At 73.0% G+C, this 56079-nt stretch carries 47 protein-coding genes (1 of these 47 only partly in view); 20 read left to right on the top strand and 27 right to left on the bottom strand.

Annotated features, from left to right (window positions below; all coding sequences use genetic code 11):
• Positions 1-1165 carry the 3' portion of a carbohydrate-binding protein gene (locus AB0442_RS10465; RefSeq protein ID WP_366162035.1) on the top strand. Its footprint begins 221 nt before the window's first position, so 1165 of the gene's 1386 nt are visible here — the last part of the coding sequence; its start codon lies off the left edge, out of view; it ends in the stop codon at positions 1163-1165.
• Between the two features lie 47 nt (positions 1166-1212).
• On the opposite strand, the gene AB0442_RS10460 is transcribed toward AB0442_RS10465, so the two are convergent.
• The 3 genes from AB0442_RS10460 to AB0442_RS10450 all read right to left on the bottom strand — a co-directional run bounded on the left by AB0442_RS10460 (position 1213) and on the right by AB0442_RS10450 (position 3959).
• On the bottom strand, positions 1213-1524 hold the full coding sequence (locus tag AB0442_RS10460) for a hypothetical protein (protein ID WP_366162034.1): 312 nt from the start codon (positions 1522-1524) through the stop codon (positions 1213-1215).
• 34 nt (positions 1525-1558) lie between these two features.
• Positions 1559-1789 carry a hypothetical protein gene (locus tag AB0442_RS10455; RefSeq protein ID WP_344626219.1) on the bottom strand — a complete coding sequence of 77 codons (231 nt, stop codon included), beginning with the start codon at positions 1787-1789 and terminating at the stop codon, positions 1559-1561.
• A 151-nt stretch (positions 1790-1940) separates the two neighbouring features.
• Positions 1941-3959: a carbohydrate-binding module family 20 domain-containing protein gene (locus AB0442_RS10450; RefSeq protein WP_366162127.1), complete on the bottom strand. Its 2019-nt coding sequence runs from the start codon at positions 3957-3959 to the stop codon at positions 1941-1943.
• Positions 3960-4380: 421 nt separating this feature from the next.
• On the opposite strand from AB0442_RS10450, the gene AB0442_RS10445 reads away from it, so the two are divergent.
• Together AB0442_RS10445 and AB0442_RS10440 are read left to right on the top strand one after the other, a co-directional pair.
• The gene (locus AB0442_RS10445) at positions 4381-4890 is read left to right on the top strand and encodes a SigE family RNA polymerase sigma factor (protein WP_366162032.1); all 510 of its coding nucleotides are present in this window, start codon (positions 4381-4383) and stop codon (positions 4888-4890) included.
• A 51-nt stretch (positions 4891-4941) separates the two neighbouring features.
• On the top strand, positions 4942-5766 hold the full coding sequence (locus AB0442_RS10440) for a hypothetical protein (protein ID WP_366162030.1): 825 nt from the start codon (positions 4942-4944) through the stop codon (positions 5764-5766).
• Positions 5767-5784: 18 nt separating this feature from the next.
• Here the strand turns inward: AB0442_RS10440 and AB0442_RS10435 are convergent, their stop codons facing one another.
• The 4 genes from AB0442_RS10435 to pulA all read right to left on the bottom strand — a co-directional run bounded on the left by AB0442_RS10435 (position 5785) and on the right by pulA (position 16027).
• Entirely contained in the window at positions 5785-6123 is a 339-nt protein-coding gene (locus tag AB0442_RS10435; RefSeq protein ID WP_366162029.1) for a P-II family nitrogen regulator, read from the bottom strand.
• On the bottom strand, positions 6120-7439 hold the full coding sequence (locus AB0442_RS10430; protein WP_366162027.1) for an ammonium transporter: 1320 nt from the start codon (positions 7437-7439) through the stop codon (positions 6120-6122). Before AB0442_RS10430 ends, AB0442_RS10435 begins: the two co-directional genes overlap by 4 nt.
• 215 nt (positions 7440-7654) lie before the next feature.
• On the bottom strand, positions 7655-9979 hold the full coding sequence (locus AB0442_RS10425; protein ID WP_366162026.1) for a M4 family metallopeptidase: 2325 nt from the start codon (positions 9977-9979) through the stop codon (positions 7655-7657).
• A gap of 513 nt (positions 9980-10492) precedes the next feature.
• Positions 10493-16027, bottom strand: coding sequence for a pullulanase-type alpha-1,6-glucosidase (pulA, locus tag AB0442_RS10420; protein WP_366162025.1), 5535 nt, complete (start codon positions 16025-16027; stop codon positions 10493-10495).
• A gap of 442 nt (positions 16028-16469) precedes the next feature.
• Here pulA and AB0442_RS10415 point away from each other — a divergent pair, with 442 nt between their 5' ends.
• Positions 16470-17435: a phosphatase PAP2 family protein gene (locus AB0442_RS10415; RefSeq protein WP_366162023.1), complete on the top strand. Its 966-nt coding sequence runs from the start codon at positions 16470-16472 to the stop codon at positions 17433-17435.
• Positions 17436-17481: 46 nt separating this feature from the next.
• Here the strand turns inward: AB0442_RS10415 and AB0442_RS10410 are convergent, their stop codons facing one another.
• Together AB0442_RS10410 and AB0442_RS10405 are read right to left on the bottom strand one after the other, a co-directional pair.
• Entirely contained in the window at positions 17482-20505 is a 3024-nt protein-coding gene (locus tag AB0442_RS10410; protein WP_366162022.1) for a bifunctional [glutamine synthetase] adenylyltransferase/[glutamine synthetase]-adenylyl-L-tyrosine phosphorylase, read from the bottom strand.
• Positions 20506-20668: 163 nt separating this feature from the next.
• Positions 20669-21877 carry a glycosyltransferase gene (locus AB0442_RS10405; protein WP_366162125.1) on the bottom strand — a complete coding sequence of 403 codons (1209 nt, stop codon included), beginning with the start codon at positions 21875-21877 and terminating at the stop codon, positions 20669-20671.
• 380 nt (positions 21878-22257) lie between these two features.
• Between AB0442_RS10405 and AB0442_RS10400 the strand changes: the two genes are divergently transcribed.
• Complete coding sequence (locus AB0442_RS10400) at positions 22258-23061, top strand: beta-glucanase (RefSeq protein ID WP_366162020.1); 804 nt, start codon at positions 22258-22260, stop codon at positions 23059-23061.
• 40 nt (positions 23062-23101) lie between these two features.
• Here AB0442_RS10400 and AB0442_RS10395 read toward each other — a convergent pair whose 3' ends face one another.
• Positions 23102-23584: a hypothetical protein gene (locus AB0442_RS10395; RefSeq protein ID WP_366162018.1), complete on the bottom strand. Its 483-nt coding sequence runs from the start codon at positions 23582-23584 to the stop codon at positions 23102-23104.
• 320 nt (positions 23585-23904) lie between these two features.
• On the opposite strand from AB0442_RS10395, the gene AB0442_RS10390 reads away from it, so the two are divergent.
• A complete protein-coding gene (locus AB0442_RS10390; protein ID WP_366162016.1) occupies positions 23905-24042 on the top strand; it encodes a hypothetical protein in 138 nt (45 codons plus the stop codon).
• A 59-nt stretch (positions 24043-24101) separates the two neighbouring features.
• On the opposite strand, the gene AB0442_RS10385 is transcribed toward AB0442_RS10390, so the two are convergent.
• The 3 genes from AB0442_RS10385 to glnA form a co-directional block, all read right to left on the bottom strand.
• The gene (locus AB0442_RS10385) at positions 24102-24302 is read right to left on the bottom strand and encodes a hypothetical protein (RefSeq protein WP_366162014.1); all 201 of its coding nucleotides are present in this window, start codon (positions 24300-24302) and stop codon (positions 24102-24104) included.
• A gap of 554 nt (positions 24303-24856) precedes the next feature.
• Positions 24857-25153, bottom strand: coding sequence for a hypothetical protein (locus AB0442_RS10380; protein WP_366162013.1), 297 nt, complete (start codon positions 25151-25153; stop codon positions 24857-24859).
• A gap of 122 nt (positions 25154-25275) precedes the next feature.
• On the bottom strand, positions 25276-26637 hold the full coding sequence (gene glnA / locus AB0442_RS10375; protein ID WP_363546643.1) for a type I glutamate--ammonia ligase: 1362 nt from the start codon (positions 26635-26637) through the stop codon (positions 25276-25278).
• Between the two features lie 211 nt (positions 26638-26848).
• On the opposite strand from glnA, the gene AB0442_RS10370 reads away from it, so the two are divergent.
• Positions 26849-28603 (top strand): NAD+ synthase, encoded by a 1755-nt coding sequence (locus AB0442_RS10370; protein WP_366162011.1) that lies wholly within the window; start codon positions 26849-26851, stop codon positions 28601-28603.
• Between the two features lie 27 nt (positions 28604-28630).
• Here the strand turns inward: AB0442_RS10370 and AB0442_RS10365 are convergent, their stop codons facing one another.
• The 4 genes from AB0442_RS10365 to AB0442_RS10350 form a co-directional block, all read right to left on the bottom strand.
• Positions 28631-29197 carry a maleylpyruvate isomerase N-terminal domain-containing protein gene (locus tag AB0442_RS10365; protein ID WP_366162009.1) on the bottom strand — a complete coding sequence of 189 codons (567 nt, stop codon included), beginning with the start codon at positions 29195-29197 and terminating at the stop codon, positions 28631-28633.
• Positions 29198-29292: 95 nt separating this feature from the next.
• On the bottom strand, positions 29293-30288 hold the full coding sequence (locus AB0442_RS10360; protein ID WP_366162007.1) for an endonuclease/exonuclease/phosphatase family protein: 996 nt from the start codon (positions 30286-30288) through the stop codon (positions 29293-29295).
• 187 nt (positions 30289-30475) lie between these two features.
• Positions 30476-31147: a TetR/AcrR family transcriptional regulator gene (locus AB0442_RS10355; RefSeq protein WP_366162005.1), complete on the bottom strand. Its 672-nt coding sequence runs from the start codon at positions 31145-31147 to the stop codon at positions 30476-30478.
• 23 nt (positions 31148-31170) lie between these two features.
• Positions 31171-32769: an MFS transporter gene (locus AB0442_RS10350; RefSeq protein WP_366162003.1), complete on the bottom strand. Its 1599-nt coding sequence runs from the start codon at positions 32767-32769 to the stop codon at positions 31171-31173.
• A gap of 277 nt (positions 32770-33046) precedes the next feature.
• On the opposite strand from AB0442_RS10350, the gene panB reads away from it, so the two are divergent.
• The 3 genes from panB to AB0442_RS10335 all read left to right on the top strand — a co-directional run bounded on the left by panB (position 33047) and on the right by AB0442_RS10335 (position 35927).
• Positions 33047-33913, top strand: a complete 867-nt coding sequence (panB, locus tag AB0442_RS10345; RefSeq protein ID WP_344626202.1) for a 3-methyl-2-oxobutanoate hydroxymethyltransferase — start codon at positions 33047-33049, stop codon at positions 33911-33913.
• 191 nt (positions 33914-34104) lie between these two features.
• The gene (locus tag AB0442_RS10340) at positions 34105-35115 is read left to right on the top strand and encodes an ATP-binding cassette domain-containing protein (RefSeq protein ID WP_366162000.1); all 1011 of its coding nucleotides are present in this window, start codon (positions 34105-34107) and stop codon (positions 35113-35115) included.
• A complete protein-coding gene (locus tag AB0442_RS10335) occupies positions 35112-35927 on the top strand; it encodes an ABC transporter permease (protein ID WP_363549871.1) in 816 nt (271 codons plus the stop codon). Before AB0442_RS10340 ends, AB0442_RS10335 begins: the two co-directional genes overlap by 4 nt.
• 22 nt (positions 35928-35949) lie before the next feature.
• Here AB0442_RS10335 and AB0442_RS10330 read toward each other — a convergent pair whose 3' ends face one another.
• The gene (locus tag AB0442_RS10330; protein ID WP_366161998.1) at positions 35950-39303 is read right to left on the bottom strand and encodes a BTAD domain-containing putative transcriptional regulator; all 3354 of its coding nucleotides are present in this window, start codon (positions 39301-39303) and stop codon (positions 35950-35952) included.
• A gap of 165 nt (positions 39304-39468) precedes the next feature.
• On the opposite strand from AB0442_RS10330, the gene AB0442_RS10325 reads away from it, so the two are divergent.
• Positions 39469-40278 carry a site-2 protease family protein gene (locus AB0442_RS10325; RefSeq protein WP_366161996.1) on the top strand — a complete coding sequence of 270 codons (810 nt, stop codon included), beginning with the start codon at positions 39469-39471 and terminating at the stop codon, positions 40276-40278.
• Positions 40279-40288: 10 nt separating this feature from the next.
• Here AB0442_RS10325 and AB0442_RS10320 read toward each other — a convergent pair whose 3' ends face one another.
• Both AB0442_RS10320 and npdG read right to left on the bottom strand, forming a co-directional pair.
• On the bottom strand, positions 40289-40486 hold the full coding sequence (locus tag AB0442_RS10320) for a hypothetical protein (RefSeq protein ID WP_344626197.1): 198 nt from the start codon (positions 40484-40486) through the stop codon (positions 40289-40291).
• A 164-nt stretch (positions 40487-40650) separates the two neighbouring features.
• Positions 40651-41352 (bottom strand): NADPH-dependent F420 reductase, encoded by a 702-nt coding sequence (gene npdG, locus AB0442_RS10315; protein WP_366161994.1) that lies wholly within the window; start codon positions 41350-41352, stop codon positions 40651-40653.
• Between the two features lie 47 nt (positions 41353-41399).
• On the opposite strand from npdG, the gene AB0442_RS10310 reads away from it, so the two are divergent.
• Together AB0442_RS10310 and AB0442_RS10305 are read left to right on the top strand one after the other, a co-directional pair.
• Entirely contained in the window at positions 41400-41987 is a 588-nt protein-coding gene (locus AB0442_RS10310) for a hypothetical protein (protein WP_366161992.1), read from the top strand.
• Between the two features lie 119 nt (positions 41988-42106).
• A complete protein-coding gene (locus tag AB0442_RS10305) occupies positions 42107-43447 on the top strand; it encodes an MFS transporter (protein WP_366161990.1) in 1341 nt (446 codons plus the stop codon).
• A gap of 30 nt (positions 43448-43477) precedes the next feature.
• On the opposite strand, the gene AB0442_RS10300 is transcribed toward AB0442_RS10305, so the two are convergent.
• On the bottom strand, positions 43478-43711 hold the full coding sequence (locus tag AB0442_RS10300) for a hypothetical protein (RefSeq protein ID WP_363549882.1): 234 nt from the start codon (positions 43709-43711) through the stop codon (positions 43478-43480).
• A 134-nt stretch (positions 43712-43845) separates the two neighbouring features.
• Here AB0442_RS10300 and map point away from each other — a divergent pair, with 134 nt between their 5' ends.
• From map to AB0442_RS10275, 5 genes are all read left to right on the top strand, one after another.
• Positions 43846-44691: a type I methionyl aminopeptidase gene (gene map / locus AB0442_RS10295; protein ID WP_366161988.1), complete on the top strand. Its 846-nt coding sequence runs from the start codon at positions 43846-43848 to the stop codon at positions 44689-44691.
• A 146-nt stretch (positions 44692-44837) separates the two neighbouring features.
• Positions 44838-45488, top strand: coding sequence for a thioredoxin family protein (locus tag AB0442_RS10290; protein ID WP_366161986.1), 651 nt, complete (start codon positions 44838-44840; stop codon positions 45486-45488).
• Between the two features lie 59 nt (positions 45489-45547).
• Positions 45548-46093 carry a hypothetical protein gene (locus AB0442_RS10285; RefSeq protein WP_366161984.1) on the top strand — a complete coding sequence of 182 codons (546 nt, stop codon included), beginning with the start codon at positions 45548-45550 and terminating at the stop codon, positions 46091-46093.
• Between the two features lie 119 nt (positions 46094-46212).
• Positions 46213-47286 carry a hypothetical protein gene (locus AB0442_RS10280; protein ID WP_366161982.1) on the top strand — a complete coding sequence of 358 codons (1074 nt, stop codon included), beginning with the start codon at positions 46213-46215 and terminating at the stop codon, positions 47284-47286.
• A 122-nt stretch (positions 47287-47408) separates the two neighbouring features.
• On the top strand, positions 47409-47849 hold the full coding sequence (locus AB0442_RS10275) for a hypothetical protein (RefSeq protein ID WP_366161980.1): 441 nt from the start codon (positions 47409-47411) through the stop codon (positions 47847-47849).
• Between the two features lie 55 nt (positions 47850-47904).
• On the opposite strand, the gene AB0442_RS10270 is transcribed toward AB0442_RS10275, so the two are convergent.
• Complete coding sequence (locus AB0442_RS10270; protein WP_366161978.1) at positions 47905-48603, bottom strand: bifunctional DNA primase/polymerase; 699 nt, start codon at positions 48601-48603, stop codon at positions 47905-47907.
• 421 nt (positions 48604-49024) lie between these two features.
• Between AB0442_RS10270 and AB0442_RS10265 the strand changes: the two genes are divergently transcribed.
• A complete protein-coding gene (locus AB0442_RS10265; protein WP_363539775.1) occupies positions 49025-49237 on the top strand; it encodes a hypothetical protein in 213 nt (70 codons plus the stop codon).
• A 121-nt stretch (positions 49238-49358) separates the two neighbouring features.
• Here the strand turns inward: AB0442_RS10265 and AB0442_RS10260 are convergent, their stop codons facing one another.
• From AB0442_RS10260 to AB0442_RS10250, 3 genes are all read right to left on the bottom strand, one after another.
• Positions 49359-50012 (bottom strand): PadR family transcriptional regulator, encoded by a 654-nt coding sequence (locus AB0442_RS10260; RefSeq protein ID WP_366162124.1) that lies wholly within the window; start codon positions 50010-50012, stop codon positions 49359-49361.
• A gap of 326 nt (positions 50013-50338) precedes the next feature.
• Positions 50339-50905 carry a lytic polysaccharide monooxygenase auxiliary activity family 9 protein gene (locus AB0442_RS10255; RefSeq protein WP_366161976.1) on the bottom strand — a complete coding sequence of 189 codons (567 nt, stop codon included), beginning with the start codon at positions 50903-50905 and terminating at the stop codon, positions 50339-50341.
• A gap of 528 nt (positions 50906-51433) precedes the next feature.
• Positions 51434-52192: a hypothetical protein gene (locus AB0442_RS10250; protein ID WP_366161974.1), complete on the bottom strand. Its 759-nt coding sequence runs from the start codon at positions 52190-52192 to the stop codon at positions 51434-51436.
• A gap of 250 nt (positions 52193-52442) precedes the next feature.
• On the opposite strand from AB0442_RS10250, the gene AB0442_RS10245 reads away from it, so the two are divergent.
• Complete coding sequence (locus tag AB0442_RS10245) at positions 52443-52901, top strand: hypothetical protein (protein ID WP_366161973.1); 459 nt, start codon at positions 52443-52445, stop codon at positions 52899-52901.
• A gap of 455 nt (positions 52902-53356) precedes the next feature.
• Here the strand turns inward: AB0442_RS10245 and AB0442_RS10240 are convergent, their stop codons facing one another.
• Together AB0442_RS10240 and AB0442_RS10235 are read right to left on the bottom strand one after the other, a co-directional pair.
• Positions 53357-55348, bottom strand: a complete 1992-nt coding sequence (locus tag AB0442_RS10240) for a DUF6596 domain-containing protein (RefSeq protein ID WP_366161971.1) — start codon at positions 55346-55348, stop codon at positions 53357-53359.
• Positions 55349-55436: 88 nt separating this feature from the next.
• A complete protein-coding gene (locus AB0442_RS10235; RefSeq protein WP_344627680.1) occupies positions 55437-55760 on the bottom strand; it encodes a YciI family protein in 324 nt (107 codons plus the stop codon).
• Between the last annotated feature and the right edge of the window lie 319 nt (positions 55761-56079).

The following is a 56079-nucleotide window of genomic DNA, read 5'->3' as shown; positions in this document are numbered from 1 at the left end:
GGCCGGCTTCGGCACCGGCGAGATCGAGACGATGACCTCCAGCACCGCCAACGTCGCCCTCGACGGCAGCGGCAACCTGAAGATCACCCCGGTCCGGGACGGCGCGGGCAACTGGACCTCCGGCCGGATCGAGACCCACCGGTCCGACTTCCGGCCGCCGGCCGGCGGCGAGCTGCGGATCGAGTCCCGGCTGCAGATGCCGAACGTCACCGGCGCTGCGGCCAAGGGCTACTGGCCGGCCTTCTGGGCGCTCGGCGAGCCGTTCCGCGGCAACTGGTGGAACTGGCCGGGCATCGGCGAGATCGACATCATGGAGAACGTCCAGGGCCTCAACAACGTGTGGGCCACCCTGCACTGCGGCACCAGCCCGGGCGGCCCGTGCAACGAGACCACCGGCATCGGCGGCCAGCGCGCCTGCACGCCCTCCTGCCAGAGCGGCTTCCACACCTACGCGGTGGAGTGGGACCGCTCCACCAGCCCGCAGCAACTGCGCTGGTACCTGGACGGCGTGCAGTTCCACACCGTCAACTCCGACCAGGTGGACGCGACGACCTGGAACAACGCCACCGGCCACGGCTTCTTCGTCATCCTCGACGTGGCCATGGGCGGCGGGTTCCCCGGCGCCTTCGGCGGCGGACCGGACGGCGGCACCGTCTCCGGTGTGCCGATGGTGGTCGACTACGTGAGCGTCCGGCAGTCCGGCGGCGGCAGCACCCCCACCCCGACCCCGACGCCCACCCCCACCACGCCGCCCGGCAACCGGGACGCCTACGGCCCGATCCAGGCCGAGTCCTTCGACGCCCAGTCCGGCGCCGCCACCGAGACCTGCAGCGAGGGCGGTCAGGACATCGGCTGGCTCGCCAACGGCGACTGGGCCCGGTACAGGGGCGTCAACTTCGGCTCCACCCCGGCCCGCCAGTTCCTCGCCCGGGTCGCCTCCGGCGCCGGCGGCGGGGTCAGCGGCCTGGTGGAGGTCCGCCTCGACAGCCGCAGCAACGCACCGATCGGCTCCTTCGCGGTCGGCGACACCGGCGGCTGGCAGAACTGGCGCACCGTCCCCGCCAACATCTCCGCGGTGACGGGCACCCACGACGTCTACCTCACGTTCACCAGCGACCAGCCGGCCGACTTCGTCAACGTGAACTGGTTCGACTTCGGCCACTGACGCCGCAGCCCCACGGCCGCGCTCCGGCCCGCCGGTCGGAGCACCGGTCAGCTGCCGTACCGGGCGGCACGGGCCTCGGCGTACAGGCACGGCGGGAATTCGGGGTGCGTCACCCAGCCCGCGAGGGCCTCGACGACCACGGCCCACGCGCCTGCGGCCTCGACCGGCTCACCGCGGTCCACGGCCACCTTCGCCCTCGCCATGTGCTTGTCCACCACGTGGGACCAGGCGTCGAAGGCCGCCACCACCTCGGGCCCGCAGGTGCCGAGCTCCGCCCGGTTGCGTCGCTGCCGGGTGATGACGAACGCCCTGGCCGCGTCGAGCTGTTCGCCGGTCGGCGGGGTGGGGGCCGTACTCATGGGTGTCCTCGCCGTCCGTCCGGTCGGGCCGTGGTCACTCGTCGTGCGAGTGCCGGTAGCACGGTACCGGGCCGTCGGGGTCGAGCCGGTAGACGCTGGTGGTGGGCCAGTACTCGCCGGCCTCGGTGGCGGGGAGGTCGGCGCGCAGGACCATGCGGAGGGAGGGCGGGGGCGCGAACGCGTGGACGCGCTTCAGATGGCCGTCCCAGCGGCCGCCGCGGAGTTCGAGGTCCAGGATCGCGAAGGTGGTGGGGGTTGTGGTCACGCCGGCGATGCTGGCAGCCGGGCGCCGAGCGGAGCGGCGGGACGGCCCGCACTCCACTCCTTCGGGGGGTTTCGCCGCGGCAACCGTGACGGCCGCCGCACCACGGGGGTGCGGCGGCCGTCCGGGTGGGGCCGTCGGGTCGGGACGGGTGTCAGCTGCGGAAGGTGTCGTTCAGGGTGACGAGGCCGCTCGCCGGGACGGTGGCCGTCCGGTTCGCGCCGCTCTCCCAGGTGACGTTCCCGCTCGCGTCCTTGCGGATGTACTTGTACTCGAAGGCGGTGCCGGCGGCCATCGCGACGTCCAGCTTCCAGACCGGGTAGCTCGCCGGGGAGAGCAGCAGGGCGGAGCCGGTGCTCCAGTTGCCGAGGGCCGTGTTGTTGCCGACCAGGTAGATGTTCTGGCCGGTCACGGTGGTGGCGTTGACCGCGAACGAAGCCCCGGTGGTGGAGGAGGTGGGGGTGCTGGTCGGGGTGGCCGTCGGGGTGGCGGTGGCGCACGGGTCGCCGCTGCCGACCACGCCGTCCTTGACGGTCACGTTGCCGGTGCCGAGCGCGTAGTTGGCGCTGTTGTTGTTGTCCCAGGTGCCGGAGCCGTTGTTGAAGGTGGCGGTGAGGCCGGTCGCGCTGCCCAGGCTCGCGGTGTACTTGACCCAGCCGGTGCAGGCCGCGGTCATCGCGACGCCGGGGACGGTCGTCCAGGTGCCGCCGGTGGGCGCGTAGTGCAGGTAGTAGGCCGACCAGTTCTTGCCGGTGGAGTAGAAGACGGTCGCGCTGTTGCTGCCGGTGGGCGTGGCGGTCGGGGTCGGGGTGGAGGTCGGCTGGCCGCCCGCGCCGACGTAGACGGCGACGGCGTCGCCCGCGCCGACGGTGGCGGTGAACCTGCCGTCGGAGCCGACGGTGTAGCTGGTGCCGGTGCAGCCGCCGGAGACCGGGTCGCCGTGCTGGACGTCGCAGTAGGTGCCTGCGGGCAGCGAGGTCTGGAAGGTCTGGGTGATCGGGGAGGACTCGCGGTTGATCGCGACGAAGCCCTTGCTGCCGCGGCCGAACGCGACGGCGTTGTTGCCGTTGGACCACCAGTCGGTCATCGCGGTGCCGGAGACGGCGTTGCGGAAGCCGACCATGTTGGCGACCTGGCGCCAGGCGTGGGTGCAGTTCCAGCCGTCGCTGTAGCAGGCGTTGACGGTGCCGCCGTTCGGCGGGCCGTCGTCGTTGTTGGTGAAGGCGTAGCCGGAGTAGACGTTCGGCGAGCCGTACGGGTGGGCCAGCATGAAGACGTTGGCCAGCGTGTAGGCGGAGCCGTACTTGTAGTTGAGGGTGGAGCCGTTGCGCTCGGTGTCCCAGTTGTCGACGAAGGTGCGGGCCTGGTTGCTCGCGAGCAGGCCGTTGCCCCAGGTGGACAGGTCGGAGATCTTCCCGCCGCTGAAGGCGCTCTTCAGCCAGGTGCCGGAGCGGAACTCGTCGACGTCGCCCAGGCCGGTGTACTCGGACGGCTGGATCGGCTCGCCGGCGCCGTAGATGACCTCGGTCACCCAGTAGGCGTTCGGGTTGCTCATCTTCGCCTTGATCGCGGACAGGTCGGAGGCGGCGATGTGCTTGGCGGCGTCGATCCGGAAGCCGTCCACGCCGAGGGTGAGCAGGTCGCTCAGGTAGTTGGCGATGGTCTGTTGGACGTAGCCGGAGCCGGTGTCCAGGTCGGAGAGGTTGACCAGTTCGCAGTTCTGCACGTTGGAGCGGTCGCCGTAGTTGCTGATCGCCTGGCGGCAGGAGTGGAAGTCCTGGTCCTGGTAGTAGCCCGGGTAGTTGTACTTGGTGTAGACGGTGCCGCCGGTGCCCGTTCCGGAGCCGGCCGACATGTGGTTGACCACCGAGTCGGCGATGACCTTGACGCCCGCCGCGTGGCAGGTGCTCACCATGGACTGGAAGGCGGTGCGGTCGCCGAGCCGTCCGGCGATCTTGTAGCTGACCGGCTGGTACGACGTCCACCACTGGGCGCCCTGGATGTGCTCCTGGGGCGGTGAGACCTCGACGAAGCCGTAGCCCTTGGGGCCGAGCGTGTCGGTGCAGGCCTTGGCGACGGAGTCGAACTTCCACTCGAAGAGAGTGGCGGTGACGTCCTTGGTGCTGGGCGGGGTGGCCTCGGCGGTGGGGGCGATCGAAAGACCGGCACCGATCGAGAGGGCCAGGGCGGCGGACGCGGCGAGTGCGCCGATCGCGCGGCCTCTGCGGCCCGCACTGACGGTGGTGACCACGGTGTCTCCTGGGGCTGGGTGGGGGTGAGCCTGGCCGCCCGCGGCGCAGGGGGTGTGGCGGGCGGTGGCGCAGGAGTGGTGCGGAGGGTGGGGGCGCGACCGCGGTACGCCGTCTACGCGGAACCGACTGTGCGAGTTTCTGCAAGACCATTGAAACTTGCAGGAAACTTGCAACGCGCCGAACTTACGGCCGGCGTGAACGGAGCGTCAAGGGAGTGGACGGCAACGAATCGGACTCGCCGGTAACATCCCCGAACTCCCGTGATACCTCACTTGCGGCCCGCCGCGTCTAAGAGGGGGACGCCAACAACACCGACAATCGGACACACCGGGGGACGACGGCATGGAGAGAGCACTCGACTTCGAGGAGTTCGCCAACTCCCGCACGCGCAGGCTCTTCCAGGTCGCCTACCTCATGTGCGGGGACTGGCACCAGGCGCAGGACCTCGTCCAGACGACGCTCGCCAAGATGTTCGCCGTCTGGCCACGGCTGCGCCGACGGCAGGACGAACCCGGGCTCGACGCCTACGCCCGCACCGTCCTGCTGCGCACCTACCTCTCGCAACGCCGCCTCAAGCGCTCCACCGAGGTCGTGCTCGCCGAGATGCCCGACAATCCGCAGCCGGCCGGCCACGGCAGCGACCTGAAGCTCACCCTCACCGCCGCACTCGGCCAACTCCCGCCCCGCAACCGGGCGGTGGTCGTCCTGCGGTACCTGGAGGACCACAGCATCGAGGCGGTCGCCGACATGATGGGCATCTCCGCCGGCGCGGTGAAGAGCCTCAACACCCGTTCCCTGGCCCGACTGCGGGAGATCCTCGGCGAGGACCGCGAACTCCTCTTCCGGCTCTGATTCAGGCACAGATTCCTCCCCGCCCCCCTCACAGCTCCCGGAGTGCGCACCATGGACATCGAAGACGACCTCAGCAGGCTGCTCGGCGCGGACGCCGACCGGATCCACGTTCCCGTTCAGACCATCGTCGTCGAGGCCGCGGCCCGCGGCCGCAGGCTGCGCCGCCGCCGGCGGATCACCCGGGCGCTCGGCGCGGTCGCCGCCGTGGCCCTGCTCACCGGCGGGGTGGCCGCGTTCGGCCCCGAAGGCTCCGACCGCAGCCAGGCACCCGCGACGAACGCGCCCAGCGCCTCGGCCGTGTCCGTCCTCGGCCCGACCGACCCCCCGGTGAACGGCAAGGTCAACACCACCTCGGCCGGCCTGCTCGGCATCTTCGCCGCCCTGCTCCCCGACTCGGCCCGGCTCAGCGCCTACGCGGGCGGGGGCCTCGCGCTGGGCGACAGCATCCGCATGGCCCGGGTCGACGTGGACCTGGGCGACCACAAGCCGAGCACCGTCGACATCTCGCTGCTGCGCAGTCCCGTTCCCGCCAGTGGCGACTGCCCGAGCAACGAGACCTTCGGCGCCGTGCCGCGCGAGCGGTGCAGCCGCACGCCGGAGGGGTACCGGCTCGGTGTCGAGCCCCGCCAGGGCGGCGGCGTCCGGAGCCAGCGGTTCGTGCTGCAGCGGCAGGACGGCATCGCCGTCGAACTGATCCTCTACGACGGCGTCATGAGCGGCGAGGGCGCCGCCATGACGTTCACCGAGACCCGGGAGGAGCCGCCGATGACCGCGGACTTCTGGAAGCAGATCGTCCGCTCGCCGCTCTGGGACACCCGGGTCTCGGTGGAGATCGCCAGGGACGGCGCCACCCGGGCCTCCGCCATGCAGCGCTGAGCGCCGGGCCGGGCGGGGTCAGACCGCGTCCGGCCCGCGCTCGCCGGTGCGGACCCGGACGATCCCGTCCACCGGCACGCACCAGACCTTGCCGTCGCCGATCTTCCCGGTGCGGGCGGCCACGACGATGGTGTCCATCACGTCCTCGGCGTCCTCGTCCTCGACGACGACCTCGATCCGCACTTTGGGCACCAGGTCGATCCGGTACTCGGCGCCGCGGTACACCTCGGTGTGGCCGTGCTGGCGCCCGTAGCCGCTCGCCTCGGTGACCGTGAGCCCGTGCACCCCGCGCTCCTGCAGCGCGGTCTTGACCTCGTCCAGCTTGAAGGGCTTGACGACGGCGGTGATCAGCTTCATGCGGTGGCGGCCTTGTCGGACGGGTGCTGTGCCAGCACGGTGGCGTGGGCCGTCGTGCCGTGGCCCAGGACGCCGTGATCGTACGCGCTCTCGGCGTGCACGGCGAGGTCGAGACCGGTCAGTTCGTGCTCGGCCGGGGCCCGGAAGCCCATCAGCCGGTCGATCGCCTTGCCGATGCCGTAGGTGGCGCCGAAGGCGTACGCCCCGACCACCGCCACCGCCAGCAGCTGCTTGCCGATCAGGGTGAAGCCGCCGTGCAGCAGGCCGACCGGGCCGCCGGTCATCACCGCGGAGGCGAAGACGCCGATCAGCACGGTGCCGATCACGCCGGCGACCAGGTGGACGCCCACCACGTCCAGCGAGTCGTCGTAGCCGAAGCGGAACTTCCAGCTGACCGCGTAGGAGCAGACCACGCCGGCGGCGAGGCCGACGGCCAGCGCGCCGAGCAGGTCGACGCTGCCGCAGGAGGGGGTGATCGCGACCAGGCCGGCCACCGCGCCGGAGGCCGCGCCGAGCGTGGTGGCGTGCCCGTCGCGGCGCTTCTCCACCAGCAGCCAGCCCAGCAGGCCGGTGCAGCCGGCCGCCTGGGTGTTGAGCAGGACGGCGGCGGCGGTGCCGTTGGCGCCGAGCGCGGAGCCCGCGTTGAAGCCGAACCAGCCGAACCAGAGCAGGCCGGCGCCGAGGATCACCAGCGGCAGGTTGTGCGGCCGCATGGCCTCCTTGCGGAAGCCGAGGCGCGGGCCGAGCAGCAGGGCGAGGGCCAGGCCGCTGGCGCCGGAGTTGACCTCGACCACCGTGCCGCCCGCGTAGTCCAGGGCGCCGAGCTTCGACAGCACCCAGCCGTCGGGCGAGAACACCCAGTGCGCGACCGGCACGTAGACCAGCAGGGTCCAGGCCGCGGTGAAGGCCACCCACGAGCCGAACCGGGCGCGGTCGGCGATCGCGCCGCTGATCAGCGCGGCGGTGACGATCGCGAAGGTGAGCTGGAAGGTCGCGAAGAGCAGGGTCGGCACGTGGCCGGTCAGGCTCGCCGGGGTGATGCCGGCCATGCCGAGGTGGTCGAGGGTGCCGATGACGCCCCAGCCGCCGGCGTCCGGACCGAAGGCGAGCGAGTAGCCGGCCACCAGCCAGACCACGGTGACGACCGCGATCGACACGAAGCTCATCATGATCATGTTGAGCACGCTCTTGGTGCGGACCATGCCGCCGTAGAACAGCGCGAGCCCGGGGGTCATCAGCAGGACGAGCGCGGTGCTGGCGAGCAGCCAGGCGGTGTCGCCGGTGTCGAGGCCGGCCGTGGAGTCAGCGAGCAGCATGCGGAACCTTCCCGTGCGGCGCGCCTGCGGGTGGTGGGGGGCGCGCCGGTCGGGAGAGTCTGTCCGGGCCGTATTTCCCGCTGCGGACACCCGTGTTTCCGCGGTGTTTCGTGTTGCGCGGGCGTTTCCGGAGTCTCACACCGCGAGATGGCGGCGGGGACGCGCGAGGGCCCGGCGGCCGTGGCCGCCGGGCCCTCGCTACTGCCGGATCAGGCTCAGCCGGTCTGGATCGAGGTGTCGTCGATCACGAAGCTGGTCTGCAGCGAGGAGTCCTCCACGCCGTTGAACTTCAGGGTGACCGACTGGCCCGCGTAGGCCGAGAGGTCGATCGTCTTCTGGCTGTAGCCGGTCGCCTTGTTGAGGTTCGAGTACGAGGCGACGGTGGTGCCGTTGACCGTGACGGTCAGCTTGTCGTACGCGGTGGAGGTGGTGGTCTCCGCCGTGTCGATGTGCAGCCAGTAGCTGAGGGTGGCCTTGCAGCCGGGCGGGATGCTCACCGTCTGCGAGAGGCTGTCCGTGTGGCTGGAGCCGTAGCCGTCCAGCCAGGCCTTCCAGGAGCCGCTGTGCGAGGCCTGGGAGGCGGAGTTGTCGATGACACCGCTGGTGGAGGTCCAGGTGGTGCTGCCGGACTCGAAGCCGGCGTTGCCGAGCAGCTGCGCCGGGGTGCAGTTGCCCGTGGTGCCGACCGTCCAGGTGAAGCTGGTGGTGCCGGTCTTGTTGGCGGCGTCCTTGGCGGTCACCGTCACGTTGTAGGTGCCCGCGGTGGTGGCGGTGCCGGTGATCAGGCCGCCGGAGCTGATCGACAGGCCGGTCGGCAGGCCGGTGGCGCTGAAGGTCAGCGGGGCGGTGCCGCCGCTGGCCTGGATCTGCAGGTTGGCGGTGCCGTTGACGGTGGTGCTCTGGTTGCCCGGGTTGGTGACGGTGACGGTGCCGCTCGGCAGCGAGCCGACGTTGACCGCGGCCCAGGCGGTGGCGACCGCGTTGTACTCGGCGCTGCCGTTGCCGTACAGGTCGGTGGCGGCGTTCAGCGTCGCGGTGCGGGCGGCCGCGTAGTTGGTGGTCGAGGTCATGTAGACGCTCAGCGCGCGGTACCAGATCTTCGCGGCCTTGTCCCGGGTGATGCCGGTGACGGCGATGTTGTTCACCGTCGGCGAGTTGTAGCTGACGCCGTTGATGACCTTGGCGCCGCTGCCCTCGGACAGCAGGTAGAAGAAGTGGTTGGCGACGCCGGACGAGTAGTGCACGTCCAGGTTGCCGACGCCCGAGTACCAGGAGTCGGCGGAGCTGCCGTCCTTGGAGGGCTTGTCCATGTAGCGCAGCGGCGTGCCGTCGCCGTTGATGTTGATGAGCTCGCCGATGAGGTAGTCGGGGTTGTCCGCCGGGATGTTGGCGTAGAACTCGACCATGCTGCCGAAGATGTCGGAGGTGGCCTCGTTGAGGCCGCCCGACTCGCCGGAGTAGTTGAGGTTGGCGGTGTTCGAGGTGACGCCGTGGCTCATCTCGTGGCCGGCCACGTCGAGTTCGGTCAGCGGGGCGTTGTTGCCCGAGCCGTCGCCGTAGGTCATGCAGAAGCAGCCGTCGTCCCAGAACGCGTTCACGTAGTTGTTGCCGTAGTGCACCCGGCTGTAGGCGCCGACGCCGTCGCCCTTGATGCCGTTGCGGCCGTGGACGTTCTTGAAGTAGTCCCACGTGGTGGCGACGCCGTAGTGGGCGTCGACCGCGGCGGACTCGCCGTTGGAGGCGCTGCCGTTGCCCCAGGTGTCGGTGGACTTGGTGTAGAGGGTGCCGGTGCCGGAGGTGCCGTGGTTCAGGTTGGTGGTGTAGCCGTTGCCGCGGGCGGCGTCCTTCATCTGGTACGTCGAACCGGACAGCGTGGTGCCGATGGTGACGTTGCCGACGAAGACACCGGTGCCGGTGCCGGTCTTGATGCCCTCGAACTTCTGGATCACGTTGCCGGTCGAGGCGTCGGTGACGACGTGCATCCGGCTCGGGGTGCCGTCCGGCTCCATGCCGGAGACGACGGTCTCCCAGGCGAGGCGCGGGGCGCCGTCGGCGGCCCAGACGACCAGCCGCGGGGCGGTGTCCAGGGCGGAGCCCGACTCGGCGGCCAGCGCGGCGGCCTGGGCCTTCGGGGCGGCCAGCTTGGGCGTGGTGCTCACGCCGGTCAGGGAGGCCTGGGTGGCCTTGTCCACGCTCTTGGTCGCGCCGGCCGCGGTCTGGTGCACGACCAGGTCGCCGCCGAGGACGGGGAGTCCGGCGTAGGTGCGCTCGTACCGCAGGTGGCGGGAGCCGTCCGCGTCCACGATGGCGTCCTTGACGACGAGCTTCTCCTGCGCGCCGAGGCCGAGCGTCTGGGCGACGGCGGCACTGCGCTGGCCGGCGTCGGACAGCAGCTGGGCGCGGTTCAGGGACGCCTGCGGGGCCACGGCGGAGGGTGTGGTGGGAGCGGCGTTGGCCACGACCGGGATGCCGGTCACCAGCAGGGCAGTGGTGGCCGCCAGCGCGGCCATACTCACCCGGGCAGGGGTGTAGCGGGACATGCGGACTCCTTTTCCGACCGGTCGCGGGGTCACGAGCGGTGGAGAGAACCTGGGCCGCGGGGTTGCGGCGCAGCGGGGGCCCGGGCCGGTGGGTGCGCGGCTCGGGTGCGGTGCAAGTAGGGGCCGTACAGGTGTTGCGGAGGCGCTTTACATGTCGTTGGTGCGGCCGCACCGGGGGGTTGGGGTCCAGCCCGCTTGCGGCCGGAGGAATCGTGGCAGCAAACGGCCGATGAATGACAGATGCATGCCACCATATTGGCCAAGAAACGCCAACGGGTGTTAACGCCTGACGGGAAGTCGCCTCGATCACCGCGGCGGACCTCCGCCGCGACGGCGGCCCGACGGCCGGGGTGCGGATCGGCCCCTACCGGCCCGGTGGCACGGCCGGTGGGGATGCGAACCGACTGCCGCGTACCTGACATGACATGCCATCACGCCGCCCGGGGACGGTTTTCGGCCATAACGAAGGGGCTCCGCATGGCTGCGGAGCCCCTTCTCCCTACGGACGTTCCGTCAGTGCTGGACGAACACCGCCACCGTGCGGGCCGGCACCGTGAAGGTGCCGGTGGCCGGGTCGAAGGCGGACTGCTTCACCACCGCGTCGGCGCCGCCGGCCAGCACCGGGTGCAGCGCCTGACCGGTGCCCTTGAGGGCGGCCAGGGTCTGCTGCTGGGCGGTGGGCGTGGCGTTGAAGACCACGGTGATGCCCTTCTCCGCACCGGGCAGGCCGGTGCCGTCCAGGTGCATGGTGATCACACCGGGGGCCTCCGCGGCGGTGCCGGAGAGCGGGAAGGACAGCCGCTTCTGCACCTCGGCGGCGGTGCTCAGCGAGAACAGCGGCGAGGACTGCCGGATCCGCAGGAACTGCTGGTACATCGAGGTCGAGGCATTGGTCTCGTTGCAGCCGACGGCCAGCTTCGGGTCGGCGAGCAGCGACTTGGCGGTCGGCCACATCGACTTGTTGTCGGCGGCCATCGGCAGGCCGCGGCCCCAGCCGTTGCCCTGGGTGCAGTCCCAGTGGATGGCGTTGAACCAGTCGCCGGAGTCGAAGGCGTTGGCGTCCAGCGACTTGGAGCGCAGCAGGTCGCTGCCGGCCTGGGCGAAGCCGGGGCCCTGGCCGAGTGCGGTCAGCGACAGGCCGAGCGCCTGCATCCGGGCCCGGTCGGCCGGCGAGGTGCCGGTCGGCAGCTTGTAGGCGAGGGCGTCGAACAGGTCGGCGTTGTCGTGCGCGTCGAGGTACTCGACGGCCTCGCCGGGCTGGGCGGCGTAGCCGGTGGGGGCGCCGTTGTAGTCGACGGCCCTGCCGGTGACGGTCTTCCCGTTGGTGTCGGTGAAGGAGTAGCCGGCCAGGTTGCCGGTGAGGCCGACCTTGACCTGGTCCATCTGGTGCAGCAGGCGGGCCTTCTGCTCGGCCGCGGTGCCGTTGTCCGCCGAGCCGTTGGGGTCGGTGAACAGGCCGGAGGCGAAGCCCTGCTGGGGCGCCGAGGAGAGCATGAAGTTGCCGCCGCGGGCGGCGTCGCGGATCCGGTCGTTGAAGGTGGCGATGCCGGTGCCGGCCATGTTGGTCTGGGTGGCCTGGACGAAGCGGGCGTCGTTTGCCACGACGCCGAAGTTCCAGCCCTCGCCGTACAGGAAGACGTTCTTCCCGTCGACGCCGTCCTTCTGCGGGGTCAGCGCGCGCAGCGCCGACTGCACGTCCAGCATGGTCGACTTCGGGTCGATGCCCATCAGGTCGAAGCGGAAGCCGTCGACGCGGTACTGCCGCGCCCAGGTGACGACCGAGTCGACGACCAGCTTGTTCATCATGGCGTGCTCGGGCGCGGTGTCGGCGCAGCAGCTGTCCGTGGTGACCTTGCCGGTGTCGCTGAGCCGCTGGTAGTAGCCGGGGACGATCTTGTCGAGCACGGAGTGCTCGGCCTGTCCGGCGGCGGCGGTGTGGTTGTAGACCACGTCGAGGACGACCCGCAGGCCGGCGTCGTGCATGGCCTGCACCATCTGCCGGAACTGCACGGTGCGGGCGGTGCCGTCGGGGTCGGTGGCGTACGAGCCCTCGGGCACGGTGTAGTGCAGCGGGTCGTAGCCCCAGTTGTAGGCGTCGTCGGCCTGGACGGCGGCGACGCACTCCTGCTGCTTGTCGCTGTCGGCGGCGAGCGAGGCGAGGTCGCAGGCGGGCAGCTTCTGGTCGGCGCGGTTCTCGCGGATGGTGGCGATGTCGAAGGTCGGCAGCAGGTGGATCGTGGTGACGCCGGCCTTGGCGAGGTCGCGCAGGTGCTGCATGCCGGCCGAGGCGGAGTGGGTGAACGCCAGGTAGGTGCCGCGCTCGTCGGCCGGCACGGTGGTGTCGGCGCTGGAGAAGTCGCGGACGTGCAGCTCCTGGATCTGCTGCTTGGTGGCGGGGATCGCGGCCGGGCTGCGGTGGGCGTCCCAGCCCTTGGGCTTGGTGCCCGGCGCGGAGAGGTCGGCGACCAGGCTGCGGGTGGAGTCGGTGGAGAGCGCGACGGCGTACGGGTCGGTGACGGTGTTGGTCACCACCTGCTGGACGCTGGGCGCCCAGACCTTGACCTCGTACGTGTAGTACTTGCCGTCGAGGTCGTCGCGGTCGCGGGTGAGCGACCAGACGCCGGTGGCGTCGTCCCGCTTGAGCGGCACCTTCTTCGGAGTGCCGCCGGTGGCCTTGTCGTACAGGTCGACGGAGACCTCGGTGGCGGTCGGCGCCCAGAGCGAGAGGGTGACCTTGCGGTTGTCGTCGCCGAACCAGCCGCTCTCCTTGCGGCCGCTGTAGACCGGGCCGAGCTGGGCCTTGGCGGCCTTGGCGCCGTACAGGTCGTCGAGGGCGCCGGGGATCTGCACGCCGGTGGCGGCCAGCGCGGCGCCGTTCGGCAGGTGTTCGCTGAAGATCAGCTGGCTGCGCAGGGCGTCGGTGATCCGGCCGGTGTCGCGGCTGTCGACGGTGAAGGCGCGGTAGCCGGCGAGGTGCGGGAACGCGGCCTTCTGGGCGTCGGTGAGGGTGCCCGGGTTGAGCCGGATCCAGCGGCCGGGCTTGCTGAGCACACCCTTGTCGACGGTGATGCCGCCGGCCGGGTCGAAGATCAGCTGGGCGCTGGTGCCGCCCTTCAGCGCGGCGTCGCCGGCGCCGTAGTTGGCGGGCACCACGACGGTCTTCGCGTCGATCCACTGGGCGCGCGCGGAGGTGAGGTCGAGCTGCGAGGAGGTGCCGGCGGCCTGCGGCAGCAGGTAGCCCTCCTGGCCGCCGACGATCCAGATCTCGCGGCCGCTGGTGGCGAAGTTCAGCGACTGGTCCTGCGGCAGGTCCTTGTCGTTGCCGTTGTGGAGGATGTAGCTGAGGCTGGTCGCGCCCTCGGCGAGCGGCACCTCGAAGACCGCCCCGTACGCGTCCTTGCGGGCCGGCATCAGCGGGCTGCCCCAGTCGGTGGGGTTGGCGGCGCCCGTCCAGTCGTGCAGGCCCCAGCCGTCGTAGTTGCCGTCGGCCCGGTGGTAGTGGATGACCGCGGTGTTCTCCTTCACCGGCACGGCCGGGTCGGGGTCGGCGGTTCGGACGGCCGGGTCGCCCTCCTTGATCCACACCTCGCCGGTGGTGCCGAGGTCGATGTGGCGGTCGGCGTCGACGTCCTTGGTGCCGTTGTTCTCGACGACGAAGCCGACGTCGGAGGCGCCGGACTTCAGCTTGACGTAGGCGAAGGCGCCGTAGGCGTCACGGCCGACGAAGCCGTGCCCGTCGGGCCAGGTGGTGGACTCGCCGTCGGCGAGGTCGCCCCAGGCGTAGAGGTTCCAGCCGTCGTAGTCGCCGTTCTTCCGCTGGTAGTGCACGACCGCGTACGGGCGGGAGGTGGAGCTCGGGGCCTGCTGCGGCACCGGGGCGCCGGTGGTGAACGAGCCGGTGGTGGAGGCGAGCCTGCCGGCCGAGTCCTGGACGACGGCCTTGTAGCGGACGACGGTGCCGGGGGCGGCGGCCGAGACGTCCTGGGTGACCTTGAAGGCGCCGTTGTCGGCGGTGCCGAGGACCTGCCACGGGCCGGTGCCGACCTGCGCGGCGAAGGTGACCCGGTTGAAGCCGCTGCCGGGCACCTGGGCGCCGACGGTGACGGTGCCGGTGGAGCCGTCGGTGGGCGCCTGCAGGGTGATCTGGGGGCCGGCCGCGGGCTTGGCGAGCTTACCGGCCGCCTTGTAGACCACCGAGGACATCGGCGGCACGGTGACGGTGAGCTTGCGGTCGGCGCCGGTGGTGCTCTTGGCGCCGACGGCCGGGTAGACCGGGCGGAAGTCCATGCCGGCCGAGTAGGTGTCCACGGCGACGGTCTTCGGCTCGGCCGCGTTGTTCACCGCGACCAGGTACTCGACCTGCTGCTTGGCGTCGATCCGGGAGAAGGCGTACACGCCGGCCCCGTCGGCGGCGTACCGCTCGATCTGGGCGCCGTCGGCGAGCGCCGGGTGGGCCTCGCGCAGCGAGGCGAGGTCGGAGATGCCCTCGTAGAGCGCGCCGTGCTTGCCGTACCGGTCCGCGGAGCCCTTGCTGCCGCCGATCACGTTGTCGGCGTTGTACGAGGGGGTCTTGGAGGCGAACATGTCCTGCCGGGCGTCCTTGTCGCCGCCCGCGCCGGTGAACCCCTGCTCGTCGCCGTAGTAGACGACCGGCTGGCCGCGCGTGAGGAACTGCAGCTCGTTGGCGAGCAGGTCCTTCTTCAGCAGCAGGTCCTGGCTCGCGCCCGGGTTGTCGCTCTGCAGGAAGCTGCCGAACCGGCCCATGTCGTGGTTGCCGAGGAAGGTCGGCAGCTCGTACGCGTCGGTGGCGCCGGTGGTGTAGCGGTAGTCCTGCGCGTACAGCTCGGCGAGGGACTTGGCGGAGCCGTTCTGCGAGACGAAGCGGCGGGCCGCGTCCTGGAAGGCGAAGTCCAGGGTGGCCTGCAGCTTGCCCTTGGTGACGTACGGCGCGGTGACGGACGGGTCGGCGGAGTAGACCTCGCCGAACATGAAGAAGTCCTTGTTGCCGCGCTGGGCGGCGAACTGCTTGAGCGCGGGTGCCCAGTTCTGCCAGAACGCCATGTTGACGTGCTTGACGGTGTCGATCCGGAAGCCGTCGACGCCGGCGTCGGCGACCCAGGTCTGGTAGATCTTCTTGAAGCCCTCGACGACCTCGGGGTTCTGGGTGTCCAGGTCGTCCAGGCCGGAGAAGTCGCCCTCGGTGGCGGACTCGCCGACGAAGGTCGAGTTGCCGCGGTTGTGGTAGAGCGAGGGGTCGTTCAGCCAGGACGGCACCTTGGCGTTCGCGTCGGCCGGGGTGCGCAGCACCGGGCTGTAGGGGAACGAGTCCTTGGTGATCTTCGGCCAGGCGGTGCCGGCGTCGGCGACGGCGGTCTCGTCGACCGGGTTGCCGTCCGCGTCCAGGGTCGGGTAGGCGCCGGCGGAGCGGTAGTCGTAGCTGTGCTCGGCGAAGTCGACGACGTCGGCGGTGTGGTTGGTGATGACGTCGAAGAAGACCTTGATGCCCTTGTCGTGCGCCTTGCGGATCAGCTCCTTGAGCTGGTCGTTGGTGCCGAAGTGCGGGTCGACCTGGGTGAAGTCGGTGATCCAGTAGCCGTGGTAGCCGGCCGAGGCGTCGGCGCCGGCGCCCTGGACGGGCTTGTTCTTGAAGATCGGCGCCATCCAGATGGCGGTGGTGCCGAGGTCCTCGATGTAGTCGAGCTTGTCGATCAGGCCCTGCAGGTCGCCGCCGTGGTAGAAGCCCTTGTCGGCGGGGTCGAAGCCGTTGTCGAGGCGGCCGCCGGTGATGCCCCCGGTGTCGTTCGCGGTGTTTCCGTTGGCGAAGCGGTCGGGAAGGACGAAGTAGAACTGCTCCCGCGTGAGGTCGTGCCGGGCCGCGGTGGCGGCGAGCGCGGCGTCGGAGGGCGGGGCGGGCGGGGCCGCGGCGGCGGCCAGCGGAGCCGAACCGAGGGTGGCGGAGATCAGGGACGCGGCCAGCAGGACGGCTGCTCGGCGGGGTCTGCGGTACGGGGTGGTGCTCCGAGAACGGCGGGGCTGAGCATCGGCCACGGCGGGCTCCCTTGGGGCGGCTCGTTCGTCATTGAGTTGAGGTGGCGTGGACGCTAGCGCGCTGCAAGATGTTTCAGCAAGATGCTGAAAATGTTGCAACCAACCTCTTGACCGAACCGTTGCGAAGGCCGCAGAGTCGTACGTGTGCCCGGGTAGTACCGCCGGATGCCGGGCGCGTTTCACGGGGATTGCCGCCCGCCGGGTCCGGACGACCCGGTCCGGTGCCTGACAGCACCCGGCGGGCTCCCCCGTGAACCCCACCGCCCCGGGGCCCCGGGGCTCCCCGACCCCGGGTCGACCCCCCTGATGCGCACACGCAACAATGGATTGCATGCGTCCCCCCAGGCCCACTCCCCCTCCATCCGCAGGGGGACAGCCGGTGAAGAATCCCCGACCGGAGGATGAGCGGACGGCCACGGGACGTCTGGCAGACTTCTCGTCCATGGGGGAACCGACCGAGATCCACGCAGCCGACGCCGACCGCGCCGGTGCGGCGCCCACCGGCGGTTCCGTCCCGGGCGAGGGCGTTCATCCCAGGACCTCGCTGCCGGACGGAGCCACCAGCGCCGCCCGTACGCGCTCCGCCGCGCTCCGCGCCCGGGTCCGCACCCAGCGCCGCTCCCCCGTCCGGCCCCGGCTCTGGTTCGAGCTGGCGCTGATCGGCATCAGCTACTGGCTGTACTCGCTGGTGCGCAACGCCGTCCCCGAGCAGGCCGCGATCGCCCAGAAGCACGCGGACTGGGTGTGGCGCTTCGAGCGCACCCTCGGCGTGGGCATAGAGCGGGCGGTCAACCACACCGTCGACCGGGCCGAGTGGTTGATCGTCGGTATGAACTACTACTACGCGACCCTGCACTTCGTCGTCACGATCGGGGTGCTGGTCTGGCTGTACCGCAGGCATCCCGGCCGCTACGCGGCCACCCGGACGGTCCTCTTCGTCACCACAGGCATCGCGCTGGTCGGCTTCTACTGCTTCCCCCTGGCACCGCCCCGCCTGATGACCGGCGGCAACTTCATCGACACCGTCGCCGCCCACCACACCTGGGGGTCGATGGCCTCCGGCCCGGCGGCGCACGTCTCCAACCAGTACGCGGCGATGCCCTCGATGCACATCGGCTGGTCGCTCTGGTGCGGTCTGACGATCTTCTTCCTGGCCCGCCGCACCTGGGTGCGGGCGCTCGGCCTGACCTATCCGGCGGCCACCCTGGTCGTGATCGTCTCGACCGCCAACCACTTCTGGATGGACGCCGTCGGCGGCGTGCTCTGCCTCGCGGTCGGCTTCCTGGCCGCCCGGCTGCTCTACCACGTCTGGGCGTACCAGCTGCCCAGGGTCCCGGGCGGGCCGCGCCCGCAGCCGGTCACCGTGCCGGTGCACTGGACGACCCCGGTCGGCGCCGGCCGCAACTGACCGCCCCCGGCCGCGCTCCCCCTGCCCCGGCCCCGGCGCGCGACCGTCACGGACCGTAGAACAGCCGCTCCACCACCGCACGGGCCCGCCGGGTGGTGCGCCGGTAGTCGTCCACCAGCTCCCCGGAGTGCCCGGCCCCGTAGCCCAGGTAGCGGGCGACGCCGGACAGCTCCCGGGCGTCGCCGGGAAAGCTGTCCCCGGCCCGGCCGCGCACCAGCATCACCGCGCTGCGCACCCGGGAGGCCAGCACCCAGGCGGCGTCCAGCACCAGGGCGTCCTCGTGCGAGACCAGCCCGGCCCGAGCCGCCTCCGCCAGCGCCGCCCGCGTCCGGGTGGTGCGCAGCCCCGGCAGCTCGTGGCCGTGCTGGAGCTGGAAGAGCTGCACCACCCACTCGACGTCGGCGAGGCCGCCCCGGCCGATCTTGGTGTGGGTGGTCGGGTCGGCGCCGCGCGGCAGCCGCTCGGACTCGATCCTGGCCTTGATCCGCCGGATCTCCACCAGGTCGCGCTCCGGCACCCCGCCGCCCGGGTAGCGCAGCGGGTCGATCAGCGCCCGGAACCGCGCCCCGAGCTCGGCGTCGCCGGCCACCGGCTCGGCCCGCAGCAGCGCCTGGCTCTCCCACACGTGCGACCACCGCCGGTAGTAGGCGGCGTACGAGGCGAGGGTGCGCACCAGCGGGCCGTTGCGGCCCTCGGGGCGCAGGTCGGCGTCGACCAGCAGCGGCGGCTCGGTGGAGGGGGCGGCGAGCAGGGTGCGCAGCTCGTTGCAGACGGCGTGCGCCGCCCGGGCGGCGTCCTCGTCGAGGGCCTCCAGCACCGGCTCGTGGACGAGCAGGACGTCCGCGTCGGAGCCGTAGCCCAGCTCGTGGCCGCCGAAGCGGCCCATCGCGATCACCGCGATCCTGGTCGGCAGCTCGCCGTTGCGGGCCTCCCAGCCGGCGGTGCAGGCCCGCAGCGCGCCCTGCAGGGTGGCCGCGTTGAGGGCGGTCAGGGCCTCGGCCGCGGTGTCGAGGGCCTCCGCGGGGTCGTCGCCGAGGCGGCCGAGCACGTCGGCGGCGGAGGTGCGGAACAGTTCGCGGCGGCGGACGGCGCGGGCCGCGGCCACCCCGGCGGCGGCGTCCCCGGCCCGGCCCACCGCGGCGAGGATCTCCTGCTCCAGCGCGGCCCGGCCGCGCGGCACCAGGCCCTGCGGGTCGCCGAGCATGGCGACCGCCTCGGGGGCGCGCAGCAGCAGGTCCGGGGCGAGCCGGCCGGCCGACAGCACCCGGGCGAGCTGCTCCGCGGCGGCGCCCTCGTCGCGCAGCAGCCGCAGGTACCAGGGGGTGCGGCCGAGCGCGTCGGAGACCTGCCGGAAGTTGAGCAGTCCGGCGTCCGGGTCGGCGGAGTCGGCGAACCAGCCGAGCAGGACGGGCAGCAGGGTGCGCTGGATGGCGGCCTTGCGGCTGACGCCGGAGGCGAGGGAGGACAGGTGGCGCAGCGCGGCCGCGGGGTCGGCGTAGCCGAGCGCCTCCAGCCGGGCCTTGGCGGCGTCCGGGCGCAGACCGGCCGCACCGGCCGGCAGCTCGGCGACGGCGTCCAGCAACGGCCGGTAGAACAGCCGCTCGTGCAGGCGGCGGACCTCGACGGCGTGCCGCTTCCACTCGCGCTGCAGGGCGGCGACCGGGTCCGCCCGGGTGTCGTCGTTGATCAGGACGGCGAGCGAGCGGGCCAGCCGGCGCTGGTCGGCCTGGCCGGTCGGCATCAGGTGGGTGCGGCGCAGCCGGTGCAGCTGGATGCGGTGCTCCAGCGCGCGCAGGAAGCGGTAGGCGGTGTCGAGCGAGGCGGCGTCGGCGCGGCCGACGTAGCCGCCGTCGCTGAGCGCCTGCAGCGCCCGCAGGGTGTTGCCGCTGCGCAGCGAGGGGTCGGTGCGGCCGTGCACCAGCTGGAGCAGCTGGACGGCGAACTCGACGTCGCGCAGGCCGCCGGGGCCCAGCTTGAGCTGCCGGTCGAGTTCGGTGGCGGGGATCGCGTCGACGACCCGGCGGCGCATCTGCTGGACGTCGGCGACGAAGTTCTCCCGGGCGGCGGCCTGCCACACCAGCGGGGCGATGGCCTCGGTGTAGGCAGCGCCGAGCTCCTCGTCGCCGGCGACCGGGCGGGCCTTGAGCAGCGCCTGGAACTCCCAGGTCTTGGCCCAACGCTGGTAGTAGGCGAGGTGGCTGGCGAGGGTGCGCACCAGCGGGCCGTTGCGGCCCTCCGGGCGGAGGTTGGCGTCGACCGGCCAGATGACGCCCTCGCCGGTGGTGTCGGAGCAGATCCGCATCAGCCGGGCGGCGAGCCGGGTGGCGGCCTGCATCGCCCGGTGCTCCTCGGTGTCCTCGGCCGCCTCGGCGACGAAGACCACGTCCACGTCGGAGACGTAGTTGAGTTCGCCGCCGCCGCACTTGCCCATGCCGATCACGGCCAGCCGGCAGGCCGCCGCGGCGTCCGGGTCCTCGGCGGAGGCGATGTCCAGGGCGGTCTGCAGGGTGGCGCCGGCGAGGTCGGCGAGTTCGGCGGAGGCCTGCGACAGGTCGGTGGTGCCCGTGAGGTCGCGGGCGGCGATGGCGAGCAGGCAGCGGCGGTAGGCGGTGCGCAGCACGTCGGGGCGGCGCGGCGGGTCGGCGGCCCAGACGCGCTCGGCGAGGGCGCGGCGGAACTCGGCGGCGCCCGGGTGGATGTCGTGCTGCTCGAAGCTGACCAGCGCGTGCCAGTCCTCCGGGTGGCGGGCCAGGTGGTCGCCGAGGGCGGCGGAGGCTCCGAGCACGGCGAGCAGGCGGTCGCGCAGCGGCTTGGCGGTGGTGAGGGTGTCGCGCAGGGTGTGCCGCTCGGGCTCGTCGAGGGCCTCCAGCAGACGGGCGAGGCCGAGCAGGGCGAGGTCGGGGTCGGCGGTGGAGCCGAGCGAGTCCAGCAGCACGGAGTCGTCGGCGAGGCCGGTGAGCGCCGGTTCGGCCAGGCGCGCCACGGCGGCGTCCGGGTCCTCGAAGCCGCGCCTCACCAGCCGGACCTCCAGACGGCTGGTCCGGCCGCCGGTCCGTTCATCCACCGACATCGCCCCTCCCGGTGTTCGCGGCCCGTCCGACGGGTGCGTGTCTACGAGCCTACGGGCCGCGGTGTGCCGCGGCCCGTCCGGCCTGTAGGAGCTGTCCTCAAGACGTACGGATGCCTCCGGGGGCGCGTGGATCGACCACCCGAGCGCCGTTCGACGACAACTGCTAGGCGAGCAGCAGCGTCCGCCGGATCCGGCGCCACGGGAGGGCGGCGAACGGCACCGCGACGGCCAGCGCGATCCCGGCGGCGGCCAGGCCGGTGTCGCCGCGGACGGCCCCGAGCAGGGCGGTGCCCCAGCCGGCGCCGGAGCCGAGCAGGCCGAGGGCCCGGCGCCGGCGGTCGGAGATCGGGGTGACGACGGTGCGCCGGCGCTGGCGGCCCGTCCAGGAGACCAGGTGCCGGCCCAGCACCCATTCGCGGAACATCACCCAGAGCGCGAAGGCGGTGCCCAGCGTGCCGACCAGCAGGTAGGCGGGGTAGCAGGCGAGCGCCCGCCGCACGCCGAGCTGGAGACTGGCGGTGGTGAGGGTGACCGCCGCCATGACCAGGAACCACGAGCCGAACCAGCGCACCGCGTCGAACTCGGTGAACCCGGTGGCCAGGTGGTAGAGCAGCGAGACGTAGCCCGCGGCCAGCAGGGCGCTGTCGACCATCATGGCGCCGAAGACCTTGGTGAACCCCCAGCTGCGGAAGAACAGGCCCTTGTGCTTGTCGATGGCCTGGGCCCAGCCGGAGGCCCAGCGGTGGGTCTGGGCCCAGTACTCGCGCCAGCCGCGGGGGTCGCGGACGGCGACGAACTCGCCGCGGACGAAGCCCGCCGGGCGTCCGTGGCGGTTCATCTTGAGGGCGAGTTCGACGTCCTCGCAGAGACTGTCGGTGGACCAGCCGCCGACCGCGCGCAGGTCGTCCACCCGGTACAGGCCGGCCGAGCCGGAGAGCACCGCGACCCAGCCGTGCCAGGTCTCGACGATCCGGGAGATCCGGTGCGCCGAGGCCCACTCGACGGACCGGGAGCGCTGGAAGAGCCCGGTGCTGCTGTGCGGGGTGACCGACAGGCAGACGCCGCCGTAGCCGTGCTCGTCCATCACCCGCAGGCAGGTCTCGAAGACCTGCCGGGAGGCGAAGTAACCGTCGGCGTCCAGCAGTGCGGCATGGCTGGTGGTGACCCGCTCCAGGGCGTGGTTGAGCGAGCGGGGCTTGCTCGCGAAGCCGACCTCGATGACCTCGGCTCCGCATTCCGCGGCGATCCGCGCCGTCCCGTCCGTACACGAATCAGCAATGACGATGACTTTCTGCGGCGGCACGCTCTGAGAAAAGGCGGATTCCACCGCGGTCGCGATGAAATCCGCCTCGTTGTGTGCCGGAATCAGCACGGTGACCGAATGCGTCACCGGCGTGCGAACCACTTCACTGCCGCGCCGACCGCGGTGGTCGCACCCCCGATGGCCAGCATGGCGAGCGAGGCGACACCGGTATGGGCGAGTCCGTACATTCCCTCTGCCTCCTTTTTGTTCCGTCCACGGACGGGTTCCGTCCGACGGTTCCGGCCGACCGGGGAGATGGTGCGGTCCGGTGGATGAGTCAGATGTACCACGCAGCCGCCTGCTGTCAGCTCATCACACAGCGCGGCCGTCGCGGCTCTCCGTCAATTCATCCGGTCAGCTCTGGATACGGGTATCCGCCGGGCCGACCGCGCATCGTGAAACCACCGGAGCCCCGCCGTCAGCCGGACGGCTGCCGGTCGAGGAGGGACATGCACCCGCTCCACCTGCTGCTGGCGGCCGCGCTCGCCGCCGCCCCGGGCGGTACCCACCGAGCCGTCCCCGCACCGGGCCGCATCGTTTTCATGGACACCTTCGCCACCCTGGACGTCGGCCCGGGGCGAACCTGGGGCTGGCAGACCGCCGCCTACTCCCGGTGCACCGACAGCAGCGACAACCCGAACGCCTGGAAGCTCGACCGGCTCACCACCGCCGCGCTCTCCGCCGCGTCCGGCCACCTCGTCATCACCGCCACCCCGCGGCCGGACGGCGCTTGGAACACCGGGCTGCTCACCACCGGCGACTCCTGCAGCTCCGGCGGCAACGGCGTCCAGGTCCGCACCGGGGACTTCCTGCTCGCCCACATACGCCTGCCGCAGGCCGACACCGGCACCTGGCCCGCGCTGTGGACCTGGCGCGACGGGCACAACGAGGTCGACGTCTTCGAATGGCACGCCGACCGGCCGGAGAACATCGAGTTCGTCAACCACGTCCGCAGCGGCGACACCGTCTTCACCGCGCCCTACGTCGGCGCCGGGAAGTGGATCTACATCGGTGCCAGGTTCGGCGCCGACAACACCACCTGGTACATCGGCACCGACCGCAACCGCCTCACCGCCGCCTTCGCCGACCGCACCGGCGTCGGCCCCGACTTCGCCGCCTACCCGATCCTCAACCTGTCGGTCAACGACGGCGCCTTCCACTCCCGGCCGCCGGGCAGCACCCCCGCCACCCTGGAGTCCGACCTGGTGATGATCCAGCGGCCGGCGCCGGTCGGCCTGCCCGACGCGCCTTGACCGGCCGCGCACCGACCGACGCGCGCCGACCGACGCCGGCTCAGGCCACCTGGAGGCAGTCGCGCCCGGACGTCCCGGCGCTCGACAGGTACGTCCCGGCGGATCCGCCGCCGGCGACGCTCAGCAACTCCATCCCGTGCCGGCCCCCCGGGCCGTAGCCCAGCGCGGTGAGCCTGCGGCAGAGTTCCGAGGCCTGCGCGTGATCGGCGCCCGCCACCGCGCTCACCATCAGCGAACGGCGGGGCAGCCCGGACGGCGAGGGCTGCACCAGCACCGTCCCGTGGGCCACGCCCGGCAGGCAGCGGACCTCCTCCGGGACGTCCTCCACCACCGCACCGGGCGCCGTCTCGGCAGCCGGCTCCTCCGAAGCCCCCGGCGCGACCGACGGCGCGCACGAGGACCCCACCGGAACGGGGGCCGGCCGGCCGGTGTCCGCCGCGACCTCCCCGTCCGCCCCGCACCCCGTCACCGTCACCGCCACCAGCCCGGCAGCCGCCACGGCCGCCCACGCCAGTCCCCGCACGCGCATTCCCCGCCCCCGAGCCCGTTCGAACCAGTGATGATCATATCGACGCCACCGCCCCCGCGGCCCGCCACCTGCCGCCGGCAGTCGCCGCCGCACCCGGCGGGAGCGCCGGAGGCTACGCCCCGTCAGCCCCTCGCACGGACCCGAGCAGTCACTACTTTCCGCGATGATCCGACATGCCCGCGTCAGTCGTTCGAGGTCACGTGGCCGGTGGCGGCCCCGCGAATGCCCACAGACGGACGCCCCCTGCCGAGGAACCCACCCGGCCGGGGGACACCCCCTGCGCGCCGGCTGCCCGACGGCAACCGAGGAATCCCATGTCAAGCGAACTGCTCTTCTACCGCCCCGACAACGGCCACATCGCCACCGGGCGACTCGAGACCAACGGCACCTTCACCGGCCTGGCCCAGGGCGGCCTGTCCAGCAACTGGCTGGCGGTCACGCCCGTCTCCTGACCGCACCGCAGGCACCGCACCGGGACCGCATGGAGCGAGCCGACGGTCCCGGTGCGGGGCTACCCGCCGACGCGGGGCGGGTACTGCGGCGGCTGCGGCGCGGCTCCCGCATGACGGCCGGCGACGGCCGCGGCGAGCGCCAACAGGGCCTCCACCTGGGCCGCCTGAATGCGGGTTTCGCTGGTGGAGTTGATGCCAGTGATCTTGGTCCGCGCAAGGATGTCGATCGCGGCCTGGGCGTGCACTTCGTAGTCGGCCATGCCTGACTCCTGACTGTGCGATGGGACGGTGTGACATCGAACTACGTCGACGGTAGGTCGCGGCGGCGGCACCGGCACCCCGTACGAACACCCCTCTCCGGGAGGGGCACCGGGCCGCGGCATCAGTCCTGCTGCTGCCCGCCTCCTCGACGGCGGCGGACCCGGCACGGCGGCGGCCCAGCACGGTGCAGCCCAGGACCACCAGGCCGACGGCGACGAGCCTGGCGGCCCAGTGGTAGCCGGACGCCCGGTTCTCCGGGGCGCCGGGCAACTCGAAGGTGACCCAGACCGCCGCGACTCCACCCAGGACGATCAGCCCGACGGCTCCCCACGTCCCGCGCCCCGCCCACCAGGGTCCTGAGCCGGAACCCTGCTCGCCGTTCCGCTCGACGCCCTTGTCCGCCGTGTCTGTTCTCCCTGACGCGTGGCGGTCGAGAAGAAGGACGCCCGGCCGACCTGGAAGGGTTCACCGGCCACCCGGTACCCCCGGCCACAGTCCTGAGAACGCCCCTCGGGCCGGCGGGATGCATCCACCGGCAACGCGGAGCGAGAGGTCAGTCGAAGAGTTCCAGGCGGGCCCCTGACACCTCGGCGAACAGCTCCACCAGGCCCTCGCCGGAACGGTTGCCGGGCACCAGCAGCCCGCCCCGGTCGGCGCGGACGACCACGAAGTTGTTGTCGATGAGGTCGGAGATCCCGCCGGTCCAGAACGTGTCCCACAACGCGTCCAGGCTCCACCCCTGCCACTCCGGAAAGGCCTCGGACTCCACCGCACGGACCGCCGCCACGAAGTCGCGCAGGGACTCGATCCGGCATCCCCGCACATCGATCACCAGGTCGTCCTGCTCCACCCCGACACCTATCCACCTCACAGGAAGCGCCTTTGGCCGCCCGACAGAACGCCCTCGGGCCGACGGATGCGATCCGCCGGCCCGAGGGGCTCCTTGCGTTTCAGACCTGCTCTGACCTGCGGTTACAGCACCTGGAGGTTCTTCCGCAGCTCGAACGGGGTGACCTCGGAGCGGTACTCCTCCCACTCCTGGCGCTTGTTGCGCAGGAAGAAGTCGAAGACGTGCTCGCCCAGGGTCTCGGCGACGAGTTCGCTGCGCTGCATCAGGTCGATGGCCTCGCCGAGGTTCTGCGGCATGGGCTGGATGCCGAGCGCACGGCGCTCCCCGTCGGAGAGGGCCCACACGTCGTCGTCGGCGCCGGCCGGGAGTTCGTAGCCCTCCTCGATGCCCTTGAGGCCGGCGGCGAGGGTGACGGCGTAGGCGAGGTAGGGGTTGCAGCCGGTGTCGAGGGAGCGGACCTCGACGCGGGTGGAGCCCTGCTTACCGGGCTTGTACATCGGGACGCGGATCAGCGCGGAGCGGTTGTTGTGGCCCCAGCAGATGTACGAGGGGGCCTCGCCGCCGGCGCCCGCGGTGCGCTGCGAGCCGCCCCAGATGCGCTTGTAGGAGTTGACCCACTGGTTGGTGACGGCGGCGGTCTCGGCGGCGTGCTTGAGCAGGCCGGCGATGAAGGAGCGGCCGACCTTGGAGAGCTGGTACTCGGCGCCGGACTCGTGGAAGGCGTTGCGGTCGCCCTCGAAGAGGGAGACGTGGGTGTGCATGCCGGAGCCGGGGTGGTCGGAGAACGGCTTGGGCATGAAGCTGGCGTGCACGCCCTGCTCCAGCGCGACCTCCTTCATGACCAGGCGGAAGGTCATGATGTTGTCGGCGGTGGAGAGCGCGTCCGCGTACCGGAGGTCGATCTCCTGCTGGCCGGGGGCGCCCTCGTGGTGGGAGAACTCCACCGAGATGCCCATCGACTCCAGCATGGTGATGGCCTGTCGGCGGAAGTCGTGGCCGACGCCGCGCGGGGTGTGGTCGAAGTAGCCGGACTGGTCGGCCGGGATCGGTGCGGTGCCGTCGCCGGGGAGGTTCTTCAGGAGGAAGAACTCGATCTCGGGGTGGGTGTAGAAGGTGAAGCCCTGTGCGGAGGCCTTCTCCAGGGTGCGCTTGAGCACGTACCGCGGGTCGGCGAACGACGGGGAGCCGTCCGGCATGAGGATGTCGCAGAACATGCGCGCGGTGCCCGGGGTCTCGGAGCGCCACGGCAGTATCTGGAAGGTGGTCGGGTCCGGCTTGGCGATCATGTCGGACTCGTAGACGCGGGCGAAGCCCTCGATCGCCGAGCCGTCGAAGCCGATGCCCTCCTCGAAGGCCTGCTCCAGCTCGGCGGGCGCGACTGCGACCGACTTCAGGAACCCGAGGACGTCGGTGAACCACAGCCGGACAAAACGGATGTCACGCTCCTCGAGCGTGCGAAGCACGAACTCCTGCTGCTTGCCCATGGGGACAGTCTCACCTCTGCTCTTTACGTCCGTGTTACGCCCGGCGGCGGCGGGCGCCTGCCGGAGCGGCGCATGGTCCCGCGACCGATCCCATCATGGCGGATCATCGCCCGCCGTCCACCCCTGGGTGGCCGCCGACCGAAGGGTGGACGGCGGGCCCCGGGGATACCCCCCGCGACATAACGTCAGTTAGACGATTACACTCGGGGCCATGCCGAATCTGCGTCTCGCCCTGTGCCAGAACGACCCCTGGGTCGGCGACATCGCCCGCAACAGCGACGAGGTGGTGCGCTGGACCCGGCAGGCCGCCGACGCGGGCGCCCAGCTGGTCGCCTTCCCCGAGATGGCCCTGACCGGGTACCCGGTCGAGGACCTCGCCCTGCGCGGCTCCTTCGTGGAGGCCTCGCGCACCGCCCTGGTGGAGCTCGCCGCCCGGCTGCGGGACGAGGGCCTGGGCGAGGTGCCGGTGGTGGTCGGCTACCTGGGCCGTTCCGACCACGACTCGCCGCGCCTGCACCGCCCGGCCGGCTCCCCGCAGAACTGCGCCGCGGTGCTGCACCGCGGCGAGGTGGTCACCCGCTTCGCCAAGCACTACCTGCCCAACTACGGCGTCTTCGACGAGTACCGCTACTTCGTCCCGGGCGACCAGCTGGTGGTGCTGACCCTGCACGGGGTGGACGTCGCGCTGGCGATCTGCGAGGACATCTGGCAGGACGGCGGCCGCGCCACCGCCGCCGGCGAGGTCGGGGCCGGCCTGCTGCTGGTGGTCAACGGCTCCCCGTACGAGCGCAACAAGGACGACGTCCGCCTCGACCTGGTGCAGCGGCGGGCCGCCGAGGCGGGTTGCACCCTCGCCTACCTGAACATGGTCGGCGGCCAGGACGAGCTGGTCTTCGACGGCGACTCGGTGGTGGTCTCGAAGGACGGCGCGGTGCTCGCCCGGGCCCCGCAGTTCGAGGAGCGGCTGCTGCTCACCGACCTGGAGCTGCCGGCCGCCTCCGCCGAGCACACCGACGGCCTGATCCTCACGGACGGGCTGCACCTGGTGCGGGTGGACCTCGGCGGCGAGCCGCTGCCGGCCCCGGCCGAGCCGGTCGCCGCGGAGGTCGCGCCGCGGCTGGACGACGAGGCGGAGATCTACGCCGCGCTGGTCGTGGGCACCCGGGCGTACGTCCGCAAGAACGGCTTCAAGTCGGTGCTGATCGGCCTGTCCGGCGGCATCGACTCGGCGCTGGTCGCCGCGATCGCGGTGGACGCGGTCGGCGCGGAGAACGTGCACTGCGTCTCGATGCCGAGCCGGTACTCCTCGGAGCACTCCAAGGACGACGCGGCCGAGCTGGCCCGCCGCACCGGCCTCAACTTCCGCACCGTGCCGATCGCCCCGATGTTCGACGCCTACATGGGCTCGCTGGGGCTGACCGGCCTGGCCGAGGAGAACCTGCAGTCCCGGCTGCGCGGCACCCTGCTGATGGCGGTCTCCAACCAGGAGGGCCACATCGTCCTCGCGCCGGGCAACAAGAGCGAGCTGGCGGTCGGCTACTCGACGCTGTACGGCGACTCGGTGGGCGCGTACGGGCCCATCAAGGACGTCTACAAGTCGCTGATCTTCCGGCTGGCGAGGTGGCGCAACGAGGCCGCCGAGGCGCGCGGCGAGGTGCCGCCGATCCCGGAGAACACCATCAGCAAGCCGCCGTCCGCGGAGCTGCGGCCGGACCAGGTCGACACCGACTCGCTGCCCGACTACGACCTGCTGGACACCGTGCTCGACCTGTACGTCGAGGGCGACCTCGGCCGGGACGCGATCGTGGCCAAGGGCTTCCCGCCCGAGGTGGTGGACAGGGTGGTCCGGCTGGTCGACACCGCCGAGTACAAGCGCCGGCAGTACCCGCCGGGCCCGAAGATCTCGGCCAAGGGCTTCGGCCGGGACCGCCGTCTGCCGATCACCAACCGCTGGCGCCGCGGCTGACCCCGTGGCCCCGTCCGGCGGTCCCGCTCAGCCGAGCGAGGCCTGCCAGGTCCAGGAGGTGCGCCGCGGCCGGCCGCCGAGGACGGCCCGCCCGGTGCACCAGAGCAGGACGGCGGCCGGCTCGCCGCCCGGCGCGTCCGGGAAGAGCCGGGCCAGCACAGCGGCGCAGAGCGAGGCCGGCGGGTGCCACTCGACCCGCAGGCCGCGGGTGATGTCCCAGGTGTGCAGCAGGGTCTCGGCGACGCCCATGGCCGCGAAGCCGGACGGGTCGCACGGGCCCCAGTGCCAGGCCCTGGCCTCGGGTCCGCTGACGGCGAGCGCGCCGACCAGCAGTCCGCCGGCGGCCCGGACGACCTGCAGCACCTCGTCCACCGGCGCCTCCCGGCGGACCACCAGGTCGAAGGGGAGGTAGCTCTCGCGGGGCCGGGCGGCGAGCTGGCCGGCGTAGGCCAGCAGGTCGTGCGCGACGTGCACGGCCGTCTCGCGGCACGTCCAGGTCAGCGGGCCGGCCTGGACGGACCAGTCGTCCTCCTCGTGGAGGACCAGCACGTCCAGCGCCGCGCCGAGGGCCCGGTCCACGTCGCGTCCGTCCATGCCTGCCATCGTCGCACGGCACGGCGGGACGCGGGCCCCGAACGCCGCCCCTACCGTCGGCGGCGGGGGCGGCGTTCGGGGCGGAGGCGGGCCGGTCAGTAGCGGTAGGTGGCGGTGACGGCGCGGTGGTCGCTGCCGTCGGAGGGCAGCACCTGCGAGTCGGTCGGGGTCAGCTTGCCCTTGCTGAGGATCTGGTCGATCCGCGCCATCGGGAAGCCGGCCGGCCAGGAGAAGCCGAAGCCGTCGCCGGCGGCGCCCTGCGCGGAACGCATCTGCGAGGTGATCGGGGCCAGGCTGCGGTCGTTCATGGTGCCGTTGAGGTCGCCGAGCAGGATGACCTTCTTCAGCCGCTCGGCCTCGATGGCGTCGCCCAGGGCCTGTGCGCTGTGGTCGCGCCGGCCGGCCGTGAAGCCGCTCTCCGACTTGACCCGCACCGAGGGCAGGTGGGCGACGTAGACGGCGAGCGGGCCCTGCGGCGTGGTGACCTCGGCCCGGAAGGCGCGGGTCCAGCCGATCCTGATGTCGACCTCGTGGACGTCGCCGATCGGGTACGTCGACCACAGGCCGACGGTGCCGCGCACGGCGTGGTACGGGTACCGGGCGGCCAGCCCCGCGGTGTAGGTGGCGACCGCGCCCGGTGTGATCTCCTCCAGGGCGACGATCTCGGCGCCGGAGCCGTTCAGCAGCTTCAGGGTGCCGGCGGTGTCGCTGTTGGCGGCGGCCACGTTGTGGGTGAGCACGGTGAAGTCGCCGCGGCCGCCGCCCTTGTCGGTCAGCAGGCCGCCGAACAGGTTCAGCCAGACGATCGCCGGCAGCAGCACCGCGGTCAGCGCGGTCGCCGAGCGGCGCCACAGGCCGACCGCGAGCAGCACCGGCACGGCCAGCCCCAGCCAGGGCAGGAAGGTCTCCAGCAGGCTGCCGAGGTTGCCCCAGCGGTTGGGGACGAGGGCGTGGCAGGCCAGCAGCAGCGCGGTGAGGACGGCGAGGCCGGCGGTGACCCAGCCGCGGCGCGGGTCCAGCCAGCGGCGGCCGCCGGCCGGTGGGGCCGGTGCGCCGTCGGCTGCTGCCACTGCCTCGTCCGCCTGCACCATGCGCCCCGCTCCTCCGCACCCGGCGTCTCGTACCGCCGGAATGGTCCGTGCCTCTTCCGGCCGCGCCGGTCGGGCGTGTGCGGCGGGTCACGGGGACCCTCCCGGCACACGCCCGGTCGTATTCTCGGCTCAGCCTATGACGGCATGGACGCGCGGGAGCCACCGGAAGGTTGCGGCACGCCACCGATCAGCGGGAACGCCCTCCGGACGGCTGTGCGCCGACCCCGTTGAGGACGGCGTCGACCATCTGCTCCGCGAGGTCCGGGTCGTCCAGCGGGGCCTCGTCCCAGAGCACCGAGCGCAGCAGGATCGGGCCGATGATGATCTCGCAGACCAGCTCGACGTCGAGGTCCGAACGGAGCACGCCCTCGTCGACGCCGCGGCGGACGATGGCCCGGGCGAGTTCGCGGCGGGGTTTGACCACCTGCTCCTGGTAGGTCTCGCGCAGCTCGGGCCAGGCGTTCATCTGGCTGAGCGCGGACTTGAGCATCCAGCGGGAGCGCTTGGCGAGGCCGCGCTTGCGCATGTAGTCGACCATGCGGACGAGTTCCTCGCGGACGGTGCCGCCGCTGGGCTCGGGCAGCGGCGACTCCAGCCGGGCGACGACCTCGACCAGCAGGGCCTCCTTGTTGGGCCAGCGCCGGTAGATGGTGGCCTTGCCGACGCCCGCGGCGGCCGCGATCCGCTCGACGGACAGCTCGGAGAGGCTCTTGCCGGACTCCATCAGGTCCTCGACGGCGGCGAAGATGGCCTGTTCGGCGGCCTCGCTGCGCGGGCGGCCCCGGCGCGGGGCGCAGAGCTCCGCGGCGGGGCCGTCCTCGTCGGCGCCGCATGCCGAGACGGTCGGTTCGGTGTGCATGGCGCCATTCTCTCCTGACGTGCTCAGACCCTGGTCGGGCGCGGCTCGCTGTCGGCCGGGGAGGCGTCCGCGGCGGGGCCGGCGGCCGGGGCGGCCTGTGCCCTGCCGGGCAGCAGCACCAGGGCGAGCACCACGCCGAGGGCGGTGATGCCGGCGGAGAGGCCGGCGACCACGTGCATGGCGTGCACGAAGGCGTCCTCGGCGGGGGCGACCAGGCCCGGCGTCCGGGTGCGGTCGGCGACCGCGAGGGTGGCCTCCAGGGACTCGCCGGCCTTCTCGCGGATGCCGGCGGGCAGCTTGTCGAGGTGGTCGCTCATGCCGTCGCGGTACACGGTGGAGAGCACCGCGCCGAGCACGGCGACACCGAGCGAGCCGCCGACCTGGCGGAAGGTGTTGTTGATGGCGGAGCCGGCGCCGGCCTTCTCGCGGGGCAGCGAGCCCATGATGGCGACGGTGACCGGCGGCATGACGTGGGCCATGCCGGCGCCCATCACGAAGCCGATGACGACCAGGACCCAGATCGGCGTGGTGGTGCCGAGCAGCAGGTAGCCGAGGAAGCCGACCACGATCAGGGCCATGCCGCCGGCGCAGGTGGCGCGGACGCCGAAGCGGTCGACGACGAGCCGGGCGCGCGGGGCGAAGGCCATCTGGGCGGCGGCCAGCGGCAGCATCAGCATGCCGGACTGCAGGGCGCTGTAGCCGCGGACGCTCTGGGTGTAGAAGACGCCGAAGAAGGAGACGCCCATCAGCGCGAAGAACACCACGCCGATGACGACGACCGAGGCGGAGAACACCCGGTTGCGGAACCAGGTGACGTCCAGCGCGGGGTGGGCGGTGCGCCGCTCGAAGAGGACGAAGGCGGCGAGCGCGACCACGCCGACCAGGATCGGCACCCAGGCGCCGGGGGCGGTGAAGTCGGCGAGTTCGCCGCCCTTGATGATGCCGTAGATCAGCGCGACCAGGCCGATGACGGAGAGCACCACGCCGATCGGGTCGAGCTTGCCGGGCTTGGGGTCCTTCGAGTTCGGCACCAGGACCGACATGGCGACCAGGGCGACGACCACGATCGGGACGTTGACCAGGAAGACCGAGCCCCACCAGAAGTGCTCGATCAGCAGGCCGCCGGTGATCGGGCCGATGGCGATGGCGAGGCCGACCGCGCCGGCCCAGATGCCGATCGCCTTCGGCTGCTCCTTGCGGTCGAAGACGTTCATGATGATCGCGAGGGTGGCGGGCATCACGAAGGCGCCGCCGAGGCCCATGACCGCGCGGAAGGCGATGAGCTGGCCGGGGCTGTCGGCGATCGCGGAGAGCAGCGAGCCGAGGCCGAAGACGGCCATGCCGCCGAGCAGGGACCACTTGCGGCCGAGCCGGTCGCCGAGCAGGCCGGCGGTGAAGAGCAGGCCGGCGAAGACCAGGGTGTAGGAGTTGATCGCCCACTCGAGGTCGCTCTGGCTGGCGCCGAGGCCGGTGGGGGCGGGCTGGGCGATCGTCTTCATCGCCACGTTGAGGATCGAGTTGTCGAGCACGACGACGAGCAGGGCGAGGATCAGGGTGCCCAGGATCGCCCAGCGTCGGCGGTGGACTGCTTCGGACGTGTGCGGTGGCGCAGCGGTGGTCATGGTGTGGATTCCCCGTCCGTACGAAAAAGACCTGTGCGGACTTACGAGCCGATGGCGTCTCGTAACCCGTTCGGCTCAAGCGTAGCCCTTTTTTCGATACGAGACGGACCCGTATCGCAAACTCTGGGTAAAGGGTTCCGGGCCGGACGGCGGGCGGAGCGTGACGGACGGCCCGTGCCCCGGGTCTTTGCGGCGGGCGGGCGGCGTGCAAGCATGGGAGCAGATCCGGGGACGCCGTACGGCGCCACGAGACGACAACCCTTCAGGAGCCTGTTCGATGAACGCTTCTCCGCTTCAGCCTGCCCAGTCGCAGGAAGGCACCGTGCTCTACGGCGGCATCACCAACCGGCGCGTGACCGTGCGCGACCTGGCCAGGGCCAAGCAGCACGGCGAGCGCTGGGCGATGCTGACCGCCTACGACGCGCTGACCGCCGGTGTCTTCGACGAGGCGGGCATCCCGGTGCTGCTCGTCGGCGACTCGGCCGGCAACTGCCACCTCGGCTACGAGAACACCGTGCCGGTGACGATGGACCAGATGGTGATGCTCTCCGCGGCCGTCGTCCGCGGCACCAAGCGGGCCCTCGTCGTCGGCGACATGCCCTTCGGCTCCTACCAGGAGTCGCCGGCCCAGGCGATGCACAACGCCGCCCGCCTGATGAAGGAGGCCGGCGTCGGCGCGGTGAAGCTGGAGGGCGGCGAGCGCAGCGCCCGTTCGATCGAGCTGCTGGTCGAGGCCGGCATCCCGGTGATGGCCCACATCGGCCTCACCCCGCAGTCCGTGCACGCCTTCGGCGGCTACCCCGTCCAGGGCCGCGGCGACGAAGCTGCCCACCAGCTGCTGCGCGACGCCAAGGCCGTGCAGCAGGCCGGCGCCTTCTCCGTGGTGCTGGAGGCGGTACCCGCCGAGCTCGCCGCCCAGGTCACCGAGCAGCTGGCGATCCCGACCGTCGGCATCGGCGCGGGCGTCGGCACCGACGCCCAGGTGCTGGTCTGGACGGACATGGCCGGCATGACGGCCGGCCGGGTGCCGAAGTTCGTCAAGCAGTACGCCGACCTGCGGGCCGTCCTCGGCGACGCCGCCCGCGAGTTCGCGGCCGAGGTCACCGCGGGCACCTTCCCGGCGCCCGAGCACAGCTTCAGCTGACCCCGGACGGCCACCGGCCGGCCCGGCAGCACGGCGCACCCGCCCCGCGGCGGGTGCGCCGTCGGCGTTCCGGGCCCCGACAGCGGCGTGCCGGCGGCATGACAGCGGCCGGCGGCGGACGACGGCGGGCCGCCCCGCGCTGACAGCCGGACGACAGAGCGCCGACAGCGGGCCCGGGCAGTCTGTGGGACATGACACCGATCGCCACCGCCCCGAACGACCGGGGGCCCCGCAACCACGCCGTGGAGGTCCGCGGCATCGTCAAGACCTTCGGCGCCACCCGCGCGCTCGACGGCGTCGACCTGACCGTCCGCGAGGGCACCGTGCTCGGCCTGCTCGGCCCGAACGGCGCCGGCAAGACCACCCTCGTCCGGATCCTCTCCACCCTGGTCAAGCCCGACGCGGGCACCGCCTTCGTCGGCGGGTACGACGTGCTGCGCCAGCCCAAGCAGCTGCGCCGCACCATCGGCCTCACCGGCCAGTACGCCTCGGTGGACGAGCTGCTCTCCGGCTACGAGAACCTCTACCTGATCGGCCGGCTGCTCGACCTCTCGGCCAAGGAGTCCAGGACCCGCGCCGCCGAGCTGCTGGAGCGCTTCTCGCTCACCGAGGCGGCCAAGCGGCCCGCCAAGACCTACTCCGGCGGCATGCGCCGCCGCCTCGACCTCGCCGCCTCGATGATCGGCCGGCCGAAGGTGCTCTACCTGGACGAGCCCACCACCGGCCTCGACCCGCGCACCCGCAACGAGGTCTGGGACGAGGTCCAGCGGATGGTCGCCGAGGGCTCCACCGTGCTGCTGACCACCCAGTACATGGAGGAGGCCGAGCAGCTCGCCCACGAGCTCACCGTGATCGACCGCGGCCGGGTGATCGCCGCCGGCGGCATCGAGGAGCTCAAGACCCAGGTCGGCGGCCAGACCCTGCAGGTCCGCCCGCTGCACCCGGCCGAGCTGCCCGAGATGGCCCGCTGCCTGCACGAGGCCGGCGTCGCCGCCACCTTCTCCGCCGACACCGGGCTGCTCTCCGTGCAGCTCACCGGCGAGGACCAGCTCACCGCCGTCGTCGGCGTCCTCGGCACCCGCGGCTTCGGCATCGCGGGCATCGACACCAAGCTCCCCAGCCTCGACGAGGTCTTCCTCGCCATCACCGGCAAGCCGTCCGCCCCCGCCGCCCCGATCCTCGACAAGGAGCCCGTGGCATGACCGCCGCCACCCTCGCCCCCGCCACCGCCCACGCGGACGACCCGCGGATCGGGGCGGCCGGACACCTGCGCCACGTCGGCGCGCTGACCCGCCGCAACCTGATGCGGATCAAGGCCGACCCCGAGTCGATGCTCGACGCGCTGCTGATCCCGATCATCTTCACCGTGCTGTTCGTCTACGTCTTCGGCGGCGCGGTCTCCGGCAGCCAGCACGACTACATCCAGTACATGATCCCGGGCCTGCTCGGCACCACCGGCCTCAACCTGGCGATGGCCGTCGGCACCGGACTCAACAGCGACTTCCAGACCGGCGTGATGGACCGCTTCCGGACCCTGCCGATCGGCCGGGCCTCGGTGCTGCTCTCCAAGATCGTCGCGGAGACCTGCCGCGGCCTGGTCTCCTTCACCATCCTCATCGCCTTCTCGATGGTCCTCGGGCTGGAGATCAAGACCGGCTTCCTGCACCTGCTCGCCGCGGTCGGCCTGTCCCTGCTGTTCGGCATGTCGATCATCTGGATCTCCATGCTGCTCGGCATGTCGCTGCGCAGCGCCCAGGCCGTGCAGGGCGTCAGCATGCTGGTCATGATGCCGCTGCAGTTCGGCAGCTCGATCTTCGCCCCGACCAGCACCATGCCGGGCTGGCTGCAGGCCTTCACCGAGTACAACCCGCTGTCCGCACTCGCCGACGCCTGCCGCAACCTGATCAACGGCGGCCCGCTCACCCACTCGGTGACGATCGTGGTCGTCTGGTCGGTGGCGATCACCGCCGTCACCGCGCCGCTGGCCGTGGCCCGCTTCCGCAAGCGGACCTGACGGCAAGGACCTTGACCCGGCGTCAGGGGGCGCCGGGGTCGTCCATCAGGGCGGCCGCCTCCGAGAGGGTGAGGCGGCCGCCCTCGGCGTACCCGGCCGCGTACCCCTCCTCGCCGAGCATGCCGGTCAGCACCTGCGCCATCCGGTCGCGCTCCCGGCGCTCCATGTACGAGCCGCGGCTGCCGTGCAGGGCGTCGTGGGCGCCGAGCAGCACGGCCGCCCGGCGGGCCGCCGGCCGCGGGTCCTCCTGCTGCTCGGCGAGGGCCAGCACGATGCCGGTGGCCGGCAGCATCAGCATCACCGCCATGTGCTCGGCGAAGGCGGTCGCCCCGCCGGGCACCCCCTTCATCTCCCGGCGGCCCTCGGCGAGCAGCTCCAGGCCGCGCGGGGCGTCACCGGCCCGGGCGGTGACCCAGCCGCGGATGCAGCCGACGATGCCCTCGAACACCCCCGGCACGATCGGCCCGAACGCCTGGTTGTTCATCACCAGCCGGTCGAGCTCCTCCAGTGCCCCGGGGTAGTCCCCGCGCTGGGTGTGGATGTTGCAGAGCACCAGCCGGCCGTAGAGCATCGTGCCGTCGGCCGCGTGGTTGGCGGCCCGGACGGACTCCAGCGCCTCCCGGATCCGCCGCTCGCCGTCCGCCTCGTCGAACTCGAACAGCGCCTCGCCGAGCCGGACCTCCAGTAGCGGCACCTCCTGCCAGGCGCCGAGCTCGGCGGCGATCTCGATGGCCTGCCGGTAGGCCTCGGCCGCCCGTCGGCCGTCGCCCTGCTTGGCGGCGTTCTCCGCCTGCGCGGAGAGGGCCTCGGACATGCCCCAGCGGTTGCCGAGCCGGGTGAAGATCTCCAGTGCCTCGGCGCTGTCGGCGACGGCCTGGTCGAGGCCGCCGACCCAGTCGTTGAGCAGCCGGGCGCGCAGCTGCAGGGCGAAGGCGAGGTCCAGCGGGCGGCCGTACCGGCGGCAGCCGTCGACGGCGGCGTCCATCGTGTCGCGCATCCGGTCCAGCTCGCCGGAGAGGAAGACCGCGAACACCCGCAGCAGCGCGGGGAACCGGTAGGACTGCGGCAGGTCCGGGGTGTAGGTGGCCAGCACCCGGGTGGCGAGCTCGATCACCGCCGGGTCGCCGATCGCCGCCATGTTGCCGGTGAACTGGTCGATCAGGCGGTGCAGGTGGACCTGACGACGGGCCTCGTCCAGCATCTCCTGCGACAGCGGCGGCGGTGCGTCCAGGGGGCCGGCCTCCAGCGGCACCGGCCGCGGCGCGTCGTCGGCGAAGGCGTCGGGGCCGAGCGCGCAGACCGCGTCGTACCACTCGCGGGCCTCCCGGCGGTTGTCCCGCAGCGACCAGAACCAGCTCATGCCGAGCACCAGGACGAGCAGCTCCTCCTCGTCCCGGAGCTCGGCGGCGGTGCGCAGCGCGGCCCGGATGTTCTCCTGCTCGCCGTCGAGCTCGGCGAGGCGCACGACCTGCTCGTGCCCGTGCATGTGGAAGTCGGCGATCCGGACGAGCTCGCGGTAGTGGCGGACGTGACGCAGCGCGGCGCCGTCGCCGCCGGACCCGGCGAGCTTCTCGGCGGCGTACTCGTGGATGGTCTCCAGCATCCAGTAGCGCGGCCCGTTCTCCAGGTCGGCGACCACCAGGGACTTGTCGACCAGGGAGAGCAACAGGTCGGCGACGTCCTCGCGGCGCACCTGGGTGCCGTCGGCGACGACCTGTTCGGCGGCCTCCAGGGTGCAGCCGCCGGCGAAGACGGAGAGCCGGCGCAGCACGGCGCGTTCGCGTTCGCCGAGCAGGTCCCAGCTCCAGTCGACGACGGCGCGCAGCGTCTGCTGACGGGGCAGCAGGGTGCGGGAGCCGGCGGTGAGCAGGGCGAACCGGCCGTCGAGGCGGTCGGCGAGCTGGCGCGGGGTCAGGCCGCGCAGCCGGGCGGCGGCGAGCTCGATGGCGAGCGGCAGGCCGTCCAGGCGGCGGCAGATCTCGGCGCAGGCCTCCGGGTCCTCGGCGGGGTCGAAGCCGGGCCGGGCGGCGGCGCCGCGTTCGGCGAGCAGGCGCAGCGCGGCCGGGTCGGGCAGCGGCTCGACCGGCAGCACCGCCTCGCCGGGGACGCCGAGCGGCTCCCGGCTGGTGGCGAGGACGGTGAGCCCGGGGCACTCGGCGAGCAGCCGGTCGGCGAGCTCGGCGGCGGCCTGCACCAGGTGCTCGCAGTTGTCGAGGACGAGCAGCATCCGGCGCGCGGCGCAGTGCTCGACGAGTCGGCGGACGGGGTCGCTGCGGCGGGCGTCCATCACCTCGGCGACGGCGCCGCCGGTGTGCAGCACCGTCTCGCGCAGGCCGAGCGCGGCGGCCACCGCGCCAGGGACGGCGAGGGAGTCCTCCAGCGGGGCGAGCTCGACCATCCAGACGCCGTCCGGCCAGGAGCCGCCGTGCTGGGCGGCGCGGCCGGCCTCCACCGAGAGCCGGGTCTTGCCGGAGCCGCCGGGGCCGGTGAGCGTGGTGAGCCGGCCCGCCGTCAGGGCGCGGCCGAGGGCGGTGAGGTCGCCGTCCCGGCCGACGAAGCTGGTGAGCCGGGGGCGGAGGTTGCCGGCCGGGACGGCAGCAGCAGGCGCGGTCGGGACGGCCCGGGTGCCGGCGGCCGGGGCGGGCACGGCGGCGGGCGCGGCCGGTGCGGGTGCCAGCAGTTCGGCGTGCAGGGCGCGCAGCTCCGGGCCGGGGTCGGTGCCGAGCCGGTCGGCCAGGATGCGGCGGGTGTCCTCGTAGCGCTGCAGGGCCTCGGCGGTGCGGCCCTCGGCGCGCAGGGCGCGGATCGCCAGCGCGTGCAGCTGCTCGTCGAGGGGGTGCAGTTCGCAGAGTTCGGCGAGCTCGGCGGTGAGGTCGGCGGTGTTGCCGAGGGCGAGGTCGGCGGTGATCCGGTGCCGGCGGGCCTCCTCGCGCCGGGCCTCCAGCCGGACGGCGGGCCCGGCCCGGTCCGGCAGGTCGGCGAGGGCCGGGCCGCGCCACAGGGCGAGCGCGCTGTGCAGCCGGTCGGCGGCCTCCCGGTGGTCGCCGGCGGCGAGCGCCCGGCGGCCGTCGGCGGCGAGCCGCAGGAAGTCGTCGGCGTCGGTGCGGCCGGTCAGCCAGTAGCCGGCCGGCCCGGAGCCGATCTCCTCGCGGCCGATGGTGCGGCGCAGCCGGCCGACCAGGGTCTGCAGGGCGGCGGAGGAGTCCTGCGGCGGTTCGTCGCCCCACACCTCGTCCACCAGCAGGTCGGCCGGGACGGGCCTGCCCTGGCGCAGGGCGAGCGCGGCCAGCAGGGCGCGCAACCGGGCGCCGCCGAGCGGTACCGGGGTGCCGTCGTCGTGGTGGGCGGTGGTGGTGCCGAGGATGCCGTAGTGCACGGGCCCATTCTGGTCGACGGGCAGCGTGGCGGGCGCACGGATATTCGCACCGGTGGAACCGTGGGCGGGTGCGGTGCGTTCTTCGGTGACGGCTTGTCGCGGTCGCGAGCCGCGCGGCATGATCGTCCCCTGCCCGCCCCCGGCCATCCACGGAGCTTTCGCACCATGACCTTCGCCACCACGCAGCGCCGCAGCGAGGAGAGCCGGATCAGCCCGGTCTTCTGGGTGCTGCTCGCGACCCTGGTCACCTCCGCGTGGGCGGTGGTGAGCGGTTTCGGCAATCCCCGCTTCGGGGTGTTCCTGTTCGTGGTGGCGGGCTGGATGGTCTCGCTCTGCCTGCACGAGTACGCGCACGCGCGCACCGCCCTGCACAGCGGGGACATCACCATCGGCGCCAAGGGCTACCTGACGCTCAACCCGTTCAAGTACGCGCACGCGCTGCTGAGCTTCGTGCTGCCGGTGATCTTCGTGATCATGGGCGGGATCGGCCTGCCCGGCGGCGCGGTGTACATCGAGCGGCACCGGATCCGCGGCCGGGTCAAGCACAGCCTGATCTCCGCGGCCGGCCCGCTGGTGAACGTGGTGATCGGCATCGGCCTGCTCGTCCTGGTGAGCTCCGGGGTGTTCGACGACCCGGCGCACCCGGCGGTGCTGAACGGCCAGGAGCTGATCGTCTCGGCCTTCCCCGCGGCCCTCGGATTCCTGGCGTTCCTGCAGGTCAGCGCGGCGCTGCTGAACCTGCTGCCGGTGCCCGGGCTGGACGGCTACGGCATCGTCGAGCCCTGGCTGTCGCTGAAGACCCGCCGCGCGATCGAGCCGTTCGCGCCGTACGGCATGCTCGCGGTGTTCGTGATCTTCTGGCAGACCGCGGCCAGCCGCTGGTTCTCCGACCTGGTCTTCGTGATCACCGACCTGTTCGGCGTCTCCAAGGCCTACCCGGTGGTCGGGCAGTTCCTGTTCCGCTTCTGGGAGTGACCCCGCCGGCTCAGAGCTGCTGCTCGGCCCGGGCGGCCGCGGCGCGGTCCTGGCGGTCCTTGCGGATGTAGTACCAGGCCATGTTCGAGGCGACGCCGGCCATCAGCACCCAGATCACGCCGAACCAGTTGCCCTCGACGAAGGAGACGACGGCGGCCGTCACGGCGAGCACGAGGACGATCGAGGCGAGCAGGGCGTTGCGGGGCATGGCGGGACTCTCCTGGGTGGGGGCACCGCCGGCCTGGGCCGGCGGCAGCGGACACCCCATTCTCACCGACCGGTGCCCGCGCCGGGGCCGAGACCCCCTCCCGCGGGTCGTCCGGACCTGCGGGAGGGGACCTGTGGCGGCCGTTGGTCCCCTCCCGGAACGGCTCAGACGTCGGTGATCCGCAGACCGGCGTGCGCCTTGTAGCGGCGGTTCACCGAGATCAGGTTGGCGACCAGCGACTCGACCTGGTGGGCGTTGCGCAGCCGTCCGGCGAAGATGCCGCGCATGCCGGGGATCCGCCCGGCCAGCGCCTGCACGATCTCGGTGGCGGCGCGGTCCTCGCCGAGCACCATCACGTCGGTGTCGATCTCCTCGATCGATGCGTCCTGCAGCAGCACCGCCGACAGGTGGTGGAAGGCCGCGGTCACCCGGGAGTCCGGCAGCAGGGCGGCGGCTTGCTGGGCGGCGCTGCCCTCCTCCGGCTTCAGCGCGTAGGCGCCCTGCTTGTCGAAGCCGAGCGGGTTGACGCAGTCCACCACGATCTTGCCGGCGAGTTCCTCGCGCAGGGCCGCGAGGGTGCCGGCGTGGCCGTCCCACGGCACGGCGACGATCACGATGTCGCTCTCCCGGGCGCAGGCCGCGTTGTCCGCGCCGCGCACGCCGAGTCCGAGCTCCTCGGCGGCGGCCACGGCCCGTTCGGCCGTCCGGGAGCCGATGACCACCTGCTGGCCGGCCTTGGCCAGCCGGTAGGCGAGGCCGCGGCCCTGGTCGCCGGTGCCGCCGAGGACACCCACGACGAGCGAGGACACGTCGAGCGGAGCGGGGGCCGCCGCGGCGGCCGGATTCACCGATTCGGGTTGCGTCATGGACAAGATCCTGCCAAAGCACCGGCCGCTCCTCCATGCTGTGCCGCATGGACGCGGTGAGACTTTCCGCACTGAGCGCGACCTTGGCCGGCACCGGCCTGCTGGACGTCACCCGGGCCTTCGGCGGGGCGCTGCACCGATCGGTCACCCGGCGCACCGCGGCGGGCCTGCTGCTGGTCGGCACCGAGCGCTACGAACCGTGGCACCTGGCCGCGCACCTGGACGAGGAGGCGGCGCACTGCGGCGTCGCCGGGCTGGCCCCGCTGCTGGTGCGGCACGAGGTCCCGGCGGCGGCCCCGGCGCACCTGGCGCACGGGCTGCGGCGGCTCGGCGAGGCGCCGCGCAACAGCACGGTGCTGGTGGTGGCGCCGCACGAACCGGGCCAGGGGCTGCTGGAGCGGGTCGAGGACGCCCGGCGCGGCGGTGCCACGGTGCTCGCCCTGGACGCAGGCGACGCCGAACTGGGCGCGCTCGCCCACGAGCGGCTGGCGGTGCCGGTGGCCGGCGAGGGCCCGTTCGACCTGGTGCAGCACCTGGTCGGCGCGGCCGCCTCGGCGCGGCCCGCCCGGGGGCTGCGCAGCCGGCTGGCCGGGCTCGCCGAACGCCTGGTCGCGCCGCCGGTGCTGCGCTGGTGATCCGGTCCCGCGGACCGGCCGCGCGACGACCGGTGGCGCGGAGAGCGGTGCGGCGATCGGTGGTGCACGGCCGGTAAATCGGTTGCCCGGCGCGCCCGGCCGACCGAGGATGGCCGACCGTGACGTCCGTACCACCCCCACCACTCCCGAAACGGCTGCGCACCGCCCTGCGCGGACTGCTCCCCGACACCGCCCCGTGGCGCAGCTCGCGGGACTTCCGGCTGCTCTGGAGCTCCGGCTGCGTGAGCAGCCTGGGCAGCTTCCTGACCTACGTCGCGGTGCCGCTGCAGATCAAGGACCTCACCGGTTCCTCCTTCCAGGTGGGCCTGGTCGGCGCGGTCGAGCTGGTGCCGCTGGTGGTGTTCGGCCTGTGGGGCGGGGCGCTCGCGGACGCGATGGACCGCCGCCGGCTGGTGCTGCTCTCGGAGGCCGGGCTCGGCCTGCTGAGCGCACTGCTGCTGGTCAACGCGCTGCTGCCGCAGCCGCTGCTGTGGCCGATCTACGTGGTGGCCGCGATGGTCGCGGCGGTGGACGGGCTGCAGCGCCCGGCGCTGGACTCGCTCACCCCGCGGATCGTGCCGCACGATCAGCTGACGGCCGCGTTCGCGCTGAACTCGCTGTACCGGAACGTCGGTTCGGTGGCCGGGCCGGCGCTCGCCGGTGTGGTGGTGGCGGTCGCCGGGGTGCAGACCGCCTTCGCGCTGGACGTCGCCAGTTTCGGCGTCTCGCTGCTGCTGCTCGCCCGGATCCGGGCGGTGCCGCCACCGTCCGGCGCCGAACGGCCCTCGCTGCGGGCGGTCGCGGCCGGTGTCCGGTACGCGTGGAGCCGCAAGGACCTGCTCGGCACGTACGCGATCGACGTCTGCGCGATGCTGTTCGCCTTCCCGGTGGCGATCTTCCCTTTCCTGGCCGCCGAGTTGGACGCCGGCTGGGCGCTCGGCCTGCTGTACGGCGCGTCCGCGGCCGGTGCGCTGGCCGTCTCGGCGACCAGCGGCTGGACCTCCCGGATCCACCGGCACGGGCGGATGCTCGTCCTCGCCGCCCTCGGCTGGGGTGCCGCGATGACGCTCGCCGGTGTGACCGGCGACATCTGGCTGGTGCTGCTCTGCCTGGCCGCGGCCGGCGGCGCCGACCAGATCAGCGGCATCGCGCGTTCCACCCTGTGGAACCAGTCCATCCCGGACGAACTGCGCGGCCGGCTCGCCGGGGTGGAGTTGCTCAGCTACTCGGTGGGCCCGCAGCTGGGCCAGGTCCGGGCCGGCGGCGCGGCCGGGCTGATCGGTGTGCGCGGGGCGGTCTGGAGCGGCGGCGCGGTCTGCGTGCTGGGTGTCGCGCTGCTGGCCGTGGCCCTGCCGAGCCTGCTCGCCTACGACGACCGGACGGACCCCAACGCGGCGGCCGTGCGGGCCGCGGCCGAGGACCGCGACGCCGGCGGGCGGGAGCCGGTGCCGGCGGTCTGACGGCGGATCGGCCGCGGCGGGCCCGCCCGCTCAGTCCTCGTCGGCGCCCTCGGGCGGCCCGTCGTGCCAGCGCGGGTCGTTCTGCCACTCCCGGTTGCGCTCCGCTGCGATCTCCAGCGCCGCGGCGGCCTCGCCGGGGGTGGCGTACGGGCCGAGCCGGTCCTTGGCCGGGCACTCCGGGCCCTCCTCGACCTTGCCGTGCTTGATGCAGTAGAACCACTCGCCGGGCTTCCCGGTGGCCTTGCGGCCGAATCCCATGGGCATGTGAGCTGCTCCTGTTCGCTTCGTCGTCCGGGGTGATCCTTTCCCGGCGCCGCGCCCGTACACACGGCGTACCACCCGCCCCGCACCCGCCCGCACGGCCGGGTCGGCGAGGGGCCGACGGATAGACTCGCGGCATGGCTCTCGTACCCGGCACCGTGTCCCCCACCCGCAAGGTTCCCGCGCACATCGCGCGCCCGGAGTACGTGGGCAGGCCCGCGCCCGCGCCGTACACCGGCCCGGAGGTGCAGAGCGCCGAGACGGTCGAGAAGATGCGGATCGCCGGCGGGATCGCCGCCCGGGCGATGGAGGAGGCGGCCAAGCTCATCGCGCCGGGCGTGACCACCGACGAGCTGGACGCGGTCGCGCACGCCTACATGTGCGACCACGGCGCCTACCCGTCCGACCTCGGCTACCGCGGCTTCCCGAAGTCGATCTGCACCTCGATCAACGAGGTGATCTGCCACGGCATCCCGGACTCGACGGTCCTTCAGGACGGCGACATCGTCAACATCGACGCCACCGCGTACATCCACGGCGTGCACGGCGACCTCAACGCCACCTACCTGTGCGGCAACGTCGACGAGGAGTCCAAGCTGCTCGTCGAGCGCACCCGGGAGGCGCTCGGCCGGGCGATCAAGGCGGTCAGGCCGGGCCGCCAGATCAACGTCATCGGCCGGGTCATCGAGTCCTACGCGAAGCGCTTCGGCTACGGGGTCGTCCGCGACTTCACCGGCCACGGCATCAACACCTCGTTCCACTCCGGCCTGATCGTCCCGCACTACGACAGCGAGCGGGCCACCGAGGTGATCAAGCCCGGCATGACCTTCACCATCGAGCCGATGCTGACCCTGGGCAGCTACGACTACGACATCTGGGAGGACGGCTGGACGGTCGTCACCAAGGACCGCAAGCGGACCGCCCAGTTCGAGCACACCCTGGTGGTCACCACCGACGGCGCGGAGATCCTCACCCTCCCGTAGTCGGCACCGGGACGGACGGGGCCGCGGATTTCCGTTATCCGCGGCCCCCGGTGCGGTCTCCCAGGGCAAGAGCACCACCCACCCTCGCGCCGCCCTCCCGCCCTCCCCCGGGCCTCCGGGCGGCACCGCCCCCGGGAGCACCGTCCATGAGCCTCGACCGCAGATCCCTCGGAGCCGTCCTCGCCGCGCTGACCGCCGCCGCCTCACTGGCCGCCTGCGGACCGGCCGACTCCTCCGACGCCGCGGCCGCCGCCGCACCGGTGAGCGCCGCCGCGCCCGCCGAGGACCTGCCTTCGCCGCTGCCGAGCCCGACCACGGCCGCACCGACCACGGCGAGCCCCTCCGCGAGCGCGACGCCCACCCGCTCGGCGACCGCGTCCGCGCCACCCTCGGCCGCCCCGACCAAGCGGGTCTCGCTGGCCGGCTACAACCCGTCCGCGAACGCCCAGAAGGAGGTCGACGCGGCGCTCGCCCTGGCGAAGTCCGACGGCCGGCGCGTGCTGCTCGACTTCGGCACCAACGAGTGCGGCGTCTGCCGGGCCGTCGACGGGCTCTTCGCCAAGAGCCGGATCCGCAGCACCCTGGACGCCTCCTACCACGTGGTGAAGATCGACCTGGAGAACAACCGGACCAACATGGCGATCCTCGGCCGCTACGACAGCTCGCACGGCTTCGGCACCCCCGTGATCATCGTCGTCGACGCCAAGAACACGGTCGTCACCAACACCAATCGGACGGGCCTGCCGAAGCTGACCGAGACCGGCCTCGACGGCTTCCTCCGCCAGTGGGCGAAGTGACGGCGCGTCGGCCGCCGCACCGTCAGGGCGGCCGTCGGGGCAGACCGGTCCGGGCTTCGGTGGCCGCGCTCGCGGCCGGGCTGCTGCTCGGCCCGGCCGCCGGCTGCGCCTCCACCGGCGGTCCGGCGCAGCGGCCGTCCTCGGCGAGCTTCACCGAGAACGGCGTCACCGTCGACCTCTCCGTCGACCGGTGGGACGGCACGGCCGGCACGCTGACCGCCGTGTTCACCCCCACCGCGGCCGGCTACCACCTCTACAGCCTGGACCTGCCGCCCGGCGGCGTCGACGGCATCGGGCGGCCGATCTCGCTGAAGCTGCGCGGCGGCCTGGAGCAGACCGCGCGGCCCACCACCGGCGCCGCCGTGCACGACCTCCGACTGCCCGGCGGGCTGCCGCCGGTGCCGGTCTACCCGGACGGCCCGGTCACCGTGACCCTGCCGGTGCACCGGACCGCGCAGGGCCCGGCCACCGTCCTGGTCGGGTACGCCGCCTGCAGCGAGACCAAGGGCTGCCTGTTCCCCGTGGACGCCCACCCGGTCGAGGCCACCGTCGACGGCACCTCGGTGCGGTTCGCCGGCCCCGGCCCGGCCTCGCCGAGCGGCTGACCGGCACCCTCCCCCGCGGCCGTACCGGGCCCCGCCCGGTACGGCCGCCCACCCCACCCACCCGGACGACCAGGACCGGACGACCCGGTACCCGGACGAACACACCCCTGGACAGAGCCATGCAGGACGCGGCACCCCCGCCCGCGGACGGCACGCCCGCCCGCCGTTCCCCCAGTCCCACCGACCGCCACCGGGCCGCCGTCCTCGGCTACGCCCGCCTGTGCTGCCCGGACGGGGCCACCGCCCGCCGACTGGTCGACGAGGCCGCCCGGACGCTCCCGACGGCCGGCGCCCCGCGGCCGGAGCTGGTCGCCGCGCTCCGCCGCACGGCCGCACGGTGGGCCGACACCGGACGGGAGGCCGAGCTGTCGGCCGGCTTCCGCGGCTGGCTGCACGCCGCGGCCGCCCGCCACCCGGGGGCGGGCCTCGCCGGCGCCCTGGCCGCCGTCGAACAGGAGGCGCCGCTGCTGCAGGCCTTCCGCCGGCTGCCCGCGCACCGGCAGGAAGAGCTCTGGCACGGCCTCGGCCCGGACGGGGACCTGCGTCCGCCCGCGCCGCCCGCCCGGGCCGCCCTGTTCGACACCTACCTCCAGGTGTACGTGGCCCGTGTCCCGGCCCGGGCCTGCCGCCAGCTGGTCGCCCGGCTCGGCGACACCGTCCGCCGCGCCGCCGCCCCGGAACCCGGGCTCGCCGACCACCTCGCCGGGTGCGGGCCGTGCGGGACGGCCCGCACCGAACTCGCCGCCGTCCGGGACTGGCACCGGCCCGTCCTGACCCCCGCACTGCTGCTGTGGACGGGCGAGGCTCCGCCCTCCCCGCCCGTCGGACCGGCCGTCCCGTCGCCGCCCACCGCTGCACCGCGGCGCCCGGCCCCCGTCCGTACCGTGGTGGGCGCGGCAGCCGCCGTCCTGCTCCTCGTCCTCGCGGTGGCCGCCGCCCTGCCCGGCCACCCGCCGGCACCGGCCGCGGCCGTCCCCGCCCCCACCGGCGCGGAGCCGGCACCGCCTTCGCCCACCCCGACCCCGACGCCGGCCCCGTCCACGCCACCGACACCCGCACCCACCACGACCCGCCCCGCACCCGCCCCCACGCCCTCCCCCACCCACAGCCGCACCACGCCGCCCCCCGTCCCGCCGCCCAGCCCGCCGCCCAGCCCGGTGGTCACCGTCACCGTCACCCTCGTCGAGCCCTAGGCAGTGGGTGGCCGCCACCACGAGGGGCGGGGCTGCGCCGGTCGGCGGGTACCCGGAGGCGGGCCGGGCGGGGCGGTCGCAGGCTGGAGGTGGAGTACGGCCGACGGCGAGGTGTGGTGTCGATGGACGAGGCGCAGGGGCTCGAACGGGTCTCGCAGCGGGCCGCGGAGGCGGCGCAGCACGTGGAGGCGGTGCGGCAGCAGTCCGGCGAGGAGCTGCGGCAGGCCCTGGCAGGGGCTCGGGGAAGCTCCGGCACGCACGGCGGTCCGCCTCGCGGGGCCGCGGCCGACGCCGAGGAGCACGCGGGCCCGACCTGGCACCACCTCCGCGAGAGCTGGCACCGGCACGTCGGCGCGGCGCGGGACCGGGCGTCGGAGCGCGAGGCCCGGCACGACGTCGGGGTGGCCCGGCGGGAGGCCGACTACGCCGAGCGCTACGCGCTGGAGGCCGTGGACTTCGCCCTGGAGGCGGTCGACGAGGCCGAGTACGCGGCACTGCGTGCGCTGGAGGCCCGGTTGGAGGCCGAGGAGGCGGCGGGGCTGGGCGGCACGCCCGAGCCCTAGGCACACCGGACCGGCCGCCCCTCCCGGAGGGGTCGGCGGCGCGGTCCGCGCGGGCCTAGCCGATCAGCCACTGCTCCTCGGCGACGGCGCCGACCTCGGTGCAGGCGTCGGTCAGCACGTCCAGCACCCGCAGCGGGTCCGGCAGCGGCTGGTCGGGGCCGCGCAGCCAGCGCACCTCGGAGCCGTCCGGCAGTGCGGCGGGCGGCAGCAGGGTGTACGAGCCGCGGCAGTGCCATCTCAGGCCGGGGTGTTCGGACATGGTGTCCGGGGTGGAGTCCAGCGCGCTCGTCCACCACTCGTCCTCGTCGGCGGGGGTGCCGCGGGTGGCGGTGAAGAACAGGTAGCGGTCCTCGCCGACCGCGGCGACCGGTCCGTGGACGCCGCGCTCCTCCAGCCGCTCCAGCGCGAGCCGGCCCGCCTCGGCGGGGACGTCCAACACGTCGTGGACGCGGCCGGTGGCGGTGACGAAGTTGGCCTGCGGGTCGCGGGCGAGCCAGCGGGCGAGCTGTTCGGTGTCGGTGGTCGCCTGGGTCTGCCAGGCGAAGGAGACGGGGTGCTGCGCCGGCGCCGGACAGCCGACCCGGTCGCAGGAACACCGGTACCCCGCCGGGTGGGCCGCGGGTGCCAGCGGGAAGCCCGCGCGCACCGCGCCCAGCAGCAGGTCCAGCCTCGCGGCCGCCTCCCCGCCCGTGACCGGACGGTCCTGCCGCCGCTCACGCCGCCACCAGGTCGTCCACCTGCTGCTGGCTTCCATCGGGCCCCTTCCGCTCTGCCGTGAACTGCCGTGCCTGGTGCGGCACGGCGAACGACGCACCGTCCGACGCAACAACGGTAGGCGCCCGCCACTTCCCGGGGCGCCCGTCGGTCGCATCCGCCGCAGCCGCGGCCGGGATCACCGGGGCGGCCAACGCCCGGGGCACGATACGGAGTTCGAGAAGGTACGACTCGGCGGACGGACGCGACGACACGCGCCTCGCCCGGCCCGTGCGGGCCCGCGGACCCGGGCCGAACCCGGAGGCGTACAGAGCAGGATAAGGGTGCGGACGGCCCCGGAATGACCGGGGGCGGTGCTGCGCCGGTCACACCGGCTCCACACCGCCCCTGCCGGACCTGCACGCGGACGCCGCCGACCGGCGGCCGAGAGGGCCCGGAGGACCCCGCGTACCCTGGGAGGTGTGAAGAGCGCGGAGACCGAATTCGTGGGCGGACCCCTGGACGGCAGAGTCCTGCCGATCATGCTGGGCTCCTTCTGGACGATCCCGAAGGTCTACCGCGTGCCCGTCCCGGCCACCGCGGGTCTGCCCGCCGTGACGCTGGTCTACCGGCGGTCGAAGATCTTCGGCAGCAAGGGCTGGCGCTGGCGCTACGAGTACGACGCCGAGGCCTGAGGCGGCCGGACACGCCCCTCGGTGGCGAGCACGCCCCCGGACACGCCGCCGTTCCCGGGCACGCCGCCGCCCCGCCGCGGCGGGTGCCGCGACGGGGCGGTGCGGTCGACCGCGGGACAGGTCAGACCTGCTCGTCGGCGAGGATCAGGTACAGCTTGCGCTTGGCCTCGTTGAGGACGGCGAGCCCCTTGGCCCGCTGCTCCTCGGTACCCGTCAGCATGACCTGGCGGATCGCGTGGTCGACGGCGCCCATCGCCGCACCGACCTCCTGGACGGCCTCCCAGTCGACGCCCCGGCCGGCCTCCTCCCACGGGGACTCGGCCCCCGCGTCGGCCTCGGCCCGGCCGGCCTCGGTCAGCTCGAACAGCTTCTTGCCCGAGGACTCCTGAGCGACGATCAGGCCCTCCTCCTCCAGCAGTTGGAGGGTCGGGTAGACCGATCCGGGGCTGGGCCGCCACGCACCGCCGGTGCGCTCGCCGATCTCGGTGATCATCTCGTACCCGTGCATCGGCCGCTCCTTGAGCAGCGCGAGCAGCGAGGCACGGACGTCGCCGCGGCGCGCCCGGCCGCCGCGGCGGCCCGGACCGCGGCCCCAGCCGTCGCCCCGCGGGCCCCGGCCGCCGTGGCCGTGCCCGCCGTGGCCGGGGAAGTGCCCCGACCCGCCGAAGCCGTGCCCGAACGGGCCGGCCCCCGGCATCCCGGGGCCGCCGGGCGGCACTCCGGGCGGGCCGAACGGCCCGAACGCGAACCGCCTCTCGAAGCCCTCGCCCGGCATTCCCTCGCCGGGCACCGGCCCACGGCGGCGTTCTCCTCGGTTTCGCCTTCCTTCGCGCATGATGCGCACCACCTTTCGTCCGTGATGCTTCCCCCGAAGCATCTCGATATCTCGACGATATATCGGTGACTGTCGCCCGTCAACGGTTTCCGATAGTCGTCCGAGGTGTCCCGTGACGGCGAAGTCGGACCGATTGCCACAGAAGTTGGACCGCTTCTGGGTACGGGCGCGGACGGGCGCTTCACAGTGGTGTGGGCTGTAAAGAGGTGTGCCGGCCCTGCCGTGGTGGCGGGGCCGGCACATGGTCGTGCGGGGGCGCGGTTGTTCTACGTGTACTGGAGGTCGATGACCTGGTAGAAGGCGTTGCCGGTGTCGGCGACCTCCCACACGGCGAGCAGGACCTGGTGGCCGGCGTTGCGCTGGGGCAGGCGCAGGGTGTGGGTGACGGGGTTGCCCGGGTTGAGCTGGTGCGCCCAGTAGGGCTGCTCGGTGAGCTGGACGCTGTGGAAGGGCTTGGGCTCGAACTGGGCGCGCATCAGGGGCTGGTTGGGGTCCCAGCCGTTCTTGGTGAGGAAGTAGTTGAAGCGGCGGGTCTTGTGCTCCGCGTGGAACCCCCAGGTGATCTCCAGGTTCTGGCCGGAGGTGACCTGGTGCTTCTTCCAGTCGGTGTCGACCGCGTCCAGGGAGGCGGCGAAGTCCTTCCCGGCGCTGGCGATCTTCCCGTCCGCCGGCGGCTGGACGTTGCGGATGTCGTCCGGGGCGAAGGGATCGGCCATGCCTGCCTGCACGGCAGGGAAGAACTTGCCGGCCTCCAGGCCGTTGGCCTGCCAGTCCGGCAGGTAGAGGTGGGCCCGGGAGGGAGGAGAGCTGACTGCTCCGTGCTTGATGTCCATAAGACGTTCCTCACGCTATGTGTGCGTATGTATGCGGAACGTTACAGTCTCAACGTCGGCAAGCCGGTATCCGACCCGGTCCACGAACTCGCGGCGTGGGCTGCCGCGACTCTCGACACCAAGCACGAGATGCCCAGGTGCCTCGAGGTACCTACCGCTGGTTCTGTTCACGAGTTCTGACGGCAGATGTTCACCACTCCGGGAGGCGCCCCGCCCGGGCCGTGGTTGATGTTCACGAGAACGGGAGGCACCTCGTGGACCCGTCCGCCGGACGGCCATGGCCATGGCCATGGCCAGTGATGAGGATCGCTGAAAATCCCACCTCTGCTCGGGATTCCGGACAGATCTGCTCAGTTGATCTCCCCACCCCGGGGGGAAGAGCCCGGGTCCCCGCGTCCGACGCGAGTCGGGCTGCCGGTAGTGTCCCCGGACACTCGTGCTGACGAAGAAGGCGCCAACTCGTGAACCTGCACCGCCCGCATCCGGCTGAGGCGTGGTGCCATGCCTGCGCGAAGGCGCCGGTGGTCGTCACCAGAACAGGCCGAAGACGCCCCATGCGCCGAGTACGAGCAAGACGAGCCCGGGGATGAGAATGAGGGACTCCTTGGCGATCGCCGCAACTGCCCAGGTCTCGTGAACGGCCCGTCGGGGGTCCTTCGGGTCGTAGAAGATGCGGATGGTGGGGGCGTTGCGTCCGCAGACGTACAGGTGCGGGACGCCGGCGGCGTCGTTGTAGTAGTACATGAGGCCTTCCTTGGTTCGCCCGCCTTGGTCGGCCTCCACGGTGGTGCCGCGTCGGGTGAGGTCCCGCCGTTTGCGCAGGTTCTCCACGGCAGCGAAGCACATGAGCAACCCGAGGAGGAGGGCGATGCCCCCTGCGATCACGCCGACGACTCGCGAGCCATGGGTGAGGCCGACCCAGATCGCGTAGCCGATGTAGGTGAGGACAGGAGACACGAAGGCCGCGATCCAGCCCCATGGCACGGGCCCGACGGGGGTGGCGTCGGGTGCGGTGACCAGGCTGCTGCCGGCCGGGTTGCGTTGCTCGGGCAGGGCGTTGGTGAGCGTGACGGCGAAGGCCTCGGTCGCGGCGGGGTGGAGACCGTCGATCCGGTGGACCTCACCGTCGGTGAGCACGATTTCGAGGTCGGGGAGTTCGGGGGTGCGGACCTCCGCGATGACTGAGAGGGGGACGGTGGTCGGACCCTTCTCGCTCGATATCACGAGTGCGCCGGTACCGAGCATGAGGTATCGCCAGCGGCCGCGGAACGTGTGAACGCATCTCATGCGGGTGATCATCGCAGCAATCGGCCCTGCCGGCCCCGGGTGTGCCGGACTCGGAACTGGTGGACAGCGCCCCGCCCTTGGCCGCGCGGGCCGGCCCGGCCCCCTACGGGACACGGGTGACTCCAGCCTTCGACGCACGCGCAGCCAAGTGGGGAACCGAGAGCAGCGCTGGCCGTTTTCGCGGATCCTCATCACCAGGATCAGTCAGCGGCGTGACGAGCTGTCAGGCCCGCAGGGCAGACTGTCGCTCATGCCAGAAGCCGGGCTCGACGCCGCCGCCAACTCCCTGCGGGCCTGGCTCAACCGCCAGCAGTTCACTGACCTGTCCACCCCCGAGGTGACCGCCTTCTTCACCGACTCGGTGGCCGCCTGGGCCACCGACCAGGGATATGAAGTCCAGCGGGAGGTCGACCTGCCCACCGCCACCCGGCAGGGTCGGACCGGGCGCCTCGACCTGCAGCTGCGGCATCGCTCCGGCAAGGGACGGCTGATCAGCATCGAGGTGGACCGGGGCACGAAGGCGTGGTCCCTCGACAAGCTCGTCCAGGCCGCCGAGCTCGGCCACCTGGCACTGTGGCTTCGGTGGAGCCGCACCCCCGTCACCCTGCCGATCCCGCCTACGGTCCGGCTCATCCGGGCCCAGGTGCTCAGGCGCACCACGCTCACGCGGGCGAAGGTCCACTCGCTCCAGCCGGACAACTGCGGATAGTAGGCCGGTAGGCCGGTCCGCACCCGGCACGCCACAGGTAATTTGACGCGAGTCAGTACGACGCCGGACCGTTCGAGGCAGCTGCGACCGTAACCAAGCACTTCGCGGCCCCGGCCGGCTGCGGGCTCTTACCGGCCCGTGTCCGGTTCACGGGGATCCTCCAGCAAGCCCACGTGCTGTCGAAACTCGTGAACATTCAGGCCGGCCCGCGACCGCTTACCGCCTCCCGAACCGACGTCGAAGTGCTGCTCGTTCTTGTGAACAGAGCCATACCGCGCTGGTCCGAGTCCGACTAGTCCATCTTTGGTGTCACGAACGGCTGTCGATCCAACTTCGGTGGCGCACCGTCCACCTTCGCTGTCACAGGTCACGAGGGTCGCCCGGCGGGTGCGGGCAGGCGGGGGTGCGGGAGGGCGGCACGGAGGAACCGCGGACGCCCCTGACGGGGCGTCCGATCAGCGGCGCGGTTTGAGCATCCGCAGGGTCCAGCCCTCGCCGGCCGGGTCGAGCGGGCGGGTGGCCAGCTTGAAGAGGTGCTCGGCGCGCTCGTAGGAGAGCCGCGCGCGGCCGGTCTCCGGGCAGAGGTCGGCCGGGGCGGGCGTCCGGCCCGGCCCGGGGCGGCGGTCGGTGAGGAAGAGCGGGCCGCGGGTCCGTCCGGCCAGCAGCTCCGGCAGCAGCCGGGCCGTGCCCGACCGCCACACCACCCCGCGGGCGCTGCGGGCGCTGCGGTCGTCGAGGTCGAGGTCCTGGACGTCCAGCGCCAGGACGGCCCGCACCGGGGCGGCCGACTCGTGCAGCAGCCGCCAGAGGGTGCGCTCGCGCAGCGAGGGGCCGGGCAGCGCCCAGAGCCGTTCGAGCTGCTCGGGGGCGATCGCACCGGTCCGGCCGGCCGGTTCGGGGCGCCGGTCGAGGCCGGCCGCGAGGTCGTCCAGCCCGGCCCAGGCGGCGAACGAGCGGACGGCGGCGCGGTGCCGGTTCCAGGTCCGCGGCGCGGCGCCACCCCAGGCGGCGGACAGGATCCCGGCGACCCGGTCGGCGTCGACCGAGCCGAGCGGCAGCTCGTCGCCGAGCCCGAGCCGCAGCCGCCGCAGGGTCTGCCCGTACGAGCGGACGGTCGCCGCGTCCAGGTCCTCCCGGTCGAGGAACGCGCGGACGGTGGCGCCGAGGAGGGCGGCCGACGGCCCCGCGGGCACCCGGGCCCCGGCCGTCGGCTCCCCGGTCGGCAGTGCGTCGGCGCGGCGGTCGAGGAAGGCGCGTTCCGCCACGTTGCGGGTGAGGGCGGCGGCACGCCGGAACTCCAACCGGGCCTCCCCGGTGCGGCCGAGCCGTTCCAGCAGGTCGCCGCGGACGCTGGGCAGCAGGTGGTAGTCGCGCAGCGCCGGGTCGGCGGTCAGCCCGTCGGCGAGGTCGAGGCCGGCCTGCGGCCCGTACGCCTTCCCGACCGCGACGGCCCGGTTCAGCCGGACGACCGGGGTCGGCAGCAGCCGTTCCAGCGCGGCGTAGAGGGTCGCGATCTGCGCCCAGTCGGTGGCCTCCGCGGAAGGTGCCTGGGCGTGGCAGACCGCGATCGCGGCCTGCAGCACGTACGGGCCGGGCGGGCCGCCGCACTCCCGGGCGCGCAGCATCGCGGTGAAGCCGCGGCGGATCAGCAGCTGGTCCCAGCGGCCGCGGTTCTGCTCGTGCAGCTGGACGGGCTCGCCGGACGGCCCGGTGCGCGCGGCCGAGCGGGACGCCTGGATCTCCATCAGGGCGACCAGGCCGTGCACTTCGGCCTCGTGCGGCACGGCGGCGGCGAGCAGCCTGCCCAGTCTGAGCGCCTCCAGGCAGAGCCCGGGCCGCATCAGGTCGTCCCCGCCGCTCGCCGAGTACCCCTCGTTGAAGACCAGGTAGACGACCTCCAGCACCGAGGAGAGCCGGTCGGCGAGCCGCTCACCGGTCGGCAGCTCGAACGGCACCTGCTGCTCGGCCAGGGTGCGTTTGGCGGCGGCGATGCGCCTGGCCACCACCGGTTCGGGGACGAGGAAGGCCCGGGCGATCTCCGCGGCCGTCAGTCCGCCGAGCAGACGCAGCGTCAGTGCGACGCGGGCCTCCGTCGGCAGGACGGGATGGCAGGAGACGAACATCAGGCGCAGCACGTCGTCCCGGCCGTCCTCCGACTCGGCCTCGCCCGACTGCCGCAGCTCGTGGGCGAGTTGCCGCTGCCGCTGCTCCAGCCGCCCGTCGCGGCGGACGCGGTCGACGGCCCGGCGCTTGGCGATGGCGGTCAGCCAGGCACCCGGGTTGTCGGGGACACCGGACTCCGGCCACTGTTCGAGGGCGGCCACCAGGGCGTCCTGGGCCAGTTCCTCGGCGAGGCCGACGTCGCGCACGATTCCGACGAGCGCGGCGATGATCTTCGCCGACTCGAGTTTCCAGACCGCGTCGATCGTGCGGTGGACATCCGGCACGGCCACGATGACAGCACCCGCCCCGACCCGTCCGCAAACCGGGACGGGGCCGGGGCAGGTATCGAGCCCGGCGGGCCGAGCGGGAGGGTCAGGGGCCGAACACCTGCTGGACGACGCTCTCGCCGTCGCCGACGATCCGGCGGAAGCGGCGGGCGAGCTCGATCGCCTCCTCCTTCGAGCGGACCTCGACCAGCGCGAAGCCGGCCACGGCCTCCTTCGCCTCGGCGTACGGGCCGTCGGTGACGGTGATCTCGTCGCCGGAGGAGACCAGGCGGACCCCGCCCGGCTCCAGGCCCCCGGTCGCCAGCAGCACGCCGGCCGCGGTCAGTTCCTCGATGAACGCGCCCATCTCCGCGAAGAGCTTCTCGTCGGGGGCGGCGTCGGTCGGCTTGGTGGTCATCAGGAAGCGCACGGTTCTCTCCTCGGTCCGGCGGCGCCCCGTCGCGCCGCGATCTTGTGCTGCCCTCACGTCAAACGAGGCGATGTGGCAGGGAACGGTGTGCATTCCCTGTCACATCGGCCGGACGACGTGAGGGCAGCACCGCTCGACACCCACCGCCCCGGAGGACACCGTGACCACCGCCCCCCACCCTGGCCGGCCGCACCCCCTGGACGGGCTGGACGGCGGCGGGCGACGAACTCGCCCCGACCGCCTCCGCTGGGGGGGGGGGGGGCGGGGGCGCGGGGGGGGGCGGGCCGGGGGGGGGGGGCGGGGGGCGGGCGCGCGGCGG

Source organism: Kitasatospora sp. NPDC085895 (assembly GCF_040702125.1).
GTDB classification, from domain to species: Bacteria; Actinomycetota; Actinomycetes; order Streptomycetales; family Streptomycetaceae; genus Kitasatospora; species Kitasatospora arboriphila.
The sequence above is the reverse complement of the archived record's forward strand: the minus strand, read 5'-3'. Positions and strand labels throughout refer to the sequence as shown.

What these genes read in the sequence shown, in the direction of transcription:
- AB0442_RS10460 (WP_366162034.1), bottom strand. Translation starts at nt 1,524, where the DNA reads ATGAGTACGGCCCCCACCCCGCCGACCGGCGAACAGCTCGACGCGGCC.
- AB0442_RS10445 (WP_366162032.1), top strand. Translation starts at nt 4,381, where the DNA reads ATGGAGAGAGCACTCGACTTCGAGGAGTTCGCCAACTCCCGCACGCGC.
- AB0442_RS10440 (WP_366162030.1), top strand. Translation starts at nt 4,942, where the DNA reads ATGGACATCGAAGACGACCTCAGCAGGCTGCTCGGCGCGGACGCCGAC.
- AB0442_RS10435 (WP_366162029.1), bottom strand. Translation starts at nt 6,123, where the DNA reads ATGAAGCTGATCACCGCCGTCGTCAAGCCCTTCAAGCTGGACGAGGTC.
- AB0442_RS10430 (WP_366162027.1), bottom strand. Translation starts at nt 7,439, where the DNA reads ATGCTGCTCGCTGACTCCACGGCCGGCCTCGACACCGGCGACACCGCC.
- AB0442_RS10425 (WP_366162026.1), bottom strand. Translation starts at nt 9,979, where the DNA reads ATGTCCCGCTACACCCCTGCCCGGGTGAGTATGGCCGCGCTGGCGGCC.
- AB0442_RS10415 (WP_366162023.1), top strand. Translation starts at nt 16,470, where the DNA reads ATGGGGGAACCGACCGAGATCCACGCAGCCGACGCCGACCGCGCCGGT.
- AB0442_RS10410 (WP_366162022.1), bottom strand. Translation starts at nt 20,505, where the DNA reads ATGTCGGTGGATGAACGGACCGGCGGCCGGACCAGCCGTCTGGAGGTC.
- AB0442_RS10400 (WP_366162020.1), top strand. Translation starts at nt 22,258, where the DNA reads ATGCACCCGCTCCACCTGCTGCTGGCGGCCGCGCTCGCCGCCGCCCCG.
- AB0442_RS10390 (WP_366162016.1), top strand. Translation starts at nt 23,905, where the DNA reads ATGTCAAGCGAACTGCTCTTCTACCGCCCCGACAACGGCCACATCGCC.
- AB0442_RS10385 (WP_366162014.1), bottom strand. Translation starts at nt 24,302, where the DNA reads ATGGCCGACTACGAAGTGCACGCCCAGGCCGCGATCGACATCCTTGCG.
- glnA (WP_363546643.1), bottom strand. Translation starts at nt 26,637, where the DNA reads ATGGGCAAGCAGCAGGAGTTCGTGCTTCGCACGCTCGAGGAGCGTGAC.
- AB0442_RS10370 (WP_366162011.1), top strand. Translation starts at nt 26,849, where the DNA reads ATGCCGAATCTGCGTCTCGCCCTGTGCCAGAACGACCCCTGGGTCGGC.
- AB0442_RS10365 (WP_366162009.1), bottom strand. Translation starts at nt 29,197, where the DNA reads ATGGACGGACGCGACGTGGACCGGGCCCTCGGCGCGGCGCTGGACGTG.
- AB0442_RS10360 (WP_366162007.1), bottom strand. Translation starts at nt 30,288, where the DNA reads ATGGTGCAGGCGGACGAGGCAGTGGCAGCAGCCGACGGCGCACCGGCC.
- AB0442_RS10355 (WP_366162005.1), bottom strand. Translation starts at nt 31,147, where the DNA reads ATGCACACCGAACCGACCGTCTCGGCATGCGGCGCCGACGAGGACGGC.
- AB0442_RS10350 (WP_366162003.1), bottom strand. Translation starts at nt 32,769, where the DNA reads ATGACCACCGCTGCGCCACCGCACACGTCCGAAGCAGTCCACCGCCGA.
- panB (WP_344626202.1), top strand. Translation starts at nt 33,047, where the DNA reads ATGAACGCTTCTCCGCTTCAGCCTGCCCAGTCGCAGGAAGGCACCGTG.
- AB0442_RS10340 (WP_366162000.1), top strand. Translation starts at nt 34,105, where the DNA reads ATGACACCGATCGCCACCGCCCCGAACGACCGGGGGCCCCGCAACCAC.
- AB0442_RS10335 (WP_363549871.1), top strand. Translation starts at nt 35,112, where the DNA reads ATGACCGCCGCCACCCTCGCCCCCGCCACCGCCCACGCGGACGACCCG.
- AB0442_RS10325 (WP_366161996.1), top strand. Translation starts at nt 39,469, where the DNA reads ATGACCTTCGCCACCACGCAGCGCCGCAGCGAGGAGAGCCGGATCAGC.
- AB0442_RS10320 (WP_344626197.1), bottom strand. Translation starts at nt 40,486, where the DNA reads ATGCCCCGCAACGCCCTGCTCGCCTCGATCGTCCTCGTGCTCGCCGTG.
- npdG (WP_366161994.1), bottom strand. Translation starts at nt 41,352, where the DNA reads ATGACGCAACCCGAATCGGTGAATCCGGCCGCCGCGGCGGCCCCCGCT.
- AB0442_RS10310 (WP_366161992.1), top strand. Translation starts at nt 41,400, where the DNA reads ATGGACGCGGTGAGACTTTCCGCACTGAGCGCGACCTTGGCCGGCACC.
- AB0442_RS10300 (WP_363549882.1), bottom strand. Translation starts at nt 43,711, where the DNA reads ATGCCCATGGGATTCGGCCGCAAGGCCACCGGGAAGCCCGGCGAGTGG.
- map (WP_366161988.1), top strand. Translation starts at nt 43,846, where the DNA reads ATGGCTCTCGTACCCGGCACCGTGTCCCCCACCCGCAAGGTTCCCGCG.
- AB0442_RS10290 (WP_366161986.1), top strand. Translation starts at nt 44,838, where the DNA reads ATGAGCCTCGACCGCAGATCCCTCGGAGCCGTCCTCGCCGCGCTGACC.
- AB0442_RS10280 (WP_366161982.1), top strand. Translation starts at nt 46,213, where the DNA reads ATGCAGGACGCGGCACCCCCGCCCGCGGACGGCACGCCCGCCCGCCGT.
- AB0442_RS10275 (WP_366161980.1), top strand. Translation starts at nt 47,409, where the DNA reads ATGGACGAGGCGCAGGGGCTCGAACGGGTCTCGCAGCGGGCCGCGGAG.
- AB0442_RS10270 (WP_366161978.1), bottom strand. Translation starts at nt 48,603, where the DNA reads ATGGAAGCCAGCAGCAGGTGGACGACCTGGTGGCGGCGTGAGCGGCGG.
- AB0442_RS10260 (WP_366162124.1), bottom strand. Translation starts at nt 50,012, where the DNA reads ATGCCGGGCGAGGGCTTCGAGAGGCGGTTCGCGTTCGGGCCGTTCGGC.
- AB0442_RS10255 (WP_366161976.1), bottom strand. Translation starts at nt 50,905, where the DNA reads ATGGACATCAAGCACGGAGCAGTCAGCTCTCCTCCCTCCCGGGCCCAC.
- AB0442_RS10250 (WP_366161974.1), bottom strand. Translation starts at nt 52,192, where the DNA reads ATGAGATGCGTTCACACGTTCCGCGGCCGCTGGCGATACCTCATGCTC.
- AB0442_RS10245 (WP_366161973.1), top strand. Translation starts at nt 52,443, where the DNA reads ATGCCAGAAGCCGGGCTCGACGCCGCCGCCAACTCCCTGCGGGCCTGG.